Origin of the sequence: Actinosynnema pretiosum, from assembly GCF_024171695.1 — a bacterium.
Taxonomy (GTDB): Bacteria; Actinomycetota; Actinomycetes; order Mycobacteriales; family Pseudonocardiaceae; genus Actinosynnema; species Actinosynnema pretiosum.
The window spans coordinates 229,529-287,199 of sequence record NZ_JAMTCF010000013.1 but is presented as its reverse complement, the minus strand read 5'-3'; the positions used below and the strand labels follow the sequence as shown (position 1 = coordinate 287,199).

49 protein-coding genes (2 of these 49 running past the window's edge) are annotated in these 57,671 nt (G+C 72.4%); 24 read left to right on the top strand and 25 right to left on the bottom strand.

Annotation, left to right across the window (positions count from 1 at the left end; all coding sequences use genetic code 11):
* Together narH and LV78_RS26460 are read right to left on the bottom strand one after the other, a co-directional pair.
* A protein-coding gene (gene narH / locus LV78_RS26465; protein ID WP_253848333.1) for a nitrate reductase subunit beta crosses the window boundary here: on the bottom strand, window positions 1–295 show its start. It extends 1,241 nt beyond the left edge of the window; the window shows 295 of its 1,536 coding nt (coding positions 1–295); its start codon is at window positions 293–295; the stop codon falls past the left edge of the window.
* The gene (locus tag LV78_RS26460; RefSeq protein WP_253848332.1) at window positions 295–3,963 is read right to left on the bottom strand and encodes a nitrate reductase subunit alpha; all 3,669 of its coding nucleotides are present in this window, start codon (window positions 3,961–3,963) and stop codon (window positions 295–297) included. The genes narH and LV78_RS26460 overlap by 1 nt, the downstream gene beginning before the upstream one ends.
* 109 nt (window positions 3,964–4,072) lie before the next feature.
* On the opposite strand from LV78_RS26460, the gene LV78_RS26455 reads away from it, so the two are divergent.
* Entirely contained in the window at window positions 4,073–5,266 is a 1,194-nt protein-coding gene (locus LV78_RS26455; RefSeq protein ID WP_253848331.1) for a nitrate/nitrite transporter, read from the top strand.
* Window positions 5,267–5,323: 57 nt separating this feature from the next.
* On the opposite strand, the gene LV78_RS26450 is transcribed toward LV78_RS26455, so the two are convergent.
* From LV78_RS26450 to LV78_RS26440, 3 genes are read right to left on the bottom strand one after another with little or no spacing between them, the layout of a single operon-like run.
* The gene (locus LV78_RS26450) at window positions 5,324–7,354 is read right to left on the bottom strand and encodes a hypothetical protein (protein ID WP_253848330.1); all 2,031 of its coding nucleotides are present in this window, start codon (window positions 7,352–7,354) and stop codon (window positions 5,324–5,326) included.
* Window positions 7,351–8,499 (bottom strand): 5'-methylthioadenosine/S-adenosylhomocysteine nucleosidase family protein, encoded by a 1,149-nt coding sequence (locus LV78_RS26445; protein WP_253848329.1) that lies wholly within the window; start codon window positions 8,497–8,499, stop codon window positions 7,351–7,353. Before LV78_RS26445 ends, LV78_RS26450 begins: the two co-directional genes overlap by 4 nt.
* Entirely contained in the window at window positions 8,496–9,224 is a 729-nt protein-coding gene (locus tag LV78_RS26440; protein WP_253848328.1) for an NUDIX hydrolase, read from the bottom strand. The genes LV78_RS26445 and LV78_RS26440 overlap by 4 nt, the downstream gene beginning before the upstream one ends.
* A 238-nt stretch (window positions 9,225–9,462) precedes the next feature.
* On the opposite strand from LV78_RS26440, the gene LV78_RS26435 reads away from it, so the two are divergent.
* Window positions 9,463–9,621, top strand: a complete 159-nt coding sequence (locus LV78_RS26435) for a hypothetical protein (protein WP_253848327.1) — start codon at window positions 9,463–9,465, stop codon at window positions 9,619–9,621.
* A gap of 13 nt (window positions 9,622–9,634) precedes the next feature.
* Window positions 9,635–10,042 carry a hypothetical protein gene (locus LV78_RS26430; protein ID WP_253848326.1) on the top strand — a complete coding sequence of 136 codons (408 nt, stop codon included), beginning with the start codon at window positions 9,635–9,637 and terminating at the stop codon, window positions 10,040–10,042.
* Window positions 10,043–10,087: 45 nt separating this feature from the next.
* Here the strand turns inward: LV78_RS26430 and LV78_RS26425 are convergent, their stop codons facing one another.
* The 3 genes from LV78_RS26425 to LV78_RS26415 are packed head-to-tail and all read right to left on the bottom strand — an operon-like array spanning window position 10,088 to window position 12,029.
* Window positions 10,088–10,498 carry a PRC-barrel domain containing protein gene (locus LV78_RS26425; protein ID WP_253848325.1) on the bottom strand — a complete coding sequence of 137 codons (411 nt, stop codon included), beginning with the start codon at window positions 10,496–10,498 and terminating at the stop codon, window positions 10,088–10,090.
* Between the two features lie 53 nt (window positions 10,499–10,551).
* Entirely contained in the window at window positions 10,552–11,277 is a 726-nt protein-coding gene (locus LV78_RS26420) for a DUF7669 domain-containing protein (protein WP_253848324.1), read from the bottom strand.
* 29 nt (window positions 11,278–11,306) lie between these two features.
* On the bottom strand, window positions 11,307–12,029 hold the full coding sequence (locus LV78_RS26415) for a hypothetical protein (protein WP_253848323.1): 723 nt from the start codon (window positions 12,027–12,029) through the stop codon (window positions 11,307–11,309).
* Between the two features lie 211 nt (window positions 12,030–12,240).
* Between LV78_RS26415 and argG the strand changes: the two genes are divergently transcribed.
* Window positions 12,241–13,686, top strand: coding sequence for an argininosuccinate synthase (gene argG / locus LV78_RS26410; protein WP_253848322.1), 1,446 nt, complete (start codon window positions 12,241–12,243; stop codon window positions 13,684–13,686).
* Between the two features lie 51 nt (window positions 13,687–13,737).
* Here the strand turns inward: argG and LV78_RS26405 are convergent, their stop codons facing one another.
* From LV78_RS26405 to LV78_RS26375, 7 genes are all read right to left on the bottom strand, one after another.
* Window positions 13,738–16,320: a family 78 glycoside hydrolase catalytic domain gene (locus LV78_RS26405; RefSeq protein ID WP_308208759.1), complete on the bottom strand. Its 2,583-nt coding sequence runs from the start codon at window positions 16,318–16,320 to the stop codon at window positions 13,738–13,740.
* 111 nt (window positions 16,321–16,431) lie between these two features.
* Window positions 16,432–18,471, bottom strand: a complete 2,040-nt coding sequence (locus LV78_RS26400) for a cellulose binding domain-containing protein (RefSeq protein WP_253848321.1) — start codon at window positions 18,469–18,471, stop codon at window positions 16,432–16,434.
* A 215-nt stretch (window positions 18,472–18,686) separates the two neighbouring features.
* Window positions 18,687–19,697: a glycine betaine ABC transporter substrate-binding protein gene (locus tag LV78_RS26395; RefSeq protein ID WP_253848320.1), complete on the bottom strand. Its 1,011-nt coding sequence runs from the start codon at window positions 19,695–19,697 to the stop codon at window positions 18,687–18,689.
* Entirely contained in the window at window positions 19,694–20,470 is a 777-nt protein-coding gene (locus LV78_RS26390; RefSeq protein ID WP_253848319.1) for an ABC transporter permease, read from the bottom strand. Before LV78_RS26390 ends, LV78_RS26395 begins: the two co-directional genes overlap by 4 nt.
* A complete protein-coding gene (locus LV78_RS26385; protein ID WP_253848318.1) occupies window positions 20,467–21,579 on the bottom strand; it encodes an ABC transporter ATP-binding protein in 1,113 nt (370 codons plus the stop codon). The genes LV78_RS26390 and LV78_RS26385 overlap by 4 nt, the downstream gene beginning before the upstream one ends.
* A complete protein-coding gene (locus LV78_RS26380) occupies window positions 21,569–22,267 on the bottom strand; it encodes an ABC transporter permease (RefSeq protein ID WP_301307339.1) in 699 nt (232 codons plus the stop codon). Before LV78_RS26380 ends, LV78_RS26385 begins: the two co-directional genes overlap by 11 nt.
* 341 nt (window positions 22,268–22,608) lie before the next feature.
* The gene (locus LV78_RS26375) at window positions 22,609–23,247 is read right to left on the bottom strand and encodes a hypothetical protein (RefSeq protein ID WP_253848316.1); all 639 of its coding nucleotides are present in this window, start codon (window positions 23,245–23,247) and stop codon (window positions 22,609–22,611) included.
* 409 nt (window positions 23,248–23,656) lie between these two features.
* Between LV78_RS26375 and LV78_RS26370 the strand changes: the two genes are divergently transcribed.
* Genes LV78_RS26370 through LV78_RS26355 form a run of 4 tightly spaced genes read left to right on the top strand, consistent with a single transcriptional unit; the run spans window position 23,657 to window position 27,586 of the window.
* Window positions 23,657–24,793, top strand: a complete 1,137-nt coding sequence (locus LV78_RS26370) for an ABC transporter substrate-binding protein (protein ID WP_253848315.1) — start codon at window positions 23,657–23,659, stop codon at window positions 24,791–24,793.
* Window positions 24,794–24,796: 3 nt separating this feature from the next.
* Entirely contained in the window at window positions 24,797–25,708 is a 912-nt protein-coding gene (locus tag LV78_RS26365) for an ABC transporter permease (RefSeq protein WP_253848314.1), read from the top strand.
* 26 nt (window positions 25,709–25,734) lie between these two features.
* Entirely contained in the window at window positions 25,735–26,529 is a 795-nt protein-coding gene (locus LV78_RS26360) for an ABC transporter permease (protein ID WP_253848313.1), read from the top strand.
* A gap of 1 nt (window position 26,530) precedes the next feature.
* A complete protein-coding gene (locus tag LV78_RS26355) occupies window positions 26,531–27,586 on the top strand; it encodes an ABC transporter ATP-binding protein (RefSeq protein ID WP_253848312.1) in 1,056 nt (351 codons plus the stop codon).
* 78 nt (window positions 27,587–27,664) lie between these two features.
* Here the strand turns inward: LV78_RS26355 and LV78_RS26350 are convergent, their stop codons facing one another.
* Window positions 27,665–29,107: an LVIVD repeat-containing protein gene (locus LV78_RS26350; protein WP_253848356.1), complete on the bottom strand. Its 1,443-nt coding sequence runs from the start codon at window positions 29,105–29,107 to the stop codon at window positions 27,665–27,667.
* Between the two features lie 203 nt (window positions 29,108–29,310).
* Between LV78_RS26350 and LV78_RS26345 the strand changes: the two genes are divergently transcribed.
* Entirely contained in the window at window positions 29,311–29,937 is a 627-nt protein-coding gene (locus LV78_RS26345; protein WP_253848311.1) for a DUF305 domain-containing protein, read from the top strand.
* 189 nt (window positions 29,938–30,126) lie between these two features.
* Here LV78_RS26345 and LV78_RS26340 read toward each other — a convergent pair whose 3' ends face one another.
* The 3 genes from LV78_RS26340 to uraH form a co-directional block, all read right to left on the bottom strand.
* The gene (locus LV78_RS26340) at window positions 30,127–30,396 is read right to left on the bottom strand and encodes a hypothetical protein (protein WP_253848310.1); all 270 of its coding nucleotides are present in this window, start codon (window positions 30,394–30,396) and stop codon (window positions 30,127–30,129) included.
* A 220-nt stretch (window positions 30,397–30,616) separates the two neighbouring features.
* A complete protein-coding gene (locus LV78_RS26335) occupies window positions 30,617–31,093 on the bottom strand; it encodes a nucleoside deaminase (RefSeq protein WP_253848309.1) in 477 nt (158 codons plus the stop codon).
* A 97-nt stretch (window positions 31,094–31,190) separates the two neighbouring features.
* Window positions 31,191–31,487, bottom strand: a complete 297-nt coding sequence (gene uraH / locus LV78_RS26330; protein WP_253848308.1) for a hydroxyisourate hydrolase — start codon at window positions 31,485–31,487, stop codon at window positions 31,191–31,193.
* A gap of 165 nt (window positions 31,488–31,652) precedes the next feature.
* Here uraH and LV78_RS26325 point away from each other — a divergent pair, with 165 nt between their 5' ends.
* Window positions 31,653–33,428 (top strand): PucR family transcriptional regulator, encoded by a 1,776-nt coding sequence (locus tag LV78_RS26325; protein ID WP_253848307.1) that lies wholly within the window; start codon window positions 31,653–31,655, stop codon window positions 33,426–33,428.
* 402 nt (window positions 33,429–33,830) lie between these two features.
* Here the strand turns inward: LV78_RS26325 and LV78_RS26320 are convergent, their stop codons facing one another.
* Complete coding sequence (locus LV78_RS26320) at window positions 33,831–36,776, bottom strand: NB-ARC domain-containing protein (RefSeq protein ID WP_253848306.1); 2,946 nt, start codon at window positions 36,774–36,776, stop codon at window positions 33,831–33,833.
* Window positions 36,777–37,031: 255 nt separating this feature from the next.
* Here LV78_RS26320 and LV78_RS26315 point away from each other — a divergent pair, with 255 nt between their 5' ends.
* Window positions 37,032–38,240, top strand: a complete 1,209-nt coding sequence (locus LV78_RS26315) for a hypothetical protein (RefSeq protein WP_253848305.1) — start codon at window positions 37,032–37,034, stop codon at window positions 38,238–38,240.
* 28 nt (window positions 38,241–38,268) lie between these two features.
* Here the strand turns inward: LV78_RS26315 and LV78_RS26310 are convergent, their stop codons facing one another.
* Window positions 38,269–40,329: an ATP-binding protein gene (locus LV78_RS26310; protein ID WP_253848304.1), complete on the bottom strand. Its 2,061-nt coding sequence runs from the start codon at window positions 40,327–40,329 to the stop codon at window positions 38,269–38,271.
* Window positions 40,330–40,495: 166 nt separating this feature from the next.
* On the opposite strand from LV78_RS26310, the gene LV78_RS26305 reads away from it, so the two are divergent.
* The 5 genes from LV78_RS26305 to LV78_RS26285 all read left to right on the top strand — a co-directional run bounded on the left by LV78_RS26305 (window position 40,496) and on the right by LV78_RS26285 (window position 45,540).
* Complete coding sequence (locus LV78_RS26305; protein ID WP_253848303.1) at window positions 40,496–41,443, top strand: SMP-30/gluconolactonase/LRE family protein; 948 nt, start codon at window positions 40,496–40,498, stop codon at window positions 41,441–41,443.
* Between the two features lie 231 nt (window positions 41,444–41,674).
* Window positions 41,675–44,128: a sensor histidine kinase gene (locus LV78_RS26300; protein ID WP_253848302.1), complete on the top strand. Its 2,454-nt coding sequence runs from the start codon at window positions 41,675–41,677 to the stop codon at window positions 44,126–44,128.
* A 44-nt stretch (window positions 44,129–44,172) separates the two neighbouring features.
* A complete protein-coding gene (locus LV78_RS26295) occupies window positions 44,173–44,601 on the top strand; it encodes a roadblock/LC7 domain-containing protein (protein WP_253848301.1) in 429 nt (142 codons plus the stop codon).
* Window positions 44,598–44,966: a DUF742 domain-containing protein gene (locus tag LV78_RS26290; protein ID WP_253848300.1), complete on the top strand. Its 369-nt coding sequence runs from the start codon at window positions 44,598–44,600 to the stop codon at window positions 44,964–44,966. The genes LV78_RS26295 and LV78_RS26290 overlap by 4 nt, the downstream gene beginning before the upstream one ends.
* Window positions 44,947–45,540 (top strand): GTP-binding protein, encoded by a 594-nt coding sequence (locus tag LV78_RS26285; RefSeq protein WP_253848299.1) that lies wholly within the window; start codon window positions 44,947–44,949, stop codon window positions 45,538–45,540. The genes LV78_RS26290 and LV78_RS26285 overlap by 20 nt, the downstream gene beginning before the upstream one ends.
* 32 nt (window positions 45,541–45,572) lie before the next feature.
* Here LV78_RS26285 and LV78_RS26280 read toward each other — a convergent pair whose 3' ends face one another.
* A complete protein-coding gene (locus LV78_RS26280) occupies window positions 45,573–46,871 on the bottom strand; it encodes a flavin-containing monooxygenase (RefSeq protein ID WP_253848298.1) in 1,299 nt (432 codons plus the stop codon).
* 191 nt (window positions 46,872–47,062) lie between these two features.
* On the opposite strand from LV78_RS26280, the gene LV78_RS26275 reads away from it, so the two are divergent.
* Together LV78_RS26275 and LV78_RS26270 are read left to right on the top strand one after the other, a co-directional pair.
* Window positions 47,063–48,184 carry a tryptophan dimethylallyltransferase family protein gene (locus LV78_RS26275; RefSeq protein ID WP_308208758.1) on the top strand — a complete coding sequence of 374 codons (1,122 nt, stop codon included), beginning with the start codon at window positions 47,063–47,065 and terminating at the stop codon, window positions 48,182–48,184.
* A 115-nt stretch (window positions 48,185–48,299) separates the two neighbouring features.
* The gene (locus LV78_RS26270; protein ID WP_253848297.1) at window positions 48,300–48,884 is read left to right on the top strand and encodes a GrpB family protein; all 585 of its coding nucleotides are present in this window, start codon (window positions 48,300–48,302) and stop codon (window positions 48,882–48,884) included.
* 50 nt (window positions 48,885–48,934) lie between these two features.
* Here the strand turns inward: LV78_RS26270 and LV78_RS26265 are convergent, their stop codons facing one another.
* From LV78_RS26265 to eat, 3 genes are all read right to left on the bottom strand, one after another.
* Window positions 48,935–49,795, bottom strand: coding sequence for a 3-hydroxybutyryl-CoA dehydrogenase (locus LV78_RS26265; RefSeq protein ID WP_253848296.1), 861 nt, complete (start codon window positions 49,793–49,795; stop codon window positions 48,935–48,937).
* Window positions 49,796–49,927: 132 nt separating this feature from the next.
* Window positions 49,928–50,617, bottom strand: coding sequence for a CAP domain-containing protein (locus tag LV78_RS26260; protein ID WP_253848295.1), 690 nt, complete (start codon window positions 50,615–50,617; stop codon window positions 49,928–49,930).
* Window positions 50,618–50,722: 105 nt separating this feature from the next.
* A complete protein-coding gene (gene eat / locus LV78_RS26255) occupies window positions 50,723–52,138 on the bottom strand; it encodes an ethanolamine permease (RefSeq protein WP_253848294.1) in 1,416 nt (471 codons plus the stop codon).
* A gap of 121 nt (window positions 52,139–52,259) precedes the next feature.
* On the opposite strand from eat, the gene LV78_RS26250 reads away from it, so the two are divergent.
* The 6 genes from LV78_RS26250 to LV78_RS26225 form a co-directional block, all read left to right on the top strand.
* Entirely contained in the window at window positions 52,260–53,609 is a 1,350-nt protein-coding gene (locus LV78_RS26250) for a glutamine synthetase family protein (RefSeq protein WP_253848354.1), read from the top strand.
* Window positions 53,590–54,291: a gamma-glutamyl-gamma-aminobutyrate hydrolase family protein gene (locus tag LV78_RS26245; protein WP_253848293.1), complete on the top strand. Its 702-nt coding sequence runs from the start codon at window positions 53,590–53,592 to the stop codon at window positions 54,289–54,291. The genes LV78_RS26250 and LV78_RS26245 overlap by 20 nt, the downstream gene beginning before the upstream one ends.
* Complete coding sequence (locus tag LV78_RS26240; protein WP_253848292.1) at window positions 54,288–55,646, top strand: aldehyde dehydrogenase family protein; 1,359 nt, start codon at window positions 54,288–54,290, stop codon at window positions 55,644–55,646. The genes LV78_RS26245 and LV78_RS26240 overlap by 4 nt, the downstream gene beginning before the upstream one ends.
* A 60-nt stretch (window positions 55,647–55,706) precedes the next feature.
* The gene (locus LV78_RS26235; RefSeq protein ID WP_253848291.1) at window positions 55,707–56,474 is read left to right on the top strand and encodes a 3-oxoacyl-ACP reductase; all 768 of its coding nucleotides are present in this window, start codon (window positions 55,707–55,709) and stop codon (window positions 56,472–56,474) included.
* Window positions 56,475–56,487: 13 nt separating this feature from the next.
* Entirely contained in the window at window positions 56,488–57,192 is a 705-nt protein-coding gene (locus tag LV78_RS26230) for a FadR/GntR family transcriptional regulator (protein ID WP_253848290.1), read from the top strand.
* A 79-nt stretch (window positions 57,193–57,271) separates the two neighbouring features.
* A protein-coding gene (locus LV78_RS26225) for a DddA-like double-stranded DNA deaminase toxin (RefSeq protein ID WP_253848289.1) crosses the window boundary here: on the top strand, window positions 57,272–57,671 show its 5' portion. The gene runs 365 nt beyond the window's last position; the window shows 400 of its 765 coding nt (coding positions 1–400); its start codon is at window positions 57,272–57,274; its stop codon lies beyond the right edge, outside the window.

Below are 57,671 nucleotides of genomic sequence, written 5' to 3'. Positions count from 1 at the left end.
CGTCGATCGAGGGCATGTCCGGGTTGGCGAACAGGCTCAGCAACCGCTGCGCCTTGCTGCCGCCGCGCAGCCGCAGCCTGCCCTTCTTGTCGAGCTCCCAGCCGCCCTTCCAGCGCTCCTGGTCCTCGTACCGCTTGGGGTAGCCGATGCCGGGCTTGGTCTCGACGTTGTTGAACCAGGCGTACTCCACGCCCTCGCGGTTCGTCCAGGTCTGCTTGCAGGTGACCGAGCAGGTGTGGCAGCCGATGCACTTGTCGAGGTTCATCACCATCGCCACCTGAGCCATGATGCGCATCAGTACTCCACCTCCTGCGAGCGGCGGCGGACCACCGTGACCTCGTCGCGCTGGTTGCCGGTCGGGCCGTAGTAGTTGAACGCGTAGGTGAACTGGGCGTAGCCGCCCACCAGGTGCGTCGGCTTGAGCAGCAGGCGGGTCAGCGAGTTGTGCACGCCGCCGCGCTTGCCGCCGATCTCGGTCTTCGGCACGTTCACGTTGCGGTCCTTGGCGTGGTAGACGTACACGGTGCCCTCCGGCATCCGGTGCGAGACCACCGCGCGGGCCACCACGACGCCGTTGCGGTTGTAGGCCTCCACCCAGTCGTTGTCCGCCACGCCGATCCGCTCGGCGTCCTGAGTGGACATCCAGATGTCCGGGCCGCCGCGCGAGAGCGCCAGCATGTGCGCGTTGTCCTGGTACTCCGAGTGGATCGACCACTTCGAGTGCGGCGTCAGGTACCGCACCGTCACCTCGGCGCGACCGGGCTCGCCCAGCTGCTGCGAGCCGAACCGGCGGTGCATGTTCAGCGGCGGCCGGTACACCGGCAGCTGCTCGCCCAGCTCGGTGAGCCAGTCGTGGTCGACGAAGAACTGCTGGCGCCCGGTCAGGGTGTGCCAGGGCTTGTCCCGCTCCACGTTGATCACGAACGCCGAGTAGCGGCGGCCACCGGTCTCGCTGCCCGACCACTCCGGCGAGGTCAGCACGGCCTGCGGGCCCTTCTTGGCCTCCTGGTAGGAGATCCGCTTGCCCTCGTTCTCCTCGGCCAGGTCCGCGAGCTTGGTGCCGGTGCGCTTCTCCAGCTGCTTGAAGCCCTCCACCGCCAGCCTGCCGTTGGTGGTGGCCGACAGGGTCAGGATCGCCTCGCACATGTGCTCGGCGGTGGCCAGCGACGGCCGGTTGTCGCCGCGCACGCCGTTGGTGCGGCGCAGCAGCTCGATCTCCGGCTCGGGGTGGTAGGTGATGCCCTTGGTGGTCAGGCCGAGCTTCTCCAGCAGCGGGCCGACCGAGCGCATCTTGTCGGCGGTGGCGGCGAAGTCGCGCTCGACCACCACCAGCTTCGGCATGGTGCGGCCGGGGATCGGCTCGCAGTCGCCGTCGCGCCAGTCCAGCACCCGGCCGCCCGGCTGGGCCATCTCGTCCGGGGTGTCGTGCGCCAGCGGCACGGCCAGCACGTCGGTGCGCTTGCCCAGGTGGGTCTTCGCCAGCTCCGAGTAGTGGTCGGCCAGGCCGAGGAACACGTCGTAGTCGCTGCGCGCCTCCCACGGCGGCGCGATCGCCGGGTTGAAGGCGTGCACGAAGGGGTGCATGTCGGTCGACGACAGGTCGTGCTTCTCGTACCAGGTCGCGGCGGGCAGCACCACGTCCGCGAACAGGCCCGTGGACGTCATGCGGAAGTCCACCGCCGTCAGCAGGTCGAGCTTGCCCTCGGGCGCCTCGTCGTGCCAGGTGACGTCCTGCGGCCGGTTCTCCTCCGCCGTCTCGGCGCCGCGCACCTGCGCGTCGGTGCCCAGCAGGTGCCGCAGGAAGTACTCGTTGCCCTTGCCCGAGGAGCCGAGCAGGTTCGCCCGCCACACGGTCAGCGCGCGCGGGAAGTTCGCCGGGTTGTCCGGGTCCTCCGCCGCGAAGTTCAGCCTGCCCGCCTTCAGCTCCGACACCACGTGGTCGGCCACCGGGACGCCCGCGTCCTTCGCCTCGTCGGCCAGGTCCAGCGGGTTGCGGTCGAACGTGGGGTGCGAGGGCAGCCAGCCCAGCCTGGCGGCCTGCGCGTTGCAGTCGGCGAACGACTTGCCCTGCAACATTCCCGTGCCCAGCGGGGTGGACAGCTCGTCGGCCTTGAAGCCCTCGTAGCGCCACTGGTCCGTGGCCAGGTACCAGAACGCGGTGCCCGCCATGTGCCTGGTCGGCCGCTGCCAGTCGAACGCGAACGCCAGGTGCTGCATCCCGGTGACCGGGCGCGCCTTCTCCTGGCCCACGTAGTGCGCCCAGCCGCCGCCGTTGCGGCCCTGGCAGCCGGTGAGCAGCACCAGCGACAGGAACGCCCGGTAGATGGTGTCCGAGTGGAACCAGTGGTTCGCGCCCGCGCCCACCACGATCATCGAGCGGCCCTGGGTGCGCTCGGCGTTGCGGGCGAACTCGCGGGCGATGCGCGCGGTCGTCGCGGCGGGCACCGAGGTGATCTCCTCGGCCCAGCCGGGGGTTCCGGGCGCGTCAGTGTCCTCATAGGACGAAGGCCACTCGCCCGGCAGGCCCTCGCGGCCCACCGCGTAGCGCGCCATCACCAGGTCGAAGACGGTGGTGACCAGCATCCCGTTCACGCGCGTCGCAGGCACGCCCCGGCGCACGACGCCGCCGCCCTCGGTCTCGCCGACGTCGAAGCGCGGCAGGTCGATCGCCACCGCCTCGGTGGTCAGCGCCGCGTTGTCGCCGTGCAGGGTCAGCGCGGGCGTGACGCCGTCCAGCTCCAGGTTCCACTGGCCCTCGCCCTGCTCGCCCCAGCGGTGCCCGAGGGTCCCGCGCGGCACCACGGCCTCGCCGGTCTCCTCGTTCAGCAGCACCGTCTTGAACTCGGCGTTCTCCACCTCCTGGCCGAGGTCGGCGGCGGTGAGGAACTTGCCGGGCACGAACGCGTCGCCGCGCTCCTCCAGGCGCACCAGGAAGGGCAGGTCCGTGTAGCGGCGGGTGTACTCCGAGAAGTACGGCACCTGCCGGTCGCGGAAGAACTCGGTCAGCACCACGTGGCCCATGGCCATCGCGAGCGCGCCGTCCGTGCCGGGGTGCGGCGCCAGCCAGTCGTCGGCGAACTTCACGTTGTCCGCGTAGTCCGGGCTGACCGCGACGACCTTCGTGCCCTTGTACCGGGCCTCGGTGAGGAAGTGCGCGTCCGGCGTGCGGGTCACCGGGATGTTCGAGCCCCACATGACCAGGTAGCCGCTGTTCCACCAGTCGGCCGACTCGGGCACGTCGGTCTGGTCGCCCCAGATCTGCGGCGAGGCGATCGGCAGGTCGGCGTACCAGTCGTAGAACGACAGCAGCGTGCCGCCGATCAGCGAGTGGTAGCGGGTGCCCGCCGCGAACGAGGCCATCGACATCGCCGGGATCGGCGAGAAGCCGACCACGCGGTCCGGGCCGTACGCCTTCGCGGTGTGCACGTGCGCGGCGGCGACGAGCTCGTTGACCTCGTCCCACGTCGAGCGGATCAGGCCGCCCTTGCCGCGCGCCCGCTTGTAGCGGCGCGACTTCTCCGGGTCACCGGTGATCTCGGCCCAGGCCAGCACCGGGTCGCCCAGGCGCGCCTTCGCCTCGCGCCACATCTTGAGCAGCACGCCCCGCACGTACGGGTAGCGGACCCGTGACGGGGAGTAGGTGTACCAGGAGAACGAGGCGCCTCGCGGGCACCCGCGCGGCTCGTACTCCGGCGAGTCCGGTCCCACCGACGGGTAGTCCGTCGCCTGGTGCTCCCACGTGATCAGGCCGTCCTTGACGAACACCTGCCACGAGCACGAACCGGTGCAGTTGACCCCGTGCGTGGACCGGACCACCTTGTCGTGGGCCCACCTGTCCCGGTAAAAACGCTCCCACTCCGCCTGGTCGATCCGGTGCACGGTCCTGCCGTCGGCCGACACCTCCCCCCGCGCGAAGAACTTGCGCCCGCGCGGTTGGGGGCGGTCCACCCCTGTGCTGTCCATGCACCTAGTGCACCGCGCGGGTTGCTCCGTTTGGAGGGACCTAAGTCCTTTCCCGACACGGCAGTTGCTCACTTACCGCGCACACCGGGCCGGGCGCAGTGTTCCGGGTATGACTGGATCGGACTCTGCTCACGACCGCACCCGCTGGGTGGTCCTGGTCATGGCCGCCCTCGGATTCGCGGTGAACTTCTGGGCCTGGGCGCTGCTCAGCCCGTTGGGACCCCTGTACCGCGAGGAGCTCGGTCTCACCTCCTTCCAGCAGGCGCTGCTGGTGGCGGTCCCGGTGATCGTCGGCTCGGTCGGTCGCATCGCGGCCGGTGTGCTCACGGACCGCTTCGGCGGCCGGATCATGTTCCCGGCGGTGTCCGCCGCGACCATCGTCCCCGTGCTCTACCTGGGCTTCAGCGGGCAGTACTCGCTGACCGGGCTGCTCGTCGGCGGCTTCTTCCTCGGCATCGGCGGCAGCGCGTTCGCCGTCGGCGTGCCCACGGTCAACGCCTGGTTCCCGCCGGAGCGGCGCGGCACCGCGCTCGGCCTGTTCGGCATCGGCATGGGCGGCACCGCGTTCAGCGCGCTGACCACCGTGCCGCTGGTCACGGCGGCGGGCAAGACCGCGCCGTTCGTCGTCACCGCGATCGTGCTCGCGGTGTACGCGGTCGCCTCCTACCTGCTGATCCGCGAGGCCCCCGGCCGCGCCAAGCCGACCGGTTCGGCGGCGCACCGGCTCCTGGCCGCGGCGAAGCTGCCGATCACCTGGCAGGCGTCGGGCATCTACGCGCTGTCGTTCGGCGGTTACGTGGCGATGTCGGTCTACCTGCCCACGTACCTGAAGACGAGCTACGAGCTGACCCAGGCCGACGCGGCCAACCGGATGGCCGGTTTCGTGGTGCTGGCGGTGATCGCCCGCCCGCTGGGCGGCTGGCTGTCGGACCGGGTGGCGCCCGCGAAGGTCCTCAACATCACGCTGGTGGCGGTCGTCGCGGCGGCGGTCGTGCAGGCGTTCACGCCGATGCTGATGCCGATGGGGACGGCGGCGTTCCTGGTGCTGGCGGTCGCGCTCGGCGCGGGCAGCGGCGCGACGTTCGCCCTCGTGGCGATCATGGCCCCGGCGGACCAGGTCGGCTCGGTGACGGGCATCGTCGGCGCGGCCGGCGGGCTGGGCGGGTTCGTGCCGCCGCTGATCATGGGGGCGCTGTACGGGTCGTACGGGTCGTACGGCGGCGGGTTGGCGCTGCTGGCGGTCGCCGCGGCGGCGACGGTGCTGGTGGTGCGGTCGTTGTCGCGGAGCCCGCAGGTGGTGTGAGGCGGAGGTGTGGAGGGGCGGCCGATGCGGTCGCCCCCTCCGGTGTGTTCGAGGGCATCAGCCGGACGCCAACGCCGTCTGGAGCCCTGCGGAATAGGGGTCCCGGTCGATCCACCCCTTCCCCTCGGCAGCGATTCCCTCCAGGATGTGGAGCGTGTGCACGAACCCGGCCGCGTCCAGGTTCATCTGGGCGAGCGACTCGGGGCTCTCCTCCGAGTCCGGCTGCGCCCGCTCGGGGTCCGTGACGCGGATGTCCCTGGTCGGGCCGTTCATCAGGGTCAGCTCCAGGGTGTGCCCCAGGTCGTCGGTCTTGTCCACGTGGACTGAGGAGACCGCGTCGAAGCGGAAGTTGTTGCGCTGCTGCCCGTTGCGCACGGCCCGCTCGAAGTGCAGCTCGGTGCTCACCTCCCGCACCCCGTCGTGCGTGATGAGGAAGAGGCGGATGTCGTACGTCGAGTAGCGCCACGGTCCGCCCTTGACCCGCGCCCGCTTGTACCTCCTCGCAGGCGTCTGCAGCAGGGCGTGGGCGATGATGTCGCGCCACGCCAACCGGTAGTGGCGCAGCGCCTCGTCGAGCGCCAGCGCCTTGTCGCAGTTCAGCCAGGTCTCCATTTCCTGCTCGGACGGCCTGGTGGAGTGCAACCTGTTCCGCCACCGCTGATGGGCCTCCTCGCGTTCGGCCAGCGTTTCGGCGTACACCCGCGCCGCCTCCGCCAAGCGGCGGCGCTCGCTGATGGCGAGCCGCCAGCGCGGGACCGCGATCCGGCCGCTGACCAAGGCGACCGCAGTCGCCGCCACCGCTCGAACCACGTCGACCTCCACCGCCGCGGCCACGACGCCCGCCGCAGCCGACAAGGCCACCGTCAGCGAGAGCACGCACGTGATCTTCAAAGCGGACGTGGTCCGATGCCGTTCGCGGTTCGCCTGGATCACGCCCCGCTCCCAGTCCTTCCTGGTCTTGCCGACCAAGTGCCGGATCAACCAGCCCACCCGGTCACCGTTGATCTCCTTCACCGAGTACAGGGCTGCGACTTCGTCGCGCAGCGCGTTGCGGATGTCGACCGTCTCCGCCATCCAGGGCGCCCGATCCGTCCCGGCCGGGACGTACTTGTTGAAGTAATGCGCGAAGTCGTGGTGCACCTTCCTGAACGACTTGTCAGCGCCGCCGAGGTCTGCTCGCCTCCGGCTGATGCGCGCGTTCCGCTCGAGCCTCGACCGCTCCGCGTCGCAGTGCCACTCCAACGCGGTGCGCCCACCGATCCCGGCCGCGACGAGCGTGACGAGGAACGCGAGGACCGGGAGTGGACCGGGACGCGCGAGCAGCAACCAACCCAGGTACCCGAACGCGGCGGCTGCCGTGCACGAGCAGAGGAACGCGGTGAGCAGACCGCGGGTGGTGCTGCGGTCGGGCTCCGGGCGCAAGGCCCTCGGCTCGGCGGGCTCCGGGTGGAAGTAGGCCCACACCCGGTTCATCCGATCCCCGCTGTCCTTGGTCCGCTCGGCCCACTGGCGGGTCCGCGCCCACACCGCGTCCCTCATACCGCCGGTCAGGACCAGGTCCAGGTGCTGGATGACCTTGTCGCGTTGGCGCGGGTCGAGTGCCAGCAGCTTCTCGAGCGCGAGTTCGGGGTCCGTGCGGTCTTCGGAGCCCTCAAGGCAGTCCAGCAGGTCGCAGATCGCCTCCAACGCGCGCTGCCACTCGTCCTCCGGGTAGTCGCGCATGATCGACGCCCGGTTGAGCTGGGCTCGTTCCGCCGGGGTGAGGTCCCGGTAGGACCGCTTGCTCAGCATCGCCAGGACCCAGTGGAAGCGCACCTCGGCGCTCTCGTGCCCGTGCGCCATGGCTTCGCCGATGAGGTCGCGGGCCCGGCTGGGCACCCCGTCGTCCAGGAAGCGCACGCCCACCTCGTACTTCCGGCTCGGCGGGGCGTCGGGGAGCACCTGGTAGACGGTGGAGTTGTGCACGTGCTCGGCCTGGATGCCCACGTTCGCGCCGCTCGCGGCGGTGTTCACCGTGTTGGTGCCGTTCTTGCCCGTGCCCTGCGCCGCGCCGTCCCCGCCCGTACCGGCACCGCCCGTCGTGGTCACGACAGCCCCTTCGCGGCGGCGATCAGGGCGACGACCCTCGTCGCCAGGTCCGTCACGTCGGAGACCAGCCCGTGCAACCGCTTGAGCGCCAGCACGAAACCGGGTTCCCGCTCGGGTGCGCCAGTCCCCAAGGCCTCGGTGGCGGCTTCGAGCTCCGCCTTGGCGGCCTCGTAGGTGCCGGTGTCCAGATCGCCTGCCGCGTGCGCGCCGCGCAGGCGCAGGCTGAAGGAGGAGAGCTCGTCCGCCAACTTCGGCGTGCTCATCGCAGGCGCGCTGTTCAACAGCACGACCGTGCTGCCGGTGACGTTCGCCGCCTGGATGCCCACCTGTCCCGAGGCGAAGTTGTTGACGGTGGTGCCTGTTCCCGCGTCCCTGCGCTTGCGCATCACGGCCTTCTCCTGTTCCTCGGTCATCTCCTCGGCGAGCCTGACCGCGAACGCCGCAGCGTTCGCAGCCGCCCTCGGCTGCCAAGTCCCGTCGCTGTCGGACCCCTTGGTCCCGTCCGCCCGATCGCTGATGCCCCGCACGATCGCCACCGGCGAACCGTTCAGGTGCCCCGCCTGGGCCACCCCGGCAGCTTCCATCTCGATGGCCAGCGCGTCGTTGTAGTGCTCCCTGATCCAGCGAGCCTCGTGGGAGAGCCGCGAGTTCTGCACCACCTCTCCCGCCGCGATCGCTCCGAAGTGGACCCTCGGGGACCTCGCGCCCTGCGGCGGGGCGTCCGCCCACCCGCCTGTCCGGCTCAGGTGCGCGGCCAACTGGGTGATCCCGTGCGCCGCCTCCCACACGCGAGGGCGTGCCTTGGTCCCCGCGTCCTCGCTGGTGCTCCCGTGGTAGGCGTAGACGTGCGTCGCCACGACGACGTCCCCGAGCGCGGTCGTGTCCCACAGCGCGCCCGCCACACCGACGAAGAACACCGCCTTGGGGGAGAAGTGCTGAATGGCGCGCTCGGCGATGACCGCCGCCGGGTGGTTCCCCTTGCCGGTCATCCCGAGCACCACGCGGGAACCGGTGCGGGGCGTCCGGCACTCCTCGAAGCGGGTGCCCCGCTGGTGCAGACGCGTCCTGTGGTCAGCAAGCCTCTGCCGCACGGCCTCGTACTCCAGGTTGAAGGCGGTGAGCACCACCACCGGGCCGTCGCTCACCAGTCCTCCCCGGAACCCGGCGTCCCCGGCTGCACGAGCGGCGGGTACAGGGCGGTGACCGGGCCCGGCTGGAACAAGCGCGCCGGTCTGCCCTTCGTCACCCGGCGATCTGCGCCTGCGGGGATGATGAAGCCCTTCGACCGCTGGACCTTCCGGTAGAAGTTCCGCTGGTCCAGTCGTACTCCCCACACCGCCTCGTAGACCTCCTGGAGTTCCGCGATGGTGAAGGTGGCGCCGCAGAACGCGGTGGCGAGTGCCGTGTGCTCCAGCTTGGTGCGGGCGCGCGCCACCCCGTCGGCCACGATCTGCCCGTGATCGAAGGCGAGGGTCCGCCGACCGGCCAGGACGTCGTCCACCGATTCCCACGAGGCGTTCGCCGCGTCACTGCCCGCGACGGGGTCTGGCAGTCCGGGAGCGATCGCCAGGTAGGCCACGGTGACGATCCGCCCGCGCGGGTCCCGGTCGGGGGCGCCGTAGATACCCAACTGCTCCAAGTGCAGCCGGGAAGCGTCCAGGTCGGCTTCCTCCTGCAGCTCGCGCTCCGCCGCCGCGCGGAGGTCCTCGTCGGTGTGGTTGAGGAAGCCGCCGGGGAGAGCCAGTTCGCCCAGGTGGGGGGTGACACCGCGTTCCACCAGGAGGACGTGCAGCCGCGCGTTGCGCAGCGTCAGGATCACGAGGTCGACTGCTATGGGGATGGCCGGTGGCGACCAGGACTCGTCGGGCATGGCGTTCAAGCTAGCTTACTGTCACTTAGACAGGAAGGGGCTGGCGCTTGCTCTTGTCGGTGACACCCGTTCGGCTGGCAGCCGTGTTCGACCGGTGACGCTGACGTGTCCCTACCCGTCATCGCTCGGCGTCCTGCGCCTTTTGGATCGAGGGCGATCCCTGACACGTGGGCGAGATCGCTGCACAGCTCAACGGTCCGGGGATCGTGTCCGCCGCGTCCGAGGCGCTGCCCACCTGGTGCGGGGGAAGGTCCTGCATTCGCTGGCGCAGGCGCGCGAGCACACCGGTGCGGTGCTGCCCGCGCTGCTGGGACGGTGGAAGCGGGAGCACGACAAGGCGGCGCGGCTCGGAATCCCGTTCGCCGTCGCGGAACTGCTGCGGTCCGCCGGGAGGTGAGTGGCCGGGTGAGGTGCTCGACTGGCTCTTTGGACTGGCGCGGTCCGGTGATCCGGCGGTGCGGTTCGCCGGAGTGCTCGCGGCCCGGCGCACCGGGCGCGGTGGGTGCGACCCCCGGCACGTGGACGTGTTCGTCGACCACCTCGGTTCGGCGGACCTGGAGGTGTGGACGCGGCTCTGGACCGGCGCGCGGAAGCCGGAGCTGGTCGTTCGCTGGGCGGTGGGGTTGCTCGGCGATGTGCCCGGTGACGACCGGGACGGGCGGACCCGGTTGATGGCTGCCCTGCTGCGGCGAGGTGATCCAGTCCGGAGGGGAGGTGCGCTGTTTTTTTTTGGGGGGGGGGGCGACCCCGTCGAGCGCGTCGCGATAGACGAGCGGCTGCGCCGTGCGGCGCGCGAGGTCCTGGACGCCATCGGGTGACGACCCCGGCCCCGCGACCGCGTTCGGGTCGCGGGGCCGCTCGGGTCAGAGCATCGGCGGCAGGAGGCGGTAGCTCTCGGTGTAGTAGTCGCCGGTCCTGGTGCGGTAGTCCTCGTGGTCGGCGCCGTCGGTGAACTCCGGGGCGTCCTTGATCTGGTCCTTCGTGCGGTCGACGTGGACCGTCCGCGCCTCGTGGTCCACGCGCTCCACGGTGCCGATCGGCAGGACCACCTTGCGGCCGAAGATCCAGGGGCCGGTGTCGACCACCAGGCAGTCCGCCGGGACCTCCGCGTCGTCCTCGTGGACCTTGCCGATGCCGCCGTCCGTCGCCTCGACCGAGTAGCCCACCAGCGGGCTGCCGGGGCGGGCCTCGGGGGCGGTGTCGGGCTTCGCGTCGCCGACGGGCAGCCACGACGGGTCGCGCCACGCCCACGGGTAGAACAGGTTCGGGTACACGGTGACCTCCGTTGGTCGGTTACACCGAACGGGGTACCCGTTGCGCGGGGTGATTACGCGCGGCGGGTTCGGCGGTAGCGGCCCCGGTCCACCCGCTCCAGGTCGTCGTGCGGGGTCGTGGTGTGGACGGGGGCGTTGCGGCACAGGTGGGAGGTCACCATCGTGCGGATCGTGGACTCCGCGTAACCGGTGCCCCTGCGGGTCATCTCGACGATCACCTCGGCCAGGGTGAACGTCGTGCCGCCGGAGCGGGACAGCACGGCGTCCACGGCCGACAGGATCTCCTCCCGCGCGCCCGCGTGGGCGCCGCGCCGGGCGGGCTGCGGGCGTGGGACCGGGTGCGGGTCCACCAGGCGCACCTCCAGGCCCAGGAGCGGTGACGGGAGCAGCGCGGCGGTCGTGTCGTGGCCGCCGTGGAGGCGGGCGCGCAGGTGGTCCGGGGCGATCAGCACGAGCAGGCGGTCCACGTCGCCCGCGCGGGCGGCCAGGCGGGTGCGGCGCTGCTCCACCTCGGCCTGGAACGCGCCCCCGGCGGGCGGGAGCGCCACAGCGATCAGGGCGGCCCGGCCCGCGTGCTCCACGCGCAGCTCGGGACCGGCGCGCAACCCCGTCGCCGGGACGCCCGCCACCACCAGGGCGCGGGCGATCGCGAGCCGCGCCACGTCCCCGGTGACCAGGTCGCCCAGCCCGGCCGCCGCGTGCGCCCGCAGCTCGGCCGCGACCGCCTCCCACGGCGCGCTCCCCAACCACGGCCGTCCGGCCACCGGCGTCCCCTCCACGTCACCCCCGCGCGGGCGGGGAACCCCGATCAGGGCAGGTGCACGGCTGCGCTGGTCGAGGCTGCGTAGAAGTCCGGGGTGCCGTCGTAGACGGCCCGCCACCAGCCCGACGGGATCGCGTCGAGGTAGGCGTAGTAGATGAAGCCGCCCTGGTGGACCTTCTGGGTGAGCGCGGTCGCCGCCGTGGTCCAGTCGGCGCCCGTCTCGGAGAACTCCAGCCGCAGCGTCGGACCTGCGGGCAGGAGCGGGATGCGGGCGATGTCGAAGAACATCGCCCCCTCCAGGATCGGCCCGCTCGGACCGGTGCGGGTGTGCGGGGCGCCCGTGATGGTGCGCTGGAGCACCACCGACTCGGCCAGGGTGAGCGAGGCGGCCTGCAGGTCGCCGCCGCTCGGGGTGAACCGGAGCCGGTAGTAGCCGGTCATGGCCGGGGTGGTGGTGATGGTGAACGCGCCGCCGGTCAGCGCGCCGCTGCCGCTGCCCCAGTTGCACGTCTCGACGCCGCCGACCCTGGACGAGCACAGGCTGGCGGCGACCTGGCCCCCGGTGGTGACCGGCGCCCAGCCGTCGTCGGTCCGCGCCAGCACCGTCCCGGTGATGGTGTGCCCCGCGCCCGCAGGCACGGCGGTGGCCGGGCTCACCTCGGCGACGATCATCGTCGGAACCGGGTCGGCGACGGCCGGTCCGGCTGCCGCCGGTGCCGCCGTCGCCACGGCCAGCGCCAACGCCGCCAGCACGGGAATGAGCTTCATGTGCGCCCCTTCGGGGTGGGGTTCGTGACGCTCCGGACGCCGGTTCTTCGCGGGCCGGACTCGCGGGGTTACGGTTCGGGGCGGTGTCGCACCGAACGGACCGCGCCCGAGCAGGCGGGAACGGGTGAGCCGCGTCACCTTTTGGCGGTCGGGCAGGGGAAACCGCGGCCCCGCTGTGAATGATCATGCAGTCCTGTGCATAATTGTCGACGTGTCCAAAGTGCTCACTTCCCTCCCCGCCGGCGAGCGGGTCGGCATCGCCTTCTCCGGTGGCCTCGACACCTCCGTCGCGGTCGCGTGGATGCGTGAGAAGGGCGCGGTGCCGTGCACGTACACCGCCGACATCGGCCAGTACGACGAACCTGACATCGCCTCGGTGCCCGGCCGCGCCGCCGCGTACGGCGCCGAGCTGGCCCGCCTGGTCGACTGCCGCGCCGCGCTGGTCGAGGAAGGGCTCGCGGCGTTGGCCTGCGGCGCGTTCCACATCCGCACCGGCGGTCGCACCTACTTCAACACCACCCCGCTCGGCCGCGCCGTGACCGGCACCATGCTGGTGCAGGCCATGCTCGACGACGACGTGCAGATCTGGGGCGACGGCTCCACCTACAAGGGCAACGACATCGAGCGGTTCTACCGCTACGGCCTGCTGGCCAACCCCGCCCTGCGGATCTACAAGCCGTGGCTCGACGCCGCCTTCGTCACCGAGCTCGGCGGGCGCACCGAGATGTCCGAGTGGTTGCAGGCGCGCGACCTGCCGTACCGGGCCAGCACCGAGAAGGCCTACTCCACCGACGCCAACATCTGGGGCGCCACGCACGAGGCGAAGTCGCTGGAGCACCTGAACACCGGCCTGGAGATCGTCGAGCCGATCATGGGCGTCCGCTTCTGGGACTCCTCGGTCGAGATCCCCACCGAGGACGTGACCATCGGCTTCGAGCAGGGCCGCCCGGTCACGATCAACGGCAAGGAGTTCGGCTCGGCCGTCGACCTGGTGCTGGAGGCCAACGCGATCGGCGGCAGGCACGGGCTCGGCATGTCCGACCAGATCGAGAACCGGATCATCGAGGCGAAGAGCCGGGGCATCTACGAGGCCCCCGGCATGGCGCTGCTGCACGCCGCGTACGAGCGGCTGGTCAACGCGATCCACAACGAGGACACGCTGGCCTCGTACCACAACGAGGGCCGCAAGCTCGGCCGCCTGCTGTACGAGGGCCGCTGGCTGGACCCGCAGGCGCTGATGGTGCGCGAGTCGCTCCAGCGGTGGGTCGGCAACGCGATCACCGGCGAGGTGACCCTGCGGCTGCGGCGCGGCGAGGACTACTCGGTGCTCGACACCGCCGGTCCGTCGTTCAGCTACCACCCGGACAAGCTGTCGATGGAGCGGACCGAGGACTCGGCGTTCGGGCCGGTGGACCGGATCGGGCAGTTGACGATGCGGAACCTGGACATCGCGGACTCGCGGGCGCGGCTGGAGCAGTACGCCGGGCTGGGCATGGTCGGCAGCGGCCAGTCCACCCTCATCGGCGCGGCTCGGGTGGCTCCGACGGAGCTGATCGGGACGCTGGAGGAGGGTGGCGCGGAGGCGATCGCGTCGCGCGGGCAGGTCGACCACTCCGAGCTGCTGGACCGGGCCGCGATGGAGTCGGGGACGGACTGAGGTCGTTGTGCCGCAAGGGGTCGGGGGTGCTCCCCGGCCCCTTGCGGCGTCTCACCACCCGTGCACCACGTCCGCCCGCGCCGCCCGGCACGGCACCGTGAACCGGTGCCGCCCCGGCCCCACCTCCTGCGGTGGCGCGCCCGGCAGGTCCAGGACCGCGCGGGTTCCCGTCGGGGCCACCACGTCCACCACCGCCCGCTCGCCCGAGCGCCGCCACGCCACGCGCGCCCTCCCGTACGGCGTCAGGTGCTCCGCCTCCGCGCTCGTCAGCCCGCCGCCGAACCTCGGGGCCACCCGGATCACCCGGTAGCCCGGCGCGCCCGGCGCCAGACCGGCCACCGCGCGGTGCATCCAGTCCGCCACCGAGCCCAGGGCGAAGTGGTTGAACGAGGTCATCTCGCCGGGGTTCACCCTCCCGTCCGGCAGCAGCGCGTCCCACCGCTCCCACACCGTCGTCGCCCCGCGCTCCACCGCGTACAACCACGACGGGCACTCCCGCTGGGTCAGCAGCAGGTACGCGTCGTCCAGATAACCGTTGTCCGCCAACGCGTCCAGCACCACCGGCGTCCCCGCGAACCCCGTCCCGACCCGGTGCCCCTCCGCCCGCACCAGCCCGGCCAGCCGCCGCGCCACCCGCGTCCGCTCCCGCGCGGGCACCAGGCCGAACCGCAGCGCCAGCGCCAGACCGGTCTGCGTGCCGCCCTGGTCGGGGAACGCCCGCGTGAACCCCGCCGTCACCCTGCGCGCCAGCGCGCGCAGCCGCACGGCGTCGCCGGGAGCGCCGATCAGGTCCGCCACCTGCGACAGCACCCGAGCCGACCGCGCCGCGTACGCCGTCGCCACCACCGCCGGATCGGTGCGCGCCTTGTGCGGCTCGTCCGGCGGCGCGGCCGGGTCCAGCCAGTCGCCGAACTGGAAACCCCGCCGCCACACCCCGTCCGCGTCCAGCGCCCGCTCCACCCGCGCCACCCACGCCCGCGCGCTGGGGTAGCTCGCGCGCAGCACCTCCAGGTCCCCGAACCGCTCCCACAGCACCCACGGCACCAGCACCGCCGCGTCACCCCACAGCGCCACCGGCCCACCGCCCAGCCCCGCCCCCAGCGGCACCGACGGCACCACCAGCGGCACCGTGCCGTCCTCCGCCTGCTCCGCCGCCAGGTCCGCCAGCCACGACACCAGCGCGCCCGCGCAGTCGTGCAGGAACGCCGCCGCTGGCGCGAACACCTGCACGTCCCCGGTCCACCCCAACCGCTCGTCGCGCTGCGGGCAGTCCGTCGGCACGTCCACCCAGTTCCCCCGCGCGCTCCACACCACGTTCTCGTGCAACCGCTCCAGGTCCGGGTCCGAGCACCGGAACCACCCGGTCCGCCGCAGGTCCGTGCCGCACACCGCCGCCACCGCGTCCGGCGCACCCGGCAGCCCGGTCACCTCCGCGTACCGGAACCCGTGGTACGTGAACGACGGCTCCCACACCGCCGACCCCGCCGCCCCCGGCGCGTACCGGTCGGTGGCCCGCGCCCCGCGCAGCGTGCGCGTGCACAGCTCGCCGCCCTCCAGCACCTCCGCGTGCCGCACCACCACCTCCCGCGCCGCGCCCTCGTCCACCCGCAACCGCAGCCGCCCCACCAGGTTCTGCCCGAAGTCCAGCAGGTGCCGCCCCCGCCCGAGCGCGGTCACCGACACCGGCCGCAGCAGCTCGGTCCGGCGCACCGGCGGCCCGGTCGGCGCGACCAGCGTCGCCAGGTCCCGCGCCACCACCTCGACCGCGCCCCACCCCGAGTCGTCGAACCCCGGCTCCGCCCACCCGCTCGGGTGCCGCCGGGCGTCGAAGTGCTCCCCGTCGTACAGGCTCGCCGACACCAGCCCGCCCGACCCGGCCCGCCACCGCTCGTCGGTGCCCACGACCTGCCGCGACCCGTCCGCGCCGACGACCTCCAGCTGCACCAGCGCGGCCAGCCGGTCCCCGTACAGCGCGCGCCGCCCGGTGAACCCCAGCCTGCCCCGGTACCAGCCGTCCGCCAGCGCCACCCCGAGCGCGTTGCGCCCCCGCCGCACCAGCCCGGTCACGTCGTGCGTGCGGTAGCGCAACCGGTGGTGGTAGCTGGTCCACCCCGGCGCGAGCACCTCGTCGCCGACCCGCGACCCGTTCAGCAGCACCTCGTGCACGCCTTGCGCGGTCGTGTACAGCCGGGCCCGCTCGACCGCCGCGCGCACGGTGAACTCCCGGCGCAGCAGGGGAGGGCGGCGTCCGGCGACCGGCGACACCATGCGCGCCACCCAGTCCGACGGCCGCAGCAACCCGGCCTCCACGAACGACGGCGCGCTCCACGGGCTCGGCGCGTCCCCGTCGCCGCGCACCCGCACCCGCAGCTCCCTGCGGTCCCGCGACCCCAGCGGCTCGGCGGGCCACGGCGCCAGGCTCGACCGGTCCGACTCCACCCACCCGGTCGGCTCGCCGCCCACCTCGACCTCGTACGCCCGCTGCACCCACCCGGCCTCCGCCGCCGTGGTCCACGACAGCCTCGGTTCCGCCTCGCCGATCCCCAGCGGTGTCCGGTGGTGCTCGACCACCGGCGCGGACGGGAACGGGACGTGCCACTGGGCCGTGGAGCGGGCGTGCGGGACGTGGGGCACGGATCGACCTCCTGGGGTTGGCGTGACCCCCTGTCCTATCGCCTGCGCGGAAGGCGGGGCAGCCCCTGATAGGGGTAGCCCTGCCTTCCGATCACCGCAGTGCGGCGGTGCTCACCGCAGCGAGCACGGCACCCCGTTCAGCGAGAACGCGGTCGGCAGCCGGTTCGGGCCCTGGTAGGAGCCCACGAAACCGGTCGAGACCGTCGCGCCGGGGGCCAGCAGCCGGTTGCCCGCGTCGGCGGTCACCGTCACCGACCGGCCGGTCTGCGCCCACGTCCCGCTCCAGCCGCTGTCGACCTTCTGCCAGGCGTTGGGCCAGTCGAACGCCAGCACCCAGCCGTCCACCGGGGCGGTCCCGGTGTTGGTGAGCTGCACGTCGCCGACCCAGCCGTTGCCCCAGTCGTTGGTGTTGGCCAGCTTCACCGCGCAGGTGGACGAGGCGGGCGCGGCGGTGCGGAACACCAGCGGCGGCGAGGACCAGGACACCCGGCCCGCGTTGTCGCGCGCGATGACGGTGACGGTGTACTCGGTGCTGGGCGACAGGTTCGTGGCGGTGAAGCTGCCGCCGGTGGTCTCGCCCCACTGGTCGGTGCGCGTCCCGACCTGGCGGTGCACCTCGTGCTTCAGGCCGGGAGCCGCCGCGGGCAGGGTGATCACGGCGCTGCGATCGGTGATCGAGGACGCGGTCGGCCGGGCGGGGGCCGAGGGGCCGGTGTTCGCGGACGCGGGGGCCAGCTCCAGCGCGGTGATCGAGTACGGGGCGAGCCGGACCGCGCCGGACGTGCCGGTGGACGTGGTGATCGCGGTGTCGCCGTTGCCGTAGGTCCGCACCACCGCCGAGGACTTCGGGGTGAAACCGCTGTAGTCCAGGGCGACCGACTTCGCCGCGTCCGGGTCCCGGTTCACCAGCAGCACCGACAGCCCGCCGTCCGGACGACGGGCGGCGTGCGCGCGCACCAGCGGGTCGGTGCTGGAGGCGGCCACGAACTGGTCACCGGGGCGCGCGAACCGGGAGGTCAGCGCGAGCGCGTGGTACGGCGCGAACGGCGTGTTCAGCGCGGGCTGGCACACCGAGCCGTCCTCGGTGCAGTTGGCGCTGGAGAGCAGGCCGAAGTCGTCGTAGTCGGTCTGCCCGGCGACCGTGCTGACCTTGCCGAGGCCGTTGTGCACGTTCCACCAGTCGACGGTGAACGCGCCGCGCGCCAGCAGCGAGGCGTAGGCGTCGGCGGCGAACAGCGCGGTCGGCTGGGTGTTGCGGGCGAAGTTCGTGTTCAGCTCGGTGAACGCGATGCCCAGGTCCCGGCCGGTGTGCCTGCGGATCTGCTCCTTGGCCATCGCCATCATCTCGGGGATGGTGTCCGCGCTGGCCAGCAGGTCGGGGGCGTTCGTGCCGCGTGGGTACCAGTGCAGGATCACGAAGTCGATGTCCGCGCCCGCCGTGGACAGCACGACCTGGTTCCACGAGCCCGCGTCACCGGCGGCCGTGATGGCGTCCGGCCACTCGCCGGGCGTGGTCAGCACCGCGCCGATCTTGATGGTGGGATCGACCGCCTTCATCGCCCGCGAGTAGTCGCGCACCAGCCCCGCGTACCCGGCCGGGCTCTTGTCCTCGTGGTGGTCCTCCTCCCACGCGGTGCCGTAGTGGCCGTTGCCGTAGAGCTCGTTGCCGATCTCCCAGTGCTCGACGCCGTAGCCCTTGTCGATGTTGGCGCTGCGCACCCAGTCGGCGGCTTCCTCGGGCGTCCCGGTGCCGTAGTTCGCGGTGACGATCGGCTGACCGCCCGCGCGCCGCACACCGGCCATGAACGTGTCGAAGTCGGTGTTCGGGGCCACGTAGCCGCCGGGGGCGGTGTGGTCGCGCCAGTGGTAGATGTCCGAGTACGAGCCGCCGGGGTAGCGCATGGCCCGGACGCCCGCGTCCTTGAGCAGGTCGGCGACCTGCGGGGTGCCGAGCTGGGAGTCCCAGATGGCGTGGTTGACGCCCATTCCCAGCTCGGGGGCGGTTTCCAGGCCCGCGCGGGTGTTCACCGCGACGCGGGTGTCGGCGGCCTCGGCCACCGGGGGATCGGCGCTCGGCGACGCCCCTGCGGGCGTGGCGAGCGGTGCGGCGATCAGGGCGAGTGCCAACAAAGCGGTGCGGGGAGCGCGCATCTGCCGTCCTCATCGACGATGATGATTGGGAGCGCTCCCAGACTGGGAGGGGGAGGGGCGGATGTCAATCGTCCGGCCGCACCCCCGCACCCCCGCGCGCTCACGGGGACACCGGGCACCGCGCCGTCCGGTGGTCCCGCGAAAGCGAGCGGGGCGGGTGGGGACCGCGCCGTCCCCACCCGCCCCGCTCGCTCCGAGTTCCGAACCCGGACCCGCTAGCGCCGAGCGCCCGCGGCCATGGTGTCGTCGGGGATCGACACGAACCCCTCGCTCACCATCCAGTCCCGCGCCACCGCCGCCGGGTCGCGGCCGTCCACGTCCACCTCGGCGTTCAGCCGGATGATCGTGTCGTTGTCCAGCTTCTCGAACACCGGCGTCATGATCCGCTCGATCTCCGGGTGCTGCTCGTGGAACTCCTCGCGCAGCACCAGCGAGGCGTTGTACTGGGGGAAGAACTTCTTGTCGTCCTCCAGCACCACCAGGTCCAGCGCCAGGATGCGGCCGTCGGTGGTGAACACCTCGCCGAAGTTGCACAGCCCGTCGGCGGTCGCGGTGTAGATCGTGCCGCTGCCGAAGGTCTTCACCTGCGCCGCGCCCGCGTCGAAGCCGTAGGTCTGCGCCACGCCGGGGAACCCGTCGTTGCGGCTGATGAACTCGGTCTCCAGGCAGAACACGCCCTTGCTCGGGTCGTTCTTCACCAGCTCGGCCATCTGGCTGGTGGTGCTGAGGCCGTTGGCCTCGGCGAACTCCCGCGTCACGGCGAACGCGTAGGTGTTGTTGACCTTCGTGTAGTCCAGCCACACCAGGCCGTTGCGCTCCAGGTCGGCCTCGCGCACCGCCTCGTACTGCTCGCGCTCGCCCGCGATCGGCTCGGTGTTGCCCAGGTAGCTGATCCAGCCGGTTCCGCTGTAGTCCCAGGACAGGTCGGCGTCACCGGTCAGCAGCGCCTGCCGCGAGCTGTTCGAGCCCTGGATGTTGGTCATGTCGTTGACCTCGGCGCCCGCCGCCGCCAGCGCGACCTCGGTGATGTAGCCGAGCACGATGTTCTCGGTGAAGTCCTTGGACCCCACCGAGACCTTCACGCCCTCCAGCGCGGGCTCCGGCCGGATCGAGCCGGGCGCCACCTCGAACGGCAGCGCGAACGAGCTCTCCAGCCCGCACCCGGTCACCGTCAGGCACAGCGCCGCGCCGATCGCGGCCAGGCCCCTCCTGCTCCTGCCGCTCATCGCAACCCCTTCGGTCCCAGGTAGGTCTCGGCCACCGCGCCCAGCCAGTCCACGAGCAGCGCCAGGCCGACGGCCAGCACCGCCCCGGTCACCAGCACCGGGACGCGGGCCAGCTTGTAACCGGTGTCGATCAGCAGGCCGAGGCCGCCGCCGTTGACGAACACCGCGAGCGTGGCCACGCCGACCGCCAGCACCAGCGCGGTGCGCAGGCCCGCCAGGATCAGCGGCACCGCCAGCGGCAGCTCCACCCGGCGCAGCACGGTGAACGAGGACATGCCGATGCCGCGCGCCGCGTCCACCAGCGCCGGGTCGACGCCCTGCAGGCCCACCACGGTGTTCCGCAGCACGGGGAGCAGCGAGTAGAACGTGATCGGCACGACCGCCGCCCACATGCCCTCGGCGCCGGTGGCCATGAAGTACAGCACCAGCACGCCGATCGCGGGCGCGGCCTGGCCGATCGTGGCCAGCCCCAGCACGACCGGGGCGGCCCTGCGCGCCCAGCGGCGGGTCACCAGCACGCCCAGCGGCACCGCGATCGCCACCACCAGCGCGGTCACGATCAGGCTGATCACCAGGTGGTCCCAGGTGGCGGTCAGCAGCGACGAGGCGTTGATGCTCTGCTGCTCGATCGAGTCGAGGTCCAGGCCGAACGCCCACAGGAGCACCCCGCCGACCAGCAGGATCGTGGCCGCGGGCTGGACCAGCAGGCGCAGGCCGTCCGCGCGCGAGCGCGTGGCCGCCTGGGTGGGACCGTTCACTGCGGTCGCGGTCACGCGGGAGCCCCCGCGTGGTCGTCGCGCGCCTGCTGCACGGCGCCCATGACGGTGTCGATCTCGACCAGGCCGACGTACTCGCCGCGCTTGCCGGTCACCACGGCCGCGCCGCCCTCGGTCAGGATCGCCTCCAGCGCGTCCTGCAGGGTCGACTGGAGCGACACCAGGTCGCCGACGGGCTTGCGGCTGCGCGGGTTGCGCGCGTGCACCCAGCTGACCGGGCGGTTGCGGCTGTCCAGCAGCAGCGCGAACTCGCGGCCCGCCTCGTCGAGCTTGCGGCGGATCTCGGTGGAGTCGGTGTCCTGCGGGGCGGTGACCGCGCTGGCCAGCTCGACCTCGCGCACCCGGCGCAGGGTCAGCTGCTTGAGCGAGGCGCCCGCGCCGACGAAGCCCGCGACGGTGTCGTCGGCCGGGTTGGCCAGCACCGCCTCCGGGGTGTCGTACTGCAGGATCCTCGACTGCTCGCCCAGCACCGCGATGCGGTCGCCGAGCTTGACCGCCTCGTCGAAGTCGTGCGTGACGAACACGATCGTCTTGCCCAGCTCCGACTGGAGCCGCAGCAGCTGGTCCTGCAGGTTGCCCCTGGTGATCGGGTCGACCGCGCCGAACGGCTCGTCCATCAGCAGCACGGGCGGGTCGGCGGCGAGCGCGCGGGCCACGCCGACGCGCTGCTGCTGGCCGCCGGAGAGCTGGCGGGGGTAGCGGTCGCGGTAGTCGGCCGGGTCCAGGCCCACCAGGTCGAGCATCTCGTCGACCCGGTCCCGCACCTTGGACTTGTTCCAGCCCAGCAGGCCGGGCACGGTGCCGACGTTCTGCGCGACGGTCATGTGCGGGAACAGCCCGGCCTGCTGGATGGCGTAGCCGATGCCGCGCCGCAGCTCGTCGGGGTCCAGCGAGCGGGTGTCCGCGCCGTCGATGGTGATCTTGCCGGAGGTCGGCTCGATCAGCCGGTTGATCATCCGCATGGTGGTGGTCTTGCCGCAGCCCGAGGGGCCGACGAACACCACGATCTCCCCGGCGGGGATGGTCATGCTCACCGAGTCGACGGCGGCGCGCTTCGTGCCGCCGTACCGCTTGGTCACGTCCACGAGTTCGATGTCACTGGCCACGGATCCCCCTAGAGACGGTGTAGCGTCCGATCAGCGCGAAGACCCCGTCGAGGAGCAGCGCGAGGACGATGACGCCGAGCGTTCCGGCGATCGCCTGGTTGGTGGCGTTGGCACTGCCCGCCCTGGTCAGCCCGGCGAAGATCTCCACGCCGAGGCCGGGGCCGCGCGCGTAGGCGGCGATCGCGGCGATGCCCATCAGCATCTGGGCCGAGACGCGCATCCCGGTCAGGATCGCGGGCCACGCCAGGCGCAGCTCCACCGAGGTGAGCACGCTGAAGCGGCTCATGCCGATGCCGCGCGCGGCGTCCCGGATCGACCGGTCGACCCCGCTCAGACCGACGATCGTGTTGCGCACGACGGGGAGCAGGCCGTAGAGCACCAGCGCGGCCACGGTGGGCGGCGCGCCGAGGCCGAGCACCGGGATCAGCAGTCCCAGCAGGGCGAAGGAGGGGATGGTGAGCACCGCGCTGGCCAGGGCGGTGGCCGTGGCCGAGCCCAGCGGGCTGCGGTAGACGGCGATCCCCACGCCGACACCGATCAGAGCGGCGAGGATCGTGCACTGCACGACCGCGCTCAGGTGGAGCAGCGACTCGGTGAGCAGCCTGCTCCACCGGTCCGCCACGAAGTCCCAGAAGTTCACGGCGACACATCCGGTTCGTTTTCGATCATGGGCGACTCCTTTTCCCATTCGGGCGAGTTCTAAACACGTGCCTGCTACTCCTGGCAGCGCCCGCCGTTGGGCCGTTTGAGGTATACCGGCGTAGGGGGCGCCGATGGGCGGTGGTTCTGGCGATGTCAGGTAATCGTCAGGTGCGCTGAGTGACGACTCGGTCGGCTGTGCTGGGAAAACCCCTGCTGAGGGCCGGGTTTTTCGGTAACCGGCGGTAGTGTCCACTTGAGACACGTCTTGCGGTGGTCCGCAGGCCGATGTGGCCTGGCTGACAGATGTCGGGGTTGCGGAATTGTTGCGCTACTGACACTTCGCGCGTTCGTGCAACGTTTTCGGCGTTGTGGCGCAAGGGATGCGGATCACGTTTGAAGTGGATTCCCCTTGGCTGCGGGAAGTGCGGCGCGGCGCTTGGCGCGCAGCACGAGCCAGGCGATCGGGTAGCCGATCGTGGCGAGCAGCGCGATCACCGGGATCGTGCGCCCCAGCACGAAGGTCCCCAGCAGCACGTCCGCCGCCGGGATCGCAAGGCCCAGCGCGAACGCCCAGTTCGGCGCCGCCTTCCGCTTGCCCGGTCTGGTCCACGCGGTGCGGCCGAACGGCTTCGCGGTGGAGAACCACACCTGGCACGCCAGCGCCGAGGCCATCAGCAGCGAGCCGAACCGCATCAGCGCCGGGTCGCCGTCCAGGCGCAGGTTCGGGCTCAGCACGAAGATCCCCAGGTACAGCTGGCTGAACGTGATCACGAACTTCGCCAGCACCCACCAGTGCCGGAAGAACCCCCACGGCGTCAGCGCGGACAGCGCGAGCCCGGTGAACGCGGACGTCGTCGCGGCCAGCTGCACCGCCTGGTGGTCGATCACCAGCGCCATGCCGAACGCGGCCTCCCGCGCCCCGCCGGACAGGCGCAGGGCGTTCGTGGTGAGCAGGGACAGCGCGAGCGCCATGGACATCCAGAGCGTGGACGACACCACGTGCGCCCACACCAGTGCTTTTCGCATCGGAGAACCCCCTGGTCGGTCGGACCGCCGAACACCTCGGCGAACCGGCGAAGCTAGTGCCGGGAGAGGGGCGCGAGCGGGGTGATGCGGGTGACTCCGGGGGGAAATCGGGGTAGGGGTCGGGGTGGTCCCGGTGCTGCGGCTCGGGGATGCGCCGGGGGTTCGGCCACCGGGCCGCGAACCCGCCTCGGAGCAGCACGGAGCGTCACTCGTCGTAACCGCCATCCCCCGTCCGGCGGCTCTCGTTCACCGACTGGAAACCCTTGCTGCACTGGGAATTCTCCATTCACGTCGGCAGGGTCTCAGTCCCGTCACCTTCCTTGACACCGCTACCGAGAGTTCTGAAACCTTCCCCCGTCCGGTGCGCCGCCTGCCCCGGAAAGCCTTGTCCACGAGGAAGGTCCCTCCTGTGATCCACAACCGTGCTCTCCGTGCGGTCGGCGCGGGCGCCGTCGCGCTGGCGCTCGTCACCGCCTGCGGCGCCCCGCCCGCCAAGGACAGCGGGAACGCCGCGTCCGGCGGCAGCGCCGCCTCGGCGAAGTCCGCCGCCGACCTCGGCGGGATGGACAAGCTCGTGGAGGAGGCCAAGAAGGAGGGCGCGCTCAACGTCATCGCGCTGCCCCCGGACTGGGCCAACTACGGCGAGATGATCAAGGCGTTCGGCGACAAGTACGGCATCGAGGTCAAGTCCGACCAGCCCGACGCCTCCTCGCAGGACGAGATCAACGCCGCCGAGCGGCTCAAGGGCAGCGACCGGGCGCCCGACGTGTTCGACCTCGGCCTGAACGTGGCCATCGCCAACGCCGACAAGTTCGCGCCCTACAAGGTCGCCACCTGGGACGACATCCCGGCCGAGCTCAAGGACGCCGACGGCCGCTACTTCGCCGACTACGGCGGTTTCATGTCGATCGGCTACGACGCCTCCAAGGTCCCCGCGCCCACCAGCGTCAAGGACCTCCTCAAGCCCGAGTACAAGGGCAAGGTCGCGCTCAACGGCGACCCGACCCAGGCGGGCGCCGCGTTCTCCGGCGTGCTGATGGCCTCCCTCGGCAACGGCGGCTCGGCCGACGACATCGCGCCCGGCGTCGAGTTCTTCAAGCAGCTCAAGGCGGCGGGCAACTTCCTGCCGGTCGACCCGACCCCGGCGACCATCGAGTCCGGCCAGACCCCCGTGGTCATCGACTGGGACTACACCAACGCCGCGCAGACCGCGAAGCTCGCGGGCAAGCTGGACTGGAAGACCGTGGTGCCGCAGGAGGCCCAGGTCGGCGCCTACTACAACCAGGCCATCAACGTCGACGCCCCGCACCCGGCCGCCGCGCGGCTGTGGCAGGAGTTCGTGATGAGCGACGAGGGCCAGAACATCTACCTCAAGGGCATGTCCCGCCCGGTCCGCATGGAGGCCATGACCACCGCGGGCACCGTCGACACCGCTGCCGCCGCCGCGCTGCCCGCCACCGGCGACAAGTCCGTCTACCAGACCCAGGAGCAGGCCGACAAGGCCAAGCAGGCGCTCGCCGCCACCTGGGCCCAGGCGGTGGGCTGACCGGTGGTCGCACCCGTCGACACCTCGGCCGGGGGCGGCGCCACCGCCGCCCCCGGCCGGGGGCCGTCCCGCCGGTCGTGGGCCGCGTGGCTGGTGGTCGTGCCGTTCCTCGCCTACGTCGGCACGTTCCTGCTCTACCCGACGGCGCTCGTGCTCGCCGGGGCGTTCCAGGACGACGACGGCGCCTTCACCCTCGCCAACCTGGCCACCCTCACCGAGGGCGTCTACCTCCAGGCGTTCCTGCGCAGCGTCCAGCTGTCCGCGCTCACCGCCCTGATCGGCGCCGCGCTCGGCGCGCTGCTGTCCTGGGCCGTGGCCTCCGGCAAGCCGCAGGGCGTGACGCGCAAGGTCGTGCTGGCCGCGTCCGGCGTGCTCGCCCAGTTCGGCGGCGTGCCGCTCGCATTCGCGTTCCTGGCCACCGTGGGCTTCCAGGGCCTGGTCACCCGGTTCCTGGCCGACGCGTTCGGCCTCGACCTGTTCGCGACCGGCGCGTGGCTGTTCGAGCTGCCCGGCCTCACCCTGGTCTACACGTTCTTCCAGATCCCGCTCATGGTCATCGTGTTCCTGCCCGCCGTCGACGGGCTGCGCCCGCAGTGGCGCGAGGCGACCGAGAGCCTGGGCGGCTCCGGCTGGACCTACTGGCGGCACGTGGGCGGCCCGATCCTGCTGCCCGCGTTCCTCGGCTCGGCGCTGCTGCTGTTCGCCAACGCGTTCTCCGCCTACGCCACCGCCGCCGCCCTGGTGTCCCAGGGGAGCCCGATCGTGCCGCTGCAGATCCGGGGCTTCCTCACCGGGGAAGTGCTGCTGGGGCAGGAGAACCTCGGCAAGGCGCTCGGCCTGGGCATGATCGTCGTGGTCGGCGTGGCCATGGGCCTGTACGCCCTGCTCCAGCGGAGGTTCGCCCGATGGCAGTGACGCGGGAAGATGTGACGCCAGAGCCCGTGAAGCCCAAGCGCCGCAAGGGGAGCGGCGGCGTGCTGCGCGCGGTCGTGCTCGTGGTGCTCGGCGCGTACTTCGCGCTGCCGCTGGTCGCCATGGCCGAGTTCTCCACCAGGGGCGCGAACGGCACGCGCAGCCTCCGGTCCTGGTCCGGCATCGTCACCGACCCCGACCTGGTCGAGGCCATCTGGGTGTCGGTGCAGCTGGCCCTGCTGTCCTCGCTGCTGGTGCTGGCGCTGCTCGTGCCCACCATGGCGTGGATCCGCCTGCGGCTGCCCGCGCTGCGCCGACCGGTCGAGTTCCTGTGCCTGCTGCCGGTGGCGATCCCGGCGATCGTGCTCGTGGTCGGCATGGCCCCGCTGTACGCCTGGGTCGACTACTTCCTCGGCGACTCGCCGCTCACGCTCGCCCTCGCCTACGCGGTGCTGGTGCTGCCGTTCGCCTACCGCTCGCTCGACGCGGGCCTGTCCGCGATCGACCTCAAGACCCTGGCCGAGGCCGCCAGGGGACTGGGCGCTGGCTGGGGCACGGTGCTGCTGCGGATCGTCGTGCCGAACATCCGCACCGCGCTGATCAGCGCCGCCCTGCTGTCCGTCGCGCTGGTGCTCGGCGAGTTCACCATCGCGTCCCTGCTCAACTTCGACACCCTCCAGGTGCGGGTCAACCTGATCGGCAAGCGCGACGCGGGCGTGTCCATCGCGGTGTCGCTGCTGTGCCTGCTGTTCGCTTTCGCGCTGCTGCTCCTGCTGTCCTCGGCGGGCAGCAGGCGGCGCCGCGCCACCGCCGAGGAAGGCTGAGATGGGTCATCTGGAACTGAAGGGGCTGCGCAAGTCCTTCGGCGGGCACACCGCGCTCGACGGGCTCGACCTCGACCTCGCCGAGGGCGAGCTGATCAGCCTGCTGGGCCCCAGCGGCTGCGGCAAGACCACGGCGCTGCGCATCGTCGCGGGCTTCGAGACCGCCGACGCGGGCTCGGTGCTGGTCGAGGGGCGCGACATCACCGGCGTGCCCGCGAACCGGCGGGACATGGGCATGGTGTTCCAGGCCTACAGCCTGTTCCCGAACCTCACCGCCGCGCAGAACATCGAGTTCGGGCTGAAGCTGCGCAAGCAGCCGGACCGCAAGGCCCGCGCGGGCGAGCTGCTGGAGCTGGTGGGCCTGGCGCACCTGGGCGGGCGCTACCCGCACCAGCTGTCCGGCGGCCAGCAGCAGCGCGTGGCGCTGGCCCGCGCGCTGGCCATCCGGCCCAGGGTGCTGCTGCTCGACGAGCCGCTGTCCGCGCTGGACGCCAAGGTCAGGGTCGGGCTGCGCGAGGAGATCCGCCGCATCCAGACCGAGCTGGGCATCACCACCCTGTTCGTCACGCACGACCAGGAGGAGGCGCTGGCCGTCTCCGACCGGGTCGGCGTGATGTCCCACGGCAGGCTGGAGCAGCTGGACACCCCGTCGAGGGTGTACCGGGAGCCCGCGTCGGCGTTCGTGGCGCAGTTCGTCGGCGTCACCAACACCGTGGCGGGCACGGTCGAGCCCGGCGGGGTCCGCCTCGGCGCGCACCTGCTGCCCGCGCCCGGCGCGCCGGGGGTGGCGTCCGGCGACGCGGTGTCGGTGATCGTGCGGCCCGAGGACGTCGAGGTGACCGCGCACCCGGCCGGTGGCGACGGGACCGGCGCGCTGCTGGGAACCGTGGTGGCGCAGAGCTTCCTGGGTCCGGTGACCCGGATCTCGGTGCGCTTGGCCGGTGGTGGGCAGGTCGTGCGGGTGGACCACCCGTCGTCCCGCGCCACCGACTTCCCGGCGGGCGCCGAGGTGGCGCTGCGGGTCGCGCCGGACCGGGTGCTCGTCGTCCCGGCCTGACAATCACGTTGCGGGGAAAGGAGAAGGGGCCACCGGATCACCGGTGGCCCCTTCCGCCGCTCCTGGCTCAGGCCCAGGTCACCGGAACAGCTCCCGGTAGTGGCCCTGGGTCTGCACGTTCAGCTCGTCGGTGCGCACCAGCTTCGCGGTGAGCACGCGCGGGTCGCGGATGTCCAGCACGTCCAGGCCCTTGGCCATGTCCGAGCTGTACACGTACCCGTTGTAGTAGTACGCGGACCACGTGCCGCCGCCCGCGCCGTTCGGCAGCGGACCGCGCTCGAAGAACCCGATCTCGCGCGGCCGGGACGAGTCGGTGAAGTCCCACACCGACACGCCGCCCTGGTACCAGGACTGCACCATGATGTCGCGGCCCTGCACCGGGATCAGCGAACCGTTGTGCGCCACGCAGTTCTCGGTGTCGGTCTGGTGCCTGGGGATCTTGAAGTAGCTCCTGAACACCAGCTCCCGGTCGTCACCGCGCCCGGTCACGTCGTAGATGCCGTCCGCGCCCCGGTTCGGGCCGATGGCCTCGTTGCAGGTCGCCGCGCCGCCACCGCCGAGCTCGTCGGTGAAGACGACCTTCGTGCCGGTGTTGTTGAACGTCGCCGAGTGCCAGAAGGCGAAGTTCACGTCGTCCTGCACGCGGCTGATCTCGCGCGGGTTCTCCCGGTCGGAGATGTCCCACAGCACGCCGTCGCCCATGCACGCGCCCGCCGCCAGGTCCTTCGACGGGTAGACGGTGATGTCGTGGCAGCCCGAGGTGGCCGACACGTACCCGGTGGCCACCGAGCCGCTGCGGCCGGGGTTGCCGCCGTCCGGGAACAGCACCCGCTCGCCCAGCAGCGAGGCCGCCGTCGGGTTCTTCAGCGGCACCTTGACGATGGAGATCAGGTCGTGCGGCGGCTGGCAGTCCGGGAAGGCGGCGTTCGGGCTGTACGAGGAGACGTACAGGTAGACGTCCTTGCCCTTCTTGTCCGGCACCAGGGTGTGCGTGTGCGAGCCGCACTTGGTCTCGACCGAGGCGATGTAGCGCGGGTTGCGCTTGTCGCTGATGTCGAAGACCTTGATGCCCTCCCAGGCGTCCTTGTTCGACGCGGCCAGCGACGTGCTGGAGCAGGAGTTGTCGCTGCGGGAGGAGTCGGTGGACAGGAACAGCAGGTTGTCCTTGACCGAGATGTCGTTCTGCGAGCCGGGGCACAGCACGGAGCTGACGACCTTCGGCTGGCGCGGGTTGCGGATGTCGTAGATCGTGAAGCCGTCGTAGTTGCCGTCGAAGGCGTAGCCGTTCTGGAACGCCACGTCGGTCCACGTGGACGAGCTGGTGAACGGCGCCTGCTTCGGCACGTTCGCGACGTGCTTGACGTTGCGGCTGGTGCGGATCTCGTCCACGCCGGGGACGCCGGGCTGCTCGGCGCTCTCCAGCTGGGCCTCGGACAGCCCCGCGAGGTCGTCCTCAGGCGCGGCGACGGCTTGCGGCCCCCAGGCCGCCATCGACAGCGCCAGTGCGATCGCCCCCAGCATGGCGGCAGGCGCTCTCCGCCGCCCGGCCGCACTGCGGATCTTCACCACGTGTTCCCCTTCCAAGGCACGTGCAGGGAATCGCAGTATTACCCCTTCGCAACGCTAAGAACCAGACCCGGACGGTGGTTTTCCGCGTGGTTCTCAAGGTGTGGTTCGGCGGGTATGTTGATCGGTGATCCGATCGCTGAGGGGGTTTGGTGCGGATGCGCGCGGTGATTCTGGCCCTGGTGGTGGCGGTGTTCGGGGCGGCGGCGGGGTGCACCGCCGGAGCCGATCCCGACGCCGCCCCGGTGATCGCTCCAGGGAAGCCGGGCGAGGCCGGGCAGACCGTGGCGCCGGGTGACGTGGGCACCGACCTGTGGTCCGCGCCGACCGAGGTCGACCTGGGCTACGTGGCGAAGATGATCACCCACCACCGGCAGGCGCTGGTCATGACCGAGCTGGCGCCGGAGCGCGCCGAGAACGACGTGGTGCGCCGGATCGCCTCGCGCATCCACGACGTCCAGGGGCCGGAGATCCAGGCCATGGAGTCGTGGCAGCGGCAGTACGGGCAGGCGGGGCAGGCGCACGGGCACGTCGGCGGGGCGGACGACCACGACGACATGCCGGGGATGGCGACCGAGCGGCAGCTCGCGGACCTGGCGGCGGCGCAGGGCGCGGACTTCGACCGGCTGTTCGTGCGGCTGATGGTCGCGCACCACGAGGGGGCGCTGGAGATGGCGCTGGCGCAGCTGAGCAACGGGACGGACGTGCGGGTCGAGGAGATGGCGAACGACGTCATGGCGACCCAGAGCGTGGAGATCGAGCGGATGCGCGCGATCCCGCTCTGATCGTTTCCCGGCGCGTTCCCACGGGTGCTCGCGGGGTGCTCGCGGCTGATTCGGGTTGCGATTCCAGGTCTATTTGTTACGACCCGGATAAATGATCGTCTTGATTGGCTGACGGTCGCTTACCCGGTGCCGGGGAAAAGCGGGAGCGCCCGTTCGGGTACTCCCGCTTCTCGTTTTCGCGACTCGCCGTCACAGCGGGTCGGGCGTGCCGCAGCGGATCTTCACCACCTTGGAGTAGCGGGTGTGCGTGCCGTAGTCGAAGGGCTCGCCGCACGAGCCGTACGACCACCAGCCGACCTCGACGGTGCGGGTGGCGTCCGAGTAGTAGGTGATGGTCACGCTCTCACCGGGCCCGGCGGGCGGGATGGCGCTCGCGGCGGGCGCGGTGGCGAGCAGGGCCCCCGAGGCGAGCGCGGTGGCGGCGAGGGCGGTGGACAGGCGGGCGGTTCTGCGCGGCACGGTGGCCTCCCGGTGGCGGGGACTGGGCGCGACCGACGCTAACCGGCGGCTTGACCTGCGGCGACGGCTGAACGGCCGGACGCGCGCGGTGCCCCGAAGCGCCCGATCGGGGCAGGCGCGCGCCGAGGTGGCGCGCCGTGCCGCCGACCGCCCGCGAACCCTCGCGACCGGGCAGCGGCAGGGTGCCGGGGGCACTCCCTTAGTGGTGCCCCGGCCCCCGTCAGTAGTCCACCCGCCCCCGGTGCGCCCGCCAGGCGTCGAAGGGGGCCGCGTCCACGTCCGTCGGCACGCGCAGCACCGGCAGGTCCCACGTCTCCCTGGGGCGCGCGAGCAGGTCGTGGAACACGCCGTCGTCGAACCCGACCGCCGCCGCGTCGTGCCGGTCCGCCGCGTACACCACTCGGTCCACCCGCGCCCACAGCGCGGCGGACAGGCACAGCGGGCAGGGCTCGCACGAGGACACCAGCACGCACCCCGCCAGGCTGAAGTCGCCCAGCGCCCGGCAGGCCGCCCGGATCGCCACGACCTCCGCGTGCGCGGTCGGGTCGAGGTCGGCGGTCACCCGGTTCGCGCCGGTGGCCACCACCTCGTCCCCGCGCGCCACCACTGCGCCGAACGGCCCGCCGCCGTCCGCGACGTTGCGCACCGCCAGGTCCACCGACTGCCGCAACCAGGCCAGTTCCCGCTCCGCGCCCATGCCGTGCCTCCTGTTCGTGGACCCCGTGTTCCCCGTCGCGCCGCGTTCACGCGCCTGCGGGACCACGCAGCGGTGATCCGGGGCGCGCCGGTCGTGGTCAGCTGCCCCGGTAGGTCGAGTACGCGAACGGCGACAGCAGCAGCGGCACGTGGTGGTGCGCCTCCGGGTCGGTCACCCGGAACGACAGCACCACCTCGGGGAAGAACTCCGACACGCCGCCGGTGTCGAACACCAGCCGGTGCACCCCGACCTCGGGCGACGGCCAGCCGGTGATCCGCCCGTCCGCGCCCGTGCGCCCCTCGGCGAGCACCTCGCCGCCGCGCTCCAACCGGACCGGCACGCCCTCGGCGGGCCTGCCGAGCGCGGCGTCGAGCACGTGCGTGCTGATGGTCACGCGGACCTCCTCGTGGGCCGGGCGGCCAGTACACCCGCGCGGGGGCCCACCCGGCTACGGAGCCGCCGCACGAGCGCCAGCCTGCCGCGCCCGCCGGTTTCGTGCTTTCCTACGAGCCCGATCGGACCCGGCCGGTGGTGCGCCGGGGAGTGCGGAGGTCGCGCGGTGCTCGTGGGAGACCTGCTCCGGATGCCGGACCTGCGGCTGCGCGCCCGCACCGGGGACCGCTGGCTGGACCGGCCGGTGACCGGGGCGCGCACCACCGAGCTGACCGACCCCGGCCGCTACCTGGACGGCGGCGAGCTGGTGCTGTCCGGGCTGCACTGGCACCGCGCCGACGCCGACTGCGCGCCCTTCGCCTCGGCGCTGGTCGGTGCGGGCGCGTCGGCGCTGGCCGCGAGCCGGGCGGGCGCGGGGGAGCTGCCGGAGGCGCTGGTCGCCGCGTGCCTGGCGGTCGGGCTGCCGCTGCTGGAGGTGCCGGAGGACGTCTCGTTCGGGGCGGTGGCGGAGCGGGTGGTGCTGGAGCTGGCCGGTGGCGCGGGCGCGCGGCTGGCGGGGCACCGCAGGCTGGTCGCGGCGGCAGGGGAAGGGCTGGAGCGGCTGGTCGCGGTCGGGGCGGCGGAGCTGGGCGCACCGTGCCGGGTGCTGTCCGCCACCGGCGCCCTGGTGGCCGGGCCCGACCTGCCGCACGAGCGGCGCGCGGCGCTGGTGCGCGACCGCTTCGACGCCGAACGGCTGCCCGTGGTGGTGCGGCGCACCGCGCTGCTCCCGGTGGGCCCCAGGTCCGCGACCGGCTGGCTGCTGGCGGTGGACGGCGGCAGTCCGCACGACGCGACCGCGCTGGAACTGGCCGACCTGGTGGGCCTGGAACGCGCGCGGGTGCTGCGGGAGCGCGCGGCGGCCACCCGCGCGGCGACCCCGCTGCTGCGCGCCCTGGCCACCGGCACGGGCGAGCTGTCGACCCGCGCGGCGGCGGCGGGGTTGCCGGAGGACGAACCGCTCCGGGTGGTCATGCTGTCCACTTCGGACGGACGGGAAGCCTTGCCGCTGCTGGAGGAACTCCTCGCGCCGCTTGCGCCGGACGCGCTGGTGGGCGTGTGGGGCGGGGGCTCGGACGTGGGGCCTGCGGCGGGATCAGCGCAGGCTGCGGGCGTGAGGGCGGACGGCGGGCTTGGTGCGGGAGGCGTCGGCACGGGGGCGAACACGAACCCGCCGAGCGAAGGACCGCCGCCCGCAGCCCCGGCCCACACCGCCGCGCAAACCACCGCTGCCCACCCCGCCGACGCGCAAGCCGCAGTCGCCCCCGCCACTGCCCACATCGCTGACACGCAGGCCGCCGCCGGTCATCCCGCCGCTGGCGCGCAGGCCGCCGCCGGTCATCCCGCTGCTGACGCGCAGGCCGCCACCGGTCATCCCGCCGCCCCCCGAACCGCCTGCGCCGTGCTCCGCACCTCCACCGACCCGTCCCCGGCCCTCCGCCACGCCCTCCGCACCGCCCTCCCCGCCCTGGCCGGTCGCCAGGTCCTGATCGGCGTCTCCTCCCCGGTCCGCGCGGCGGCCCTGCGCGGGGCCGCGCAGGAGGCTTGCTGGGCGCTGGAGCTCGCCGCCGAGCGCGGCTCCCGCACCGAGGTCGTCACCGCCGCCGAGATCCCCCCGCACCGCCTCCTCCTGGCCGCGATCCCCGACCAGGCGCGCGCCGACCTGCGCCGCCGCCTGCTCGGCCCCCTCCTCGACCACGACGCCGCGCGCGGCACCGACCTCCTGAACACCCTGCGCGTGTTCCTGGACTGCTCCGGCTCCTGGACCACCACCGCCGCTCGGCTGCACGTGCACGTCAACACCCTGCGGTACCGGGTGGGCCGGGTGGAGGAGCTCCTCGGCGTCGACCTGTCCCGCTTCGACCGGCGGGTCGACCTGTTCCTCGCCCTTCAGACCGGGTGAAGAAACATCCTGCGATCGAATCATCGGACCGCTGAAAGCATGAAGAAGGGGTGCCCCGAATGGGGCACCCCTTGTACTCCTAGGCCCAGAGGCGGCTGTCGATCCTGAACCGGCCCAACTGGGTCTCCAGGTTGTCGAACCCCCGCGCGGAGTGCGGGCTGTAAGTAGACTGAACCGCATCGACCGAGGTCGGAGCGGCGTGCTGAGATGCTTCTGGGGTCAACGAGAAGATGGTTGCCGCCAGGAGGGCAAGAGGCAATGTCATCCTTGCTGTGCGTGGTTTAACTCGTGCGATCTTACCCCGAACGGGTGGTGGCAACCGTATCGGAACGGTGATCGACAAGTCCAGTCGCACGAAAATAAAACGTTCGTCTTGCTATGTTATTCCATTTGATGGATCGTTCACGATAGGGCTCGCCCCCGCCATGGCGCGCGCGGCCAGCTCCTGCCCTCACGGGTGCCGACGGCCTTCTGCCGCGCGGCCTCCGCCGCTTCCCGCATCCCCAGGACCTGGTAGACCTCGGACGCCCGCTCCCATGCCTCCTCGGATCCCGCCAAACGCCCGGTGCGTCCCAGGGCCTCGGCCAGAACCTCGAACCCGACCGCCTGCCCCAGCGCGTCCCGCGTCCGCTCGCACAGCCGCACCCCCGTGCGCGCGTACTGCTTCGCCTCGAAGTAGCGCTCGGCCTCCAGTTCTACCTCGGCCAGCACCACGCACGCCCGCCCCGCCGCTTCCACGTCCCAGGTCTGCTCGGCCGTGGCGAGCACTTGGGCGCAGTAGTCCGCGGCGGCCCTGGAGTCCCCGCGCTCGCGGTTCACCAGGGCCAGCCCGACCAGGCACTCGCCCTGAGCGCGCGCGTCGTCGAGTTCCCGCGCCAGCTCCAGGGCCTCGCGGTAGCAGGACGCCGACTGGGGCAGGTCCAGCGCGTACCGGTGGGCCTCACCCAACCGGATCAGGCTCACCACCTCGTAGGCCTTGCTGCCCGCAGCGCGGATCAGCCGCAGCGCCCGCTCGTGCGACTCGATCCCCATCACGACGTTCCCGGTCTCCACCAGCACCCGTGCCCCGCCCTGCAGCGCCACGGCGACGCCCGTCTCGTGCCCGAGCTCCCGGAACAGCAGGTGCGCCTGGTTGTAGCGGCTCTCGGCGAGCCCGTACTCGCGCCTGATCAGGTGGACGTGCGCGGTGTTGTTGACCACCACAGCCTCCTCCTCGGCGCCTTCGGGGCCACGTGCCCGCGCCGCTGCCAGCGCGAGGTGCAGGTGCTCCAGGACCGCGTCGAGGTGACCGTGCCGCTTCAGGGTCTCCCCGACCAGGTTCGACAGGGCGGACACCACCGCGTGCCTGCCCGACGCCGCAGCGCGGCGCACGATCGCCGTGACGTTGTCCCGCTCCCGAACGCACCAGCGGGTCGCCGTGTCCGGGCCGGAGAACTCCAGCGGCGCGCACCCCTCGCTCAACGGCCCCAGGTCGTCGTAGCTCAACCGCGAGGGGTGCAGCACCGCGTCGGCGTTGCGCGCCGTGAACAGGTAGAAGTCGAGCAGGCGCTCCACGGCGGCCAGGCGCTCCCGCTCCGGCTCGTCCTCCCCGCAGCGCACCGCGTAGGCCCGGACCACGTCGTGGAGGCGGTAGCGGTCGAGCTCCCCGTGCTGCTCCAGCAGGTTCACCGCGACCAGCGCGTCCAGCTCGCGACGCGCCACCCGCGTGGGCACCCCGGCGAGGGAGGCCGCCACGGACGCGGTGAAGTCCACGCCGGGGTGCAGCCCCAGCAGCCGGAACACCCTGGCCCGTGCGGGCGGCAGCGAACGGTAGGACCACGAGAAGGCCGTGGCGAGCCCGCGCCCCGCGCTGTCCAGCCCGAAGACGTCCTCCTCCTCGAGGTCGGCGACGAACTCCGCCAGCGGCACCGCCGACCGGGTCGTGATGTACCGACCCATCAGGCGCAGCACCATGGGCAGTCCGCCCGACCGCGCCGCCAGGCCCGCCAGCGCTCCGCGCTGCTCGTGCGCCCGCGCCCCGATGAGCCCGGTCAGCAGGAGCTCCGCCCCTTCCTGCTCCAGCGGGTCCACGTGCAGTTGCTCGCAGCCGTAGGTGGCGGCCAGGTCGTCCAGCCGGTCGCGGCTGGTCACCAGCACGACGCAGCTGGACAGCAGCGGAAGCAGCGGCCGGACGTGCTCGGCGTCCGCCGCGTTGTCCAGTACGACGAGGGCGCCTCCCTCGTTGAGCGCGTTCTGCAGCCTGGCCTGCCTGCGCTCCGGTTCCGGAACCAGGTCCGGGGCCTGGTCCAGGGCCTCCAGGAACCGGGCCACCACCGAGGGGGCGGTGACCGGCGCGTCGGAGGAGTAGCCGTTGAGGTCGATGTAGAGCCTGCCGCGCGGGAAGCGGTCCGCGTAGCGCTTGCCCCAGTGCAGCACGAACTGGGTCTTGCCCACCCCGCCTTGGCCGTCGAGGGCCACCACCCCCGGCCTGGGTAGCGCGTCCTGGTCGAACACGAGGGCGGAGAGGGTGGAGGACAGCGCCTCCCGCCCGGTGAAGTCCGGCACGGCCGGGGGTAGCTGGTGCGGCGCTGCCTGCGTCCTGCTCCGCCGAGTCCCCACCGCCGGGGCGTGCTCGCGGAACCGCCGGTAGAAGTCCTGCAGGTTGCGAGCCTCGCGCTCGCCGAACTCTGTCGCCAAGCGGACGCAGGCGCGGGCCAGGAACTCCGACGCCTCCCGACCGCGAGACAGCAGGTGCAGCGTTTCCAGCCTGAGCCTGGCGAACATCGGGCTGTTCCCGTCGCGCTCGGGCAGTTCGTCCAGCACGTTCAGCGCCGCGTTGTACTCGTGCAGCGCGAGGTGCTTCTCGGCCAGCAGGTTGTATGCGGGGAGCAGGGTCTTCTCGCGGACCGAGTCGCGCCACTGCTCCGCAGGTCCTCCTTGCGCCTCGGCCAGCGGCTGGTCGAGCCACAGGTGGACCGCTTGGCGCAGCGCCTCCTTGGCCAGCCGGGAGTCGCTCATCGTCCGAGCCCGTTCGATCAGGTCCTTGGAGCGGAAGTAGTCCACCGCCTCATTGGCCACCTCGGCCCGGTAGGCGCCATGCCTGCGCCGTAGCACGGGCTCCAGGCCCGCCCGCTTCAGCGCCTGCTTGATCTGGTGGGCGTACTTGTAGAAGGTGTCCAGGGGTTTCGCGGGCAGGGCCTGCTCCTCGTTCCACACCCACTCCAGCAGCACGTCCACGGACAACCACTGGCGCGGGTGGGCGAGGAGCACGCCGAGCATCGCGCGGGACTTCGGCGTTCCCCACCCGGTGTCGCGCGCGCCGTCCACCAGGACGCCGGTCCTACCCAGTATCGCGAACTCGGACGGCACCTGTTCCCACCCCCGCTGAAGGCCGCGTGCGCCCCGTGCCGCCGATCCGGTCGTGCGCGGGAAGGGAATCGGAAGACCCCTGGAAACCTTTTGGCAGACCATGAGGGGGTGGACCCCGCAAGAGTGCGGGTTAGCCACCTTTGGACGCTGCTGAGCTGCGGCGACAACACTTCGGGAAACCTGCGGAAGGGTTTTGCCGAACACCGTTGCCACGCTGGTGACCTTGCCGGTGTTGAGCGGGGAGGCGTTGTGCACGTGGGGTGGGAGGAAGGGCCGTTCGGGCCGGGCGCGGAGCGCCGGGTCACCCGAGCCTTCGAGCGGGTTGTCCTGGTCGTGGTGCCGCACGTGGCCGCGGGGACCAGGCTGTTCGACGTGGTGCCCCTGCTGGAGGGCGACCCGAGGATCCAGGTCGTGCTCGCGGTGCAGGGGAGGGTCACGGGGACCGAGGCGTTCGCCCGCGCCACCGGGGCGCGGGTCCTGCCCTGGGACGAGGCGACCGCGCGGCGGTTCGACCTGGTGCTGGCGGCCAGCCCGCGCGGGCTCCAGGACTTGCACGGTCCGGTGCTGCGGATGCCGCACGGGGTGGGGGCGCTGAAGTCGCGGCTGACGCCCAGGTGCGGGAACGCCGGGCCGACGCACGGCCTGGTGCGCGAGCAGTTGCTGCACAACGGGAGGCCGCTGGCCAGTGCGCTGGTCCTGGCGCACGACAGCGAACTGGAGGTGCTGCGGTCCTCGTGCCCGGAAGCGGAACCGACCGCCTTGGTGGCGGGTGACCCCTGCCTGGACCGCGTCCTGGTGTCGTCGCGGCGGCGCCAGGCCTACCGGGAGGCTTTGGGGGTTCGAGACGGGCAGCGGTTGGTGGTGGTCAGCTCGACGTGGACCACCCGGTCCGTGCTGGGGGCGCACCTCGACCTCTACCGGGAGCTGGTCGGTCGGGGCGAGCGCGTCCTCGCCGTGGTGCACCCCAACGCCACCAGCGTGCACGGGGTGCGGCAGGTCCGGGCGTGGCTGCCACCTGAGGTCGGGCTGGTTCCCGCTGCCGAGGGGTGGAGGGCGGCGGTGATAGCCGCGGACGTGTGCGTGGGCGACCACGGCTCGACCACCCAGTACGCGGCTGCGGCGGGGCGTCCGGTGCTGCTCGTCCCGTTCCCCGAAGACCTGGTGCGGCCTGGCAGCCCCGCCGCCGTGCTGCGGGAGCGGGCTGGCGTGCTCGACCCGGCGCTCCCGCTGGACCCCCAACTGGCGCGCGCCCGTCCGGTGCGCGGGTTCGCGAGGGTCGTCAGCTCGCGGCCCGGTGGTTCGGCGGCCCTCCTGCGCTCGGCCGCCTACCGGTTGCTCGACCTGGAGGAGCCGCCGTGGCCCGCGGTGCAGGAACCGGTGCCGCTGCTGCACCTGGTGGAGACCGGGGCGGCTCGAAGGGGGCCCGCACCACGCCCTGAACCGGGACCGCTCGTTCGCGGTTGACCGGTCGGCGCGCGTCCAAGGGGCGCGTTCACTCGCGGCTCAGCTCCGCGAGGCGGTGGGTGAGCGGGGCCGGGACCGGCTCACCCACCGCGCGGTAGTTCGCCGCGGCCGAGCGGAGGTGCTCCAGCGCCCCGGCCCGGTCGCCGTCCAAGTGCGCCAGGTCCGCCAGTCGTTCCAGCGCCTCCCCGAGGTAGCTGGGGGAACCCGTGGTCGTCAGGACCGGCAGGGCGAGGCCGAGGCAGTCGGCAGCCTGGCCCCGGCGCCCCAGCGCCAGCAGCGGGGTCGCCAGCAGGCAGCGCACCCTCGCCAACTCCACGTCCTGGCCGTTGGCGGCCATGATGTCGTGCGCCTCGGACAGCTCCGCGACGGCCTCGGCGTGCCGCCCCAGGTCGGTCAGCGCCTGGCCCACCCGCTGGTGGGCGAAGGCCTCGGCGCGCGGCTGGCCCAGCGTCGTGGTCACCTCCAACGAGGCGCGGAAGTGCTCCAGCGCGGCTGCGGGGTCATCGGGACGTGCGATGCGGCCGAGCTGGCGCAGCGCGGTGGCGGTGATCTGCCGGTCACCCACGACCCGCGCCAGCTCCAGCGCCGCTTCGACCTGCGCGGTGGCCCGCGCGGACGCGCCGGTCTCCTGGTACCCGATCGCCAGCTGCAACCGGAGGCGCGCTTCGGCGTCAGGCCTGCCGTCGCGCGCCGCCGCGTCGACGCCGACCTCGTGGGTGCGCAGCCAGTCCGCGCGGTGGTGGCGGTAGCGGAAGAGACCCCACAGCGCCTCGGCGAGCTGCCACACCGTGCCGTGCCAGCCCCGTTCGGCTGCCGCGCCCTGCACCGCGACGAGGTTGCGCCGCTCGGTGGACAGCAGGTCCAGCGCGACCACGCGGTCCGCCAGCGGAGGGACGACCGCGTACCGGGGACCGGAGCGGGGGCGGGCCGGGATCACCGCGCGGTCGGCGGCCACCGCGAGATCCAGGTACCACGAGCAGAGTCGCAGCAAGGCCGCGTCGCGTTCACCGGGGGGCGTGCGGCTCAGCGCGTGGTCGCGCAGCAGGTCGTGGCACCGGTAGCGGCCGTCCGCCACTTCGACGAGCAGGTTCCGCCGCACCAGTTCGGCCAGCGAGCTCTCCGCCTCGGCGACCGCCACGCCCGTCGCCGCTGCGGCGGCTTCCGCGCCGAACTCCGGCCCAGGGTGGGCCGCGCACGCCAGGTGCAGCGCGGAGAGCGCGTCGGGGAGCTCGGCCAAGGACACGTCCAGCACCCCCATCACCGACGAACCACCCGGCAGGGACAGCATGGACAACCCCGCCGCGCGCAGACTCCGAAGTTCGGCGGACAGGGAGCGGTTGGGGCGGACGGCGAGCCTGCCCGCGACCACGGAGAGGGCGAGCGGGAGCCCTCCGCAGAGCGAGACCAGGTTCCGCGCGGCCTCGCCCTCCCCGACCACCCGGTTCCCGGCTGCCCCCGCCAGGAGGTCGAGCGCGGAAGGCGCGTCCAGCGGGCCCACGTCCACCAGCACGGCTCCGCGCGCGGCCAGCGCGTCCAACCTCCAGCGGCTGGTGACCAGGACGGCAGCCTCGGGTGAGGCGGGCAGGAGGGGGATGACCTGCTCGGTCGAGGTGGCGTCGTCGAGCAGCAGCGCGATGGCCCCGCGCGCGGTCAAGCCGAGGTACAGGCGCCTCAGCTCCGAGGCCTCCCGAGGCAGGTCGTCCTCGCGCACCCCCAGTGAGCGCAGGAGCGACTCCAGCACCTCGCTCCCGGTCCGGGCCGCCCCCAGATCGACGTGCAGCTGCCCGTCCGGGAAGCTCGACCTGTTGGTGTGCAGCCACTTCAGGGCCAACGCCGTCTTGCCGATCCCGCCGACCCCGGTGAGCAGCGCCACCGAGGGACCGTGCCCGAGGCGCAAGGCGTCCAGCTCGGCCAGTTCGGCCGCCCTGCCGGTGAAGCGCGCTGTCGTGGGCGGGAGCTCGAAGGGACGGCGCCTCGCGCGATCGGGGCGCGGCTCAGCGCGCGGGGGATCGCTCAGCAGGGACACGGTGCCGATGCTGCCCGCCTGCACGACGGGGCCGTGCGTGTTCCCCCGCAGATGGTTCTCCACCCTGCCAGGGAACACCAGGACGCGCGTCCCGGAACAGGGGCGCGGACGACTCAGGGGGCCTGCGAACCCTGTCGATTCCCCGTCCCCCCTTCACGCCGCCCCCACTCCTGCGGAAAACTCCGGGACCGGACGTCCCGAGCCCGTCGAGCGAAGGAGCTGTCACCGCATGATCCGCACCACCGGAGCCGTCACCGCCCTCGTCGCCGGGCTCGTCACCGCCCTCGCCGCGCCCCCGCCCGCCGTCGCCGGGCCCGAGCCCCTGGTCGGGCACGCCTTCCCCGCCGAGTTCCCCCTCCCGGACGGCTTCCTCCCCGAGGGCATCACCATCGGCGACCGCCCCACCGCCTACTTCGGCTCCCGCGCCGACGGCGACCTCTACCGCGTCGACCTGCGCACCGGTCGCGGCGAGGTCTTCAGCCAGGGGCCCGGCACCGCCTCGGTCGGCCTCAAGATCGACCGGAGGGACCGCCTCTTCGTCGCGGGCGGGGCGGCGGGGGACGCCAGGGTGGTCGACGCGCGCTCCGGCGCCGTCCTCGCCTCCTACCGCTTCGCCCAGGACGCCGACACCTTCGTCAACGACGTGGTCGTCACCCGCGACGCCGCTTACTTCACCGATTCCCGCAAGGCGCTCCTCTACCGCCTCCCGCTCGGCCGAGGGGGTGAGTTGCCCTCGCAATTCGACGTCGTCCCGCTCAGCGGCGACTTCTCGTTGACCCCAGGTGTGAACAACGCCAACGGCATCACCACCACCCCGGACGGGCGCGCGTTGTTGGTCGTGCAGAGCAACACCGGGAAGTTGTTCCGGGTGAAACCGGACACCGGGCTCGCGCGCGAAGTCGACCTCGGCGGGGAAGTGCTCACGAACGGTGACGGGCTGCTGCTCGACGGCCGTTCGCTCCTCGTCGTGCAGAACCGCCTGAACACCGTCGCGCTGTTCTCGCTCGACCGCGCCGGCACGGCGGCGTCGCTGGTCACGAGGGTGACCGACCCGCGCTTCGACGTGCCGACGACGATCGCCCGGTTCGGCGATCGCCTCTACCTGCCCAACGCCCGCTTCACCACCGAACCGACTCCCACCACTCCGTACAACGCCGTGGCGATTGTCAAGCCGTGACGTTCCGGGACCGCTGAGTCCCTAATGTCCCCCTAGTTCCGAACGGCCCCCTGTTCGGGGGATCGCCCGACTGGGTAGCCTCTGCCTACGCGCTGTGCGTGATCGCGGTCTCTTCGTTACTTTGATCTTGGGTGTTAACGTTCTGTTCGCCGATCGGGTGAACGAAGAGGCGGGTTGCGGTCACGCCCGCGTTTACCGGCAAGCAGGAAGTTCACGAGGCTGCGGAGCGCTGTGAAGCAGAAGGACAAGGTGGAGACGGGCACCAACCAGAAGACCATCCGCTCGCGGCTCACCGGCGTGGTGGTCGTGCCCAGCGTGGTGCTCCTGGTGATGTGGCTGGCCTTCACCTCCTATACGGTCTTCGACGGCTTCTACACCCGCGCGGTCGCGGTCAGCGTCAAGGACGCGTCGATCCCCGCGGTGAAGGCGTTCACCGCGCTCCAGGAGGAGCGCAAGACCGCGATGTCGGTGCTCGCCAAGGGCACCGAGGACCTGACCGAGCTGCACGAGCGGCAGCGCGTCGTGGACGAGGCGAGCGCAGGCATGAGAGCCGCCTTCGACTCCGTCTACGACAGCGCGCCCGACCAGGTCAAGGCCCGCATCAACGAGCTGAACACCCTGCTCGGCGAACTGCCGCAGCGGCGGGCTCAGGTCGAGACGGGCAAGGTCCAGCGGGCCGAGGTCTACAACTACTACAACCGCGTCCTCGACGCGGGCACCACCCTGTTCGACACCCAGGCCCGCGTCGTCCCCGACACCACGGCGGCGCACGGCGGCCTGACCGCGACCAACCTGTTCCGCGCCGCGGACTGGATGTCGCGCTCCACCTCGCTGGCCCCGGTCGTGGTCGGCGCGCAGGACCCCAGCCCGGAGGACCGGCTGGAGCTGGTCAACCTGATCGCCTCCTACCACTCCCTCCTGGCCACCACCGGCCCGGTCGTCGAGTACCAGCTCAAGGAGCACTACGCGGCCCTCACCGGCTCGCCCGAGTGGGCCACGCTCTCCAAGCTGGAGAACGACTTCACCACCGACCCGGACGCCAGGATCAGGCTGGCCGACTGGGAGAGCGCGGCCGGACCGGTCGGCGAGCGGCTGATCGAGCTCGCGGTCCAGCAGGCCACCGTCGCCTCCGACGCGGGCCTCGCCCGCAGCAACAGCCAGTTCATCACCGTGCTGGTCTCCAGCCTGGTCGCCCTCATCGTCGTGCTCGGCGGCATCCTCACCGCCGTGCGCACCTCGAACCGGCTGGTCAACCGCGCGCTGATCACCCGCCTGGTGTCGCTGAAGAACGACTCGCTGACCCTGGCGCACGAGCGGCTGCCCGACATCGTCGACCGGCTCCGCGAGGGCAAGAACGTCGACGTGGAGGCGGAGGTCCCGCCGCTGGACTACGGCAGCGACGAGATCGGCCAGGTGGCCGACGCGTTCAACGCCGCCCAGTTCACCGCCGTGGCCGCCGCGGTCAAGGAGAGCCAGGCCCGCGAGGGCGTCAACCGGGTCTTCCTCGACATCGCCCACCGCAACCAGGGCCTGGTGCACCGCCAGCTGAAGATCCTGGACAAGCTGGAGCGCGAGGAGGAGAACCCCGAGCAGCTCGACGCGCTGTTCCAGCTCGACCACCTGGCCACCCGCGCCCGCCGCAACGCCGAGAACCTGATCATCCTCGCGGGCGAGAACCCCGGCCGCCAGTGGCGCAAGCCCGTGCGGCTGCTGGACGTGCTGCGCGCGGCGGTGGCCGAGACCGAGCAGTACGTGCGGGTCAAGGTCAACCCGGTGCCCGAGGTCGCGCTGGTCGGCGCCTCGGTCGCGGACACCATCCACCTGATCGCCGAGCTGGTCGACAACGCCACCGCGTTCTCCTCGCCGCGCTCGCAGGTGCAGATCCACGCGAGCGAGGTCCCGCAGGGCGTCGTGGTCGAGATCGAGGACCACGGCCTCGGCATCAGCCCCGAGGACCGCGACGCGCACAACGCCATGCTGGCCGACCCGCCCGAGTTCGACGCGATGCGCCTGCGCGGCGAGTCGCGGCTGGGCCTGTTCGTGGTCGCCCGGCTGGCCGCGCGCCGGGGCGTCCACGTGGAGCTGCGCGAGTCGCCGTACGGCGGCACCCTGGCGATGGTCCTCGTGCCATCGTCGAGCGTGGCCGCGCCGAACACGCCCACCGAGTCCGACACGACCATGCTGCTGTCCAGGCGCAGCCTGCACGAGCACGTGATCCCCAGGCAGCACCCGGACCTGGTGGCCGAGCCGGACGAGGAGGAGGAGACCACGACGTTTCCCGACAGCTCGCGGGAGCTGGAGGGTTTCTGGGCGCAGGCCGAAGCCGCTGCGAACGAGGATTCCCGAGCAGCGGAAGGGCGACTGAGCGGAGGGCTCGACCTGTCCTCGCACAGCGGCTCGCTGGAGCCGCCCCGGCGCACCCGACCCGAACCCGAGCGCGAGCGCGAACGACCCGCCGACACCGGCCGCCGCCGCGCCGAGGCCGGTGGCAGGCCCGAACTGCCCCGCAGGCGCAGGCAGCAGCACATCGCGCCCCAGCTGCTGCGCAACGACTTGACCCCGACGTCCGAGCCGCTGTCCGAGGGCCCCGCCGACCAGCAGTCCGCCGACCAGGTCCGCAAGGACTTCTCGGCGTTCCAGCGCGGCACGCGCGACGCCCGCCGCGACGAGGCACCCGAATCCTGATCCGCAGTGGACGGACGACCGGAACCCGGAAAGGCAATTCCCTGATGAGCGACATGGGCCAGCACAACGAACTCAACTGGTTGTTGGAAGACCTGGTCTCCCGCGTGGTCGGCGCCCGACACGCGGTCGTGCTGTCCGCGGACGGCCTCCTGCTCGGACGCTCCGCAGGGCTGTCCAAGGACGACTCCGACCACCTCTCCGCGATGGCCTCGGCCTTCCAGTCACTGGCCAGGGGCACCGGCCGCCACTTCGGCGGCGGCAAGGTGCGCCAGACCATCGTGGAGATGGAGCACGCCTACCTCTTCGTCACCGCGGCCGGGCACGGCGCGTGCCTCGCGGTGCTCGGCGAGGAGGACTCGGACATGGGCATGATCGCCTACGAGATGAACATGCTGGTGAAGCGGGTGGGCAGCTACCTGTCCTCCGCCCCCAGGGGCGGGTCCGTGCTCCCCGGCGCGCGCAGGTCGTCATGAGCCGAGAGGACTCGTGGTACGACGAGGCGGCGGGCCCCCTGGTCCGCCCCTACGCGATGGTGCGCGGGCGGACCCGTCCCCTGCGCCCCGAGCTGCACCTGGTCACCCAGGTGCGCGCGATGCCGTCGCCCTCGGACCCCGACGCGCTCTCGGTGGAGCACCTGGAGATCATGGAGCTGTGCAGGCGACCGCTGTCCGTCGCGGAGGTCGCCGCTTACCTGGACGTGCCGCTGATGGTGGTGAAGGTGCTGCTCAGCGACCTGATCCAGCGCGGTGACGTCGTCGTGCGCGACCCGTCGCGGGCCGCCGAGATCCCCGACCGGAACCTGTTGCAGGCTGTGCTGGATGGTGTTCGTGGAATCTGATCGGTCGGGCGGGGAGCTGCACGTCCCCACCCCAGTCAAGATCGTCATCGCCGGTGGTTTCGGCACCGGCAAGACGACCCTGGTCAACTCGGTCAGCGAGATCCCCGCGCTGCACACCGAGGAGCTGCTGACCGAGGCCAGCGTCGGCGTGGACGACGTGGTCGGGCTGGAGAACAAGGAGACCACCACGGTCGCCCTGGACTTCGGCCGCATCACCATCAACACCGAGGTGGTGCTCTACCTCTTCGGCACGCCCGGCCAGAACCGGTTCTGGTTCATGTGGGACGAGCTGGCCCACGGCGCCATCGGCGCGGTGGTGCTGGTGGACACCCGCAGGCTCGACAGCAGCTTCCCGTCGATCGACTTCTTCGAGCGGCGGGGCATCCCGTTCATCGTGGGGGTCAACTGCTTCGACGACGCCCACGGCTACGCGGCCGAGGAGGTCCGCAGCGCGCTGGACCTCGGCCCCGGCGTCCCGATCGTGCTGTGCGACGCGCGGGACCGGGAGTCGAGCAAGTCGGTCCTGGTGAGCTTGATCCAGCACACCATGGACCGGCTCGACGCGATGGCCTGAGCCCCCCGGACCTCTCCGGGGGGCCGGTCCGCTCAGGCGGGTTGGGCTGCGGGGGCGCCACGACGCTCCCGCAGCGCCGCCAGGTAGCGCGCGAAGTCCACCTGCACCGAGTCGCCCGCCGAGCGCCCGTAGCGCGCCCTGGCCGCGACCAGGTGGGCCCGCACCTCGGCCTCCATCTCCGCCACCGGCGGCAGGGCCGCGCGGCCCTGCACCAGGTCGGCGATCCACTCGCCCTGCTCCTCGACCAGGCGCGTGATCGCCCCGAACGGGCGGATCAGCCCGGCGAAGTACAGCCCGGCCTCCCTCGGCGGCACGACGCGCTGGTACAGCGCGAGCTGCCCGCCCGGCTCGAACCCGGTCCCCTCCGGCAGGAACGGGAACTCGATGTGGAAACCGGTGCAGTGGACGATCTCGTCGACCTCCTCCGAGCTGCCGTCGGCGAAGTGCAGCACCGGTCCTTCGATCCGCTCGATCCCGTTTTTCGGGAAGACCGCCCCGTGATTGATCCGGGAGAGCAGCTCGTCGGAGATGGTGAGCGGGCCGCCGAAAACGCGGTGGTCCGGTTCGAGGAGGCCGTAATCGGTCAGGTCGCCCCGGATGACGCGCAGCGAGAGTTCGATGAGCTGGCGCTGCTCCTCCAGCGACATGCGCGCCCACCAGGGGGACGACGCGATTTCGTCGATGGCGGTGCCGAACATGGTCTTGGGCACCACGTGAACGCCCCGGCGCTGCACGACGAGGGTTTTCGCGGAAACCCTTGACAATTCCACCGCCAGGTCCGCCGCGGTGTTGCCGAAACCGATGACCGCGACCCGCTTGCCCGCGTACCCGTCGGGCGCCGAGTAGTCGGCGGAGTGGATGGCGCGCCCGGTGAAGGTGTCCGCTCCCGGAATTCGCGGGGTGCGCGGGCTCCAGTGGTGCCCGGACGCGACGACGACGTGGCGGAAGTGGCGGACCTCGCTCCCGCCAGTGCTGTTGCAAGTTGCAACCGCCCAGGTACCATCCGTCGAGCGGGTGACCTCCCGGACGTCCGCGCCGAACTCCACGTGCTCGACGACGCCCTTGTGCTCGGCGTAACCACGCAGGTAGGAGGCCATCTGCCGGTGACTCGGATAACGCGGGTACGCGTCGGGGACGGGGAAGTCGGAGTACCCGGTGAGCGCTTTCGAGGTGTTCAGGTGCAACGAGTCGTACGACGGGCCGCGATCGCCAGGCCCCGAGTAGCGCCACAACCCGCCGACGTCGTCGGACCGCTCCAGGACCGTCGTCGGGATTCCCCGCGCGCACAGCGTTCCGGCGACGGCCAACCCCGAGATTCCCGCGCCGATCACGCACACGTGATCTCCGATGGGCCGGTCGGGGTATTGACTTGCTGAATTTCCGGTCACAAGTGCTGCCACTCTTTCGGCCTAATTCGGTTACGCACGGTGCGCCCGTGCGCGATCTGCGCGGTCGACCGCTCCGCGATCCTCCATTGCGCACCAGTTGATCACACGGTAAACCTTGCGCCCGGAGGTGCCTAGTGTCCAGTTGCCCTGCTGTGGTTCACGCCTCACGCCGTACGGCCTTGTACGAGGTGGCGGGAACCGCATATCGTGACTTCGCGGCCCAGCAGTGGGTGGCCGCTTGCGCTGCGCTGGATTTTCCGTTCAGCGAGTTGTACGGGACCCTCCACGAGCTCGATTCGGTGCTCGGGAACTGGGCCGACGAGCCCATCGGGGAAGCACCCAGATATCCGTCGTTCGTTTCCCGCGACGGTTTTCCCCTGGAGTTCTCGGTGAGCTGGCGCGGCGGAGTCGGCGAGGCCAGGGTCCTCTTCGAGTCCCTCGGGGCCGAGCCCACCGCCAGGGGCGCCCAGGAGGCCGGGCGCGCGCTGACCAGGGCCCTGGGCGCGCTGCCCGGCGTGTCCCTGGACCGCTACCTCCTGCTGGAGGACCTCTACGTCACCGACGACCCGGCCCCGTACCGGCCCGCCGTCTGGCACTCCCTGGCGCACCGCAGGGGCGAGGCGAGCCGCTACAAGGTCTACCTGAACCCGCAGACCGGGGGCGTCGACCGGGCGCACGAGGTGATGCGCGAGACCATGCGCAGGCTCGGCATGGAGCGGGCCTGGGACCACGTCGAGCGCGCGGACCTGGACCCGGAGCGGGACGTGCTGGAGTTCGTCGCGCTCGACCTGGACCACCGGGCCGAGGCCAGGGTCAAGGTCTACTACCGCCACCTCGGCGAGGTCGACCTGGACCGCGTCGCCTCCCTCGCCCGCAGGCACGACCCCGTGCGCGCCGCCCCCGTCTACCGGGCCGCGTACGGCGACGAGGTCCCGGTCAACGAGCCGATGACCTGCCTGGCGTTCCGCGAGGGCCTGGACACCCCGGACGAGGCCAACCTGTACCTGCGCCTGCCCAGCGTGGTCGCCTCGGACGCGGAGGCCGCCGACCGGGTCGCCACCGCGATGCGCCTGTGCGGGCTCGACCCCAGGCCGCACCGCGAGGTCGCGGCGGCGCTCGCCCCGCTGCCGCTGGACTCGGTGGTCGGGCTGCACGAGCTGCTCAGCTTCCGCACCTCGGCGGGCGCGGCCCCGGACCTGGGCGTGTACTTCCGGTTCGGCGTCTACGACTCGTCCGTGGACGGCACCCACGCCTGACCCCGGCAGGCCCGGCGGGACCGCGCCCGGCGCTTCGTGATCCCGCAGCTCCCGCCGGGGCCGGGACCCGCCGTCGTGCGCACCGCGCCGGTCCGGGGCGCGCTACGGTTCCCGGATGCCCAGCGCCGAGGAGATCACCCGCCACCACGAGCCCGCCGAGGAGAACCCCTGGGTCCAGGGCGCGCCGCAGCCGGAGGCGGTCGTCATCGCCCCGTACGACCCGGCGTGGCCCGCCCGGTACGCCGAGCTGGAGCGGGACGTCCGCGCCGCGCTCGGCGGGGTCGCCCTGGACGTCGAGCACGTCGGCTCCACCTCGGTGCCGGGGCTGGCCGCCAAGGACGTCGTCGACGTCGACGTCACGGTGGCCGACCCGACCGACGAGGCCGCCTACGTGCCCGCCCTGGAGGCCCTCGGCTACGTGCTGACCGTGCGGGAGCCCTCGTTCCACGAGCACCGCTGCTTCCGGCTCGCCGAGCCGAGGGCGAACCTGCACGTCTTCGGCCCGGACTGCCCCGAGGTGATCAGGCACCGGATGTTCCGGGACTGGCTGATCGCCCACCCGGACGAGCGGGACCGCTACGCCGAGGCCAAGCGCGCGGCGGTTCCCGGCGGCGGCACGGTCATGGACTACAACCGGCGCAAGGAGTCCGTGCTGCGCGGGATCTACGCCCGCATGTTCGCGGCGGCCGGCCTGCTCTGACCGGCCGCCGTGGGGTGGGGACGCCGAGGGGGCCGCCGCAGGGCGGGCGCTCAGCGGTAGTCGTGGAACCCGCGCCCGCTCTTCTTGCCCAGCAGCCCGGCGTCCACCATGCGCAGCAGCAGCGGGGGAGCGGCGTGCAGCGGCTCCTTGTGCTCCTCGTACAGCGAGTCCGCGATCGCCTTCACCGTGTCCAGCCCGATCAGGTCCGCCAGCCGCAGCGGGCCCATCGGATGCGCGCAGCCCAGCACCATGCCGCTGTCCACGTCCTCGGCCGTGGCGAACCCGGACTCGACCATCCGGATCGCGGACAGCAGGTACGGCACCAGCAGCGCGTTCACCACGAACCCGGCCCGGTCGCTCGCCCGGATCACCTGCTTGCCCAGCACGCCCACCGCGAACGCCTCGGCGCGCTCCAGCACGTCCGCGCCGGTCAGCATCGACGGCACCAGCTCCACCAGCTTGAGCACCGGCACCGGGTTGAAGAAGTGGATGCCGACGACCTGCTCTGGCCGCTTCGTCGCCCGCCCGAGCCGGGTGATCGGGATGGAGGAGGTGTTGGACGCCAGGATCGCGTCGGGCCGCTCGACCACCTCGTCCAGCTCGGCGAACACCCGAGCCTTGACCGCCTCCTGCTCGGCGACCGCCTCCACGACCAGGTCCCGGTCCGCGAGGTCGCCGACCCCGGTGGTGAACCGCAGCCTGCCCAGCGCAGCGTCCCGCTCCCCGGCGTCCAGCTTGCCGCGCCCCACGGCCCGCTCCAGCGACCCGGAGACCCGCTCGCGGGCCGCGTCGGCCGCCTGCGCCGAGACCTCCCGGACGACCACGTCGACCCCGGCCCTGGCGCACACCTCGGCGATGCCCGCGCCCATCAACCCGCCACCTACCACACCCACGCGCTGAATGTCGCTCACGGACCGATCCTGCCGGCACCGCCGCCCGCCCACCGGCTCCCGGCAGCGGCCCGCCCCGCCGGTTCGCCGGCGGGGCGGGTCTCCCGTGCTCAAGTCCTGCGGCCGGTCAGCCGCTCGGCCCGGACCGGCCGCTCACTCCGGTTCCGGGTCCGCTCCCAGGTCGTCGTCCGCTCCCAGGTCGTCGCGGGGCCTGGTGGGTTTCACCGAGGCCCCCGTCGCCGGTTTGGTCGCCGTGGCCGGTTTCGTGGCCGTGGCGGTGGCGGGTTTGGTCGTGGTGGCCGGCTTCGCCGTGGTCGTGGTCGGCTTCGCCGTCGTGGTGGTCGGCTTCGCCGTCCCGGCCTGCACGCCGTGGAGCGTCCCGAAGTTCTGCGTCCAGTACGGCCGGTTCTTCTTGTCCGGCGCGTAGGCGACGCCGAGGTCCAGGTAGGCGCAGTTCATGATGTTCGCCTTGTGGACCGGGCTGTTCATCCAGGCCCTCACCACCTCGGCGGGCGTCTTCTGCCCGAACGCGACGTTCTCCCCGATGGTCTGCCAGTCGTACCCGGCGCGGTCGATGCGCTGGGAGGGGTTGCTCCCGTCCTTGCCGGTGTGGCTGAGGGTGTCCGTCTTGGCCATCTCGTCGTTGTGGCCCTTGGCCGCGGCGGCGAGCTTGTCGTTCCAGGCCAGCGCCGGGCAACCGCCCGCCACCCGCTCCTGGTTCGTCAGCTGCCGCACCTGCTCCTCGTAGCTGGGGGCGGTGGTGGCGGGCGCGGCCACCGCGAACCCCGCCGCGGCGAACAGCGCCGCGATGGCCGCCCCTGCCGCGAGCGTCCTGTGCGTCATTGCCATGCCTCCTCCTCGTGCAGTTCCCGACACCCAGGGGTTCCCGAAAGCAGGTTGAACGGCGACCTCACGATGTGATGATTCTTCGCGACTCTCCGTGCGGGATCAGTCCAGTTCTTGCTCCGCACGTGCTATTGCGTCGAACTCCTCCTCGGGGGCGGCGGCTACCAGGTGATGTCTGCTGTAGAACCAGAAGTAGGCCAGCGCGATCACCACGATCCCGGCGGTGATCCCCGCCGCGAACCGGTCCACGAAGAACGTCGCGACCACCGCCGCGACCGCCAGCACGAGCGCGACGCCGGTCGTGACCGCCCCGCCCGGCGTCCGGTAAGGACGCTCCAGCTCGGGCTCGCGCACCCGCAGCACGATGTGCGAGGCGGTCATCAGCACGTACGACAGCGCCGCCCCGAACACCGCGATGTTGATCAGCAGCGCGCCGTCCCGCGTGATCGAGGCGAGCGTGAACCCGATCGCACCGGGCACGATCAGCGCCAGGTAGGGCGTCTTGCGCCGCCCGGTGCGCGAGAGCCAGCGCGGCAGGTACCCGGCGCGGGAGAGCGCGAACAGCTGCCGCGAGTAGGCGAAGATGATCGAGAAGAAGCTCGCGACCAGCCCGGCCAGCCCCACGTAGTTGACCACCTGCGCCAGCCAGGTGTCGCCGCCGTACGCCGCGCGCACCGCGTCCGGCAGCGGGTTGTCCGACGCGCGCAGCGCCTCCGCGCCCGCCCCGCCCGGCGCCAGCACCAGGATCGCCGCCGCGAACACCAGCAGCACCGCCATCGCGGCCATGATCCCGCGCGGCATGTCCCTCTTCGGGTCCCGCGCCTCCTCGGCGGCCAGCGGCACGCCCTCCACGGCCAGGAAGAACCAGATCCCGTACACCAGCGCGCCCAGCACCCCGGCGAACCCGAACGGCAGGAACCCGTCGCCCTCGACGACGTCGAACAGCTTCGCCGAGTCGAACCTCGGGATCATCCCGGCCACGAACGCCACCAGCGCGACCACGGCGACCCCGGTGATGACCAGCATCAGCCGCAGCGCCTCGCCGACCCCGTACAGGTGCACGCCGACGAACACCAGGAAGCACACCAGGTACACCGGCCACGAGCTGGTCAGCCCGAACAGCCCCAGCGTCTCGACGTACCCGCCGATGAACACCGCGATCGCGGCGGGCGCGATCGCGTACTCGATCAGGATCGCGATCCCGGTCGCGAACCCGCCCAGCGGCCCCAGCGCGCGCCGCGCGAACCCGTACCCCGCCCCGGCCACCGGCAGCGCCGCCGCCAGCTCCGCCAGTCCCAGCGCCATGCAGGTGTACATCGTGGCCATCAGCGCGGTCGCGATGACCAGCCCGCCCCAACCGCCCTGCGCCAGGCCGAAGTTCCACCCGGCGAAGTCACCCGAGATCACGTACGACACGCCCAGCCCGGCCAGCAGCACCCAGCCTGCGGCGCCCCGCTTGAGCTGCCGCTGCTCCAGGTAGTCCCCGCCGACTTCCTCGTACTCGACACGCTTGGCCATCTGCGCTCCCCAATGGGCTAGCAGTGATCCTTTTAATGGGGGATCAACGGTGGCGTGGCTCACTCGATGGTGTCAAGATGGGCCGCCAATGGCTCGCTGACATACCTTTGGAGGGATGCGGATGCTCACCGTCGAGGAGTTGCGCGAGCTGGTCGCCACCGGCGAGGTCGACACCGTCCTCGTGGCGGTAGTGGACATGCAGGGCCGCCTGCAGGGCAAGCGCTGCACCGCCCGCTACTTCGTGGACGAAGTGCTGGAGCACGCCGCCGAGGGCTGCGACTACCTGCTGGCGGTGGACGTCGAGATGAACACCGTGCCCGGCTACGCCTCGTCCTCCTGGGACAGCGGCTACGGCGACCTGGTCATGCGCCCCGACCTCGCGACGCTGCGCCGCGTCCCCTGGCACCCGGCCACCGCGCTCGTGCTGTGCGACGTGGAGACCACCGGCGGCGACCCGGTCCCGGTGTCCCCGCGCCAGGTGCTGCGCCACCAGCTCGACCGGCTCGCCGAGCGCGGGCTGCGCGCGTTCGCGGGCACCGAGCTGGAGTTCATCGTCTTCAACGACACCTACGAGCAGGCCTGGTCCAGCGGCTACCGCGACCTCACCCCGGCCAACCAGTACAACGTCGACTACTCGCTGCTGGGCACCGGCCGGATCGAGCCGCTGCTGCGCGACATCCGCAACCACATGGCGGGCGCCGGGCTGCGCGTCGAGGGCGCCAAGGGCGAGTGCAACCCCGGCCAGCACGAGATCACCTTCCGGTACGACGAGGCGCTGCTGACCTGCGACAACCACAGCGTCTACAAGACCGGCGCCAAGGAGATCGCGGCGCAGCACGGCAAGTCGCTCACCTTCATGGCCAAGTACAACGAGCGCGAGGGCAACTCCTGCCACGTGCACCTGTCCCTGCAGACCGAGGACGGCTCACCCGCGTTCGCCGACGAGGACGCCGAGCACGGCATGTCCGCGCTGATGCGGCACTTCCTCGCCGGGCAGCTCGCGTGCCTGCGCGAGTTCACCTACTTCCTCGCCCCGAACGTGAACTCCTACAAGCGCTACGCGCAGGGCAGCTTCGCGCCGACCTCGGTCGCCTGGGGCCGGGACAACCGCACGTGCGCGCTGCGCGTGGTCGGCCACGGCGGCGGCCTGCGGTTCGAGAACCGGGTCCCCGGCGGCGACGTCAACCCGTACCTGGCGCTCGCCGCGCTCATCGCCGCCGGGCTGCACGGGCTGGAGAACGAGCTGGAGCTGCCCGAGGAGTTCACCGGCAACGCCTACGCCGCCGACCTGCCGACCGTGCCCACCACCCTGCACGAGTCGGCCGCGCTGCTCGACGGCAGCGCCACGGCCCGCGCCGCGTTCGGCGACGAGGTGGTCGACCACTACCTCAACGCCGCCCGCGTGGAGCTGGCCGCCTACAACTCGACGATCACCGACTGGGAGCGGGCGCGTGGCTTCGAGAGGCTCTAGGCCGCTCATCGGCGTCTCCACCTACCTGGAGCGCGCGGCGTTCGGCGTCTGGGACGTCCCGGCCGCCGTGCTGCACCGCGAGTACCTGGACCAGGTCTGGCGCGCGGGCGGCAACCCCGTGCTGCTGCCCCCGGTCGGCGACTGGGACGCCGGGTCGATCGGCTTCCTGGACGGCCTGGTGCTCGCGGGCGGCGCGGACCTCGACCCGGCGACCTACGGGCGCGAGCGCGACGAGCGCACCGGCCCGGCACGGCCCGACCGGGACGCGACCGAGTTCGCGCTGGCCCGCGCCGCGCTGGAGCTCGACCTGCCGCTGCTCGGGGTGTGCCGGGGGATGCAGGTGCTCAACGCCGTCCTCGGCGGCGCGCTGGCGCAGCACGTGGACGGGCACAACCCGGCGCCGGGCGTGTTCGCGGACGTCGAGCTGACCGTCGACCCGCGCAGCGCCCTGGGCACCGCGCTCGGCGAGTCGGCGACCGTGCGGTGCCACCACCACCAGGCGGTCGACGTGCTCGGCGCCGGGCTGGTCGTGGTGGCGCGCGCGGCGGACGGGGTCGTGGAGGCGGTGGAGCTGCCGACCGCCGCGTTCGCGGTCGGCGTCCAGTACCACCCGGAGGTCGCGTCCGACGACCTGCGGCTGTTCGGAGCGCTTGTCGTGGCGGCGAAGGGGAGCGGGACGTGACCGCGTTGGAGCTGATCAACCCGGCGACGGGGGAGCGGGTGGCCGAGGTCGAGGCGGCCTCGGTGGAGCTGGTCGACGCGGCGATCGCCCGCGCGTCGGCCGCGCTGCCCGCCTGGCGCGCCGTGTCGCCCGCCGACCGCTCCCGGCTGCTGCGCCGCTTCGCCGACGCGGTCGACGGGGCGCGCGAGGAGCTGGCGCTGCTGGAGGTGCGCAACGCCGGGCACACCATCGGCAACGCGCGCTGGGAGGCGGGCAACGTCCGCGACGTGCTGCACTACTACGCCGCCGCGCCGGAGCGGTTGTTCGGCAGGCAGATCCCGGTGCCCGGCGGGTTGAACGTGACCTTCCAGGAGCCGCTCGGCGTGGTCGGCGTGATCGTGCCGTGGAACTTCCCGATGCCGGTGGCCGCCTGGGGCTTCGCGCCCGCGCTGGCCGCCGGGAACACCGTGGTGCTCAAGCCCGCCGAGCTGACCCCGCTGACCGCGCTGCGCCTGGCGGAGCTGGCTCGCGAGGCGGGCATCCCGGAGGACGTCCTCCAGGTCGTGCCGGGGCGCGGGGACGTGGCCGGGTGGCGGTTCGTGACGCACCCGGACGTGCGGAAGGTGGTGTTCACCGGGTCGCCCGCGGTCGGCCGGAAGATCATGGCCGGGTGCGCCGAGCAGGTGAAGCGGGTGACGCTGGAGCTGGGCGGCAAGAGCGCGAACGTGGTGTTCGCGGACGCCGACATCGAGCAGGCCGCCGCGACGGCGCCGTACGGGGTGTTCGACAACGCCGGGCAGGACTGCTGCGCCCGCTCGCGCATCCTGGTGCAGGAGAACGTGTTCGACCGCTTCATGGAGCTGCTGGAACCGGCCGTGCGCGGCGTGGTGGTCGGCGACCCGCTCGACGAGAGGACCGAGATGGGCCCGCTGATCTCGGCCGCGCACCGCGAGCGGGTCGCCTCCTACGTGCCGGACGACGCGCCGGTGGCGTTCCGGGGCAGCGCGCCCGACGGGCCGGGTTTCTGGTTCCCCCCCACGGTGCTGTCGCCGGTCGCGCCCACCGACCGGGTCGCCGTGGAGGAGGTCTTCGGCCCGGTCGTGGTGGTGCTGCCGTTCCGCGACGAGGAGGACGCGGTGCGCCTGGCGAACGCGGGCGAGCACGGCCTGTCCGGTTCGATCTGGACCCGCGACGTCGGCCGGGCGCTGCGGGTCTCGCGCGCGGTCGAGGCCGGGAACCTGTCGGTGAACTCGCACTCGTCGGTGCGCTACTGGACCCCGTTCGGCGGGTTCAAGCAGTCCGGCCTCGGGCGCGAGCTGGGCCCGGACGCGCTGGACGCGTTCACCGAGGTCAAGAACGTCTTCATCGCCCACTGACGGTGTGCTCGCCGGGCCTGGCCTAGGGTTCCGGCGCTGGGATCAAAGGGAGAGCAGGGCATGGTCGAACGACTCCAGGACCGGGTCGCGGTGATCACCGGTGGCGGCAGCGGCATCGGGCTGGCCTCGGCGCGCCGGTTGGCGGCCGAGGGCGCGAAGGTCGTCGTGGCGGACGTGGACGCGGAGGCGGGCAAGGCGGCGGCGGAGTCCGTCGGCGGGCTGTTCGTCCAGGTGGACGTGACCGACGAGGAGCAGGTCCGGGCGCTGTTCCAGACCACTGTGGACACCTACGGCGCGGTGGACGTGGCGTTCAACAACGCGGGCATCTCCCCGCCCGACGACGACTCGATCCTGACCACCGGGATCGAGGCGTGGCGGCGGGTGCAGGAGGTCAACCTGACGTCGGTGTACCTGTGCAGCAAGCACGCCATCGGGCACATGGTCGAGCGCGGCCGGGGGTCGGTGATCAACACGGCGTCGTTCGTGGCGACCATGGGCGCGGCCACCTCGCAGATCTCGTACACCGCCTCGAAGGGCGGCGTGCTGGCGATGACTCGGGAGCTGGGCGTGCAGTTCGCGCGGCAGGGCGTGCGGGTGAACGCGTTGTCCCCCGGACCGGTCAACACCCCGCTGCTGAGGGAGCTGTTCGCGAAGGACCCGGAGCGCGCGGCGCGGAGGCTGGTCCACGTGCCGCTGGGCAGGTTCGCCGAGCCGGAGGAGATCGCGGCGGCGGTGGCGTTCCTGGCGAGCGACGACTCGTCGTTCATGACGGCGTCGAACTTCCTGGTGGACGGCGGGATCTCCGGCGCCTACGTGACCCCGCTGTGAGCGGGTCGGCGACGTGATCGAGCTGACCGACGCGCTGTTCCGCCCCGTGCGGGCGGGCAACGCGTTCGAGGAGACCGTGGAGCGCCTGGTGCAGGCGGTGCGCCTCGGCGTCGTGCCGCCGGGCGAGCGCCTGCCCGCCGAGCGCGACCTGGCGGCCCGGCTCGGGGTGAGCCGGGCGACCCTGCGGGAGGCGCTGAAGTCGTTGCAGGACAACGGCTACGTCGAATCCCGCAGGGGCCGCTACGGCGGGACCTTCGTGACCGAGGACCTCCCCGGCGCCGTGCCCGCCGCAGCGTCCGGCGTCCCCGGCGAGGTGTCCGACGCGCTGCTGCTGCGCGCGGCGCTGGAGGCGGGCGCGGCGGAGCTGGCGGCGGGCGCGGACCTGTCCCCCGAGCGCAGGCGCGATTTGCGCGCCCGCCGGTCGGACTGCGCCGAGGCGGGCCTCCAGGACTACCGCCGCAAGGACTCCAGGCTGCACCTGGCGATCGCGGAGGCGGCGGGCTCCCCGTCCCTGACGGCGGCGATCGCGGACGTCCGGATGCGGGTGAACACCCTGCTGGACCGAATCCCCCTGCTGCCGCCCAACCTGTCGCACTCGAACGACCAGCACGCGCGCGTGGTCGACGCGGTGCTCGGCGGCGACCCGGAGGAGGCGAGACGGGCGATGGCGGAACACCTGGAGGGCACGGCGGCCCTGCTGCGGGGCTTCCTGTCCTGATTCCGGCTTGCCCGCACGATGGGGTGATCGCGCGCGGAACCGGGCTGCTGGATGACGCGGGCGACCGAGGATGTCGGCCGTGCCCCTGCCCGAGGTCGTCGCCGCACTGGACCGGGTCCTCGCCCTGTCCGCGCGCACCGCTGCCGCCCTGGAAGCCGCAGGCGAGTGCGCGGGGGAGATGCTCGCACTGGTGGAGCGCGCCGCCGAGGGCACGGCGGGCGACGAGCTGGAGCGCCTGAGGGCGGAGGGCGCGGCGTTCGCGGAGGGCTTGGCGGAGGTCGGGGCGGCGCTGGCCGGTGGCCGCGAGTCGGTCGAGTCGTACCGGGCCACCCTGACCGCCCTGCTCGCCCCGATGAGGCCCCCGGTCGCCCTCGCGACCGGGCTGGTCGAACCACTGGTGGCCGGAACCGGCGACACCTACCCGCCGGGAACGGAGTGGGCGCTGCCGCTGATCACCCACCGGCACTCCCCGGAGCGCA

What these genes read in the sequence shown, in the direction of transcription:
- LV78_RS26460 (WP_253848332.1), bottom strand. Translation starts at nt 3,963, where the DNA reads ATGGACAGCACAGGGGTGGACCGCCCCCAACCGCGCGGGCGCAAGTTC.
- LV78_RS26455 (WP_253848331.1), top strand. Translation starts at nt 4,073, where the DNA reads ATGACTGGATCGGACTCTGCTCACGACCGCACCCGCTGGGTGGTCCTG.
- LV78_RS26440 (WP_253848328.1), bottom strand. Translation starts at nt 9,224, where the DNA reads ATGCCCGACGAGTCCTGGTCGCCACCGGCCATCCCCATAGCAGTCGAC.
- LV78_RS26415 (WP_253848323.1), bottom strand. Translation starts at nt 12,029, where the DNA reads ATGAAGCTCATTCCCGTGCTGGCGGCGTTGGCGCTGGCCGTGGCGACG.
- LV78_RS26400 (WP_253848321.1), bottom strand. Translation starts at nt 18,471, where the DNA reads ATGCGCGCTCCCCGCACCGCTTTGTTGGCACTCGCCCTGATCGCCGCA.
- LV78_RS26395 (WP_253848320.1), bottom strand. Translation starts at nt 19,697, where the DNA reads ATGAGCGGCAGGAGCAGGAGGGGCCTGGCCGCGATCGGCGCGGCGCTG.
- LV78_RS26380 (WP_301307339.1), bottom strand. Translation starts at nt 22,267, where the DNA reads ATGGGAAAAGGAGTCGCCCATGATCGAAAACGAACCGGATGTGTCGCC.
- LV78_RS26375 (WP_253848316.1), bottom strand. Translation starts at nt 23,247, where the DNA reads ATGCGAAAAGCACTGGTGTGGGCGCACGTGGTGTCGTCCACGCTCTGG.
- LV78_RS26355 (WP_253848312.1), top strand. Translation starts at nt 26,531, where the DNA reads ATGGGTCATCTGGAACTGAAGGGGCTGCGCAAGTCCTTCGGCGGGCAC.
- LV78_RS26350 (WP_253848356.1), bottom strand. Translation starts at nt 29,107, where the DNA reads ATGCTGGGGGCGATCGCACTGGCGCTGTCGATGGCGGCCTGGGGGCCG.
- LV78_RS26345 (WP_253848311.1), top strand. Translation starts at nt 29,311, where the DNA reads ATGCGCGCGGTGATTCTGGCCCTGGTGGTGGCGGTGTTCGGGGCGGCG.
- LV78_RS26335 (WP_253848309.1), bottom strand. Translation starts at nt 31,093, where the DNA reads ATGGGCGCGGAGCGGGAACTGGCCTGGTTGCGGCAGTCGGTGGACCTG.
- LV78_RS26305 (WP_253848303.1), top strand. Translation starts at nt 40,496, where the DNA reads ATGATCCGCACCACCGGAGCCGTCACCGCCCTCGTCGCCGGGCTCGTC.
- LV78_RS26295 (WP_253848301.1), top strand. Translation starts at nt 44,173, where the DNA reads ATGAGCGACATGGGCCAGCACAACGAACTCAACTGGTTGTTGGAAGAC.
- LV78_RS26290 (WP_253848300.1), top strand. Translation starts at nt 44,598, where the DNA reads ATGAGCCGAGAGGACTCGTGGTACGACGAGGCGGCGGGCCCCCTGGTC.
- LV78_RS26285 (WP_253848299.1), top strand. Translation starts at nt 44,947, where the DNA reads ATGGTGTTCGTGGAATCTGATCGGTCGGGCGGGGAGCTGCACGTCCCC.
- LV78_RS26270 (WP_253848297.1), top strand. Translation starts at nt 48,300, where the DNA reads ATGCCCAGCGCCGAGGAGATCACCCGCCACCACGAGCCCGCCGAGGAG.
- LV78_RS26260 (WP_253848295.1), bottom strand. Translation starts at nt 50,617, where the DNA reads ATGACGCACAGGACGCTCGCGGCAGGGGCGGCCATCGCGGCGCTGTTC.
- eat (WP_253848294.1), bottom strand. Translation starts at nt 52,138, where the DNA reads ATGGCCAAGCGTGTCGAGTACGAGGAAGTCGGCGGGGACTACCTGGAG.
- LV78_RS26250 (WP_253848354.1), top strand. Translation starts at nt 52,260, where the DNA reads ATGCTCACCGTCGAGGAGTTGCGCGAGCTGGTCGCCACCGGCGAGGTC.
- LV78_RS26235 (WP_253848291.1), top strand. Translation starts at nt 55,707, where the DNA reads ATGGTCGAACGACTCCAGGACCGGGTCGCGGTGATCACCGGTGGCGGC.